General features: G+C 70.4%; 50 protein-coding genes, 4 tRNA genes and 3 pseudogenes (1 of these 57 cut by a window edge). 32 read left to right on the top strand and 25 right to left on the bottom strand.

From position 1 onward, the window contains the following. Together IEZ15_RS12370 and IEZ15_RS12365 are read right to left on the bottom strand one after the other, a co-directional pair. Positions 1-181, bottom strand: partial view of an ATP-binding protein gene (locus IEZ15_RS12370; protein WP_189276542.1) — the start only. The gene continues 425 nt to the left of window position 1, outside the view; only the first 181 of its 606 coding nucleotides appear in the window; it begins with the start codon at positions 179-181; the stop codon falls past the left edge of the window. A 53-nt stretch (positions 182-234) separates the two neighbouring features. Further along, positions 235-1,068: a glycerophosphodiester phosphodiesterase gene (locus IEZ15_RS12365; RefSeq protein ID WP_114245593.1), complete on the bottom strand. Its 834-nt coding sequence runs from the start codon at positions 1,066-1,068 to the stop codon at positions 235-237. Positions 1,069-1,310: 242 nt separating this feature from the next. Here IEZ15_RS12365 and IEZ15_RS12360 point away from each other — a divergent pair, with 242 nt between their 5' ends. Continuing rightward, positions 1,311-2,822, top strand: a complete 1,512-nt coding sequence (locus IEZ15_RS12360) for a S1C family serine protease (protein ID WP_189276539.1) — start codon at positions 1,311-1,313, stop codon at positions 2,820-2,822. Between the two features lie 50 nt (positions 2,823-2,872). Then, positions 2,873-2,959, top strand: a tRNA-Ser gene (locus IEZ15_RS12355). A 223-nt stretch (positions 2,960-3,182) separates the two neighbouring features. On the opposite strand, the pseudogene IEZ15_RS12350 reads toward IEZ15_RS12355, so the two are convergent. Beyond that, a pseudogene (locus tag IEZ15_RS12350) lies at positions 3,183-3,596 on the bottom strand (NUDIX hydrolase); the annotation flags it as partial. A 203-nt stretch (positions 3,597-3,799) separates the two neighbouring features. Between IEZ15_RS12350 and IEZ15_RS12345 the strand changes: the two are divergent. Together IEZ15_RS12345 and IEZ15_RS12340 are read left to right on the top strand one after the other, a co-directional pair. Then, positions 3,800-4,243, top strand: coding sequence for a hypothetical protein (locus tag IEZ15_RS12345; RefSeq protein WP_189276537.1), 444 nt, complete (start codon positions 3,800-3,802; stop codon positions 4,241-4,243). A gap of 392 nt (positions 4,244-4,635) precedes the next feature. Next, on the top strand, positions 4,636-4,848 hold the full coding sequence (locus IEZ15_RS12340) for a DUF4287 domain-containing protein (protein ID WP_093895141.1): 213 nt from the start codon (positions 4,636-4,638) through the stop codon (positions 4,846-4,848). 193 nt (positions 4,849-5,041) lie between these two features. Here the strand turns inward: IEZ15_RS12340 and IEZ15_RS12335 are convergent, their stop codons facing one another. After that, entirely contained in the window at positions 5,042-5,902 is an 861-nt protein-coding gene (locus IEZ15_RS12335; RefSeq protein ID WP_189276535.1) for a bifunctional DNA primase/polymerase, read from the bottom strand. A gap of 332 nt (positions 5,903-6,234) precedes the next feature. On the opposite strand from IEZ15_RS12335, the gene IEZ15_RS12330 reads away from it, so the two are divergent. From IEZ15_RS12330 to IEZ15_RS12295, 8 genes are all read left to right on the top strand, one after another. Next, positions 6,235-6,546, top strand: coding sequence for a hypothetical protein (locus IEZ15_RS12330; RefSeq protein ID WP_189276533.1), 312 nt, complete (start codon positions 6,235-6,237; stop codon positions 6,544-6,546). Positions 6,547-6,751: 205 nt separating this feature from the next. Beyond that, positions 6,752-7,927, top strand: a complete 1,176-nt coding sequence (locus IEZ15_RS12325; RefSeq protein WP_189276531.1) for an acyl-CoA dehydrogenase family protein — start codon at positions 6,752-6,754, stop codon at positions 7,925-7,927. After that, entirely contained in the window at positions 7,924-8,883 is a 960-nt protein-coding gene (locus tag IEZ15_RS12320) for a bifunctional MaoC family dehydratase N-terminal/OB-fold nucleic acid binding domain-containing protein (protein ID WP_229845858.1), read from the top strand. Before IEZ15_RS12325 ends, IEZ15_RS12320 begins: the two co-directional genes overlap by 4 nt. Before the next feature lies 1 nt (position 8,884). Continuing rightward, the gene (locus tag IEZ15_RS12315) at positions 8,885-9,919 is read left to right on the top strand and encodes an acyl-CoA dehydrogenase family protein (RefSeq protein ID WP_189276529.1); all 1,035 of its coding nucleotides are present in this window, start codon (positions 8,885-8,887) and stop codon (positions 9,917-9,919) included. Further along, positions 9,916-10,311: a MaoC family dehydratase gene (locus tag IEZ15_RS12310; protein WP_229845857.1), complete on the top strand. Its 396-nt coding sequence runs from the start codon at positions 9,916-9,918 to the stop codon at positions 10,309-10,311. Before IEZ15_RS12315 ends, IEZ15_RS12310 begins: the two co-directional genes overlap by 4 nt. Next, on the top strand, positions 10,308-11,474 hold the full coding sequence (locus tag IEZ15_RS12305) for a lipid-transfer protein (RefSeq protein WP_189276525.1): 1,167 nt from the start codon (positions 10,308-10,310) through the stop codon (positions 11,472-11,474). The genes IEZ15_RS12310 and IEZ15_RS12305 overlap by 4 nt, the downstream gene beginning before the upstream one ends. Positions 11,475-11,664: 190 nt before the next feature. Beyond that, the gene (locus tag IEZ15_RS12300; protein WP_114245605.1) at positions 11,665-12,288 is read left to right on the top strand and encodes a SigE family RNA polymerase sigma factor; all 624 of its coding nucleotides are present in this window, start codon (positions 11,665-11,667) and stop codon (positions 12,286-12,288) included. A 143-nt stretch (positions 12,289-12,431) separates the two neighbouring features. Then, complete coding sequence (locus IEZ15_RS12295; RefSeq protein WP_189276523.1) at positions 12,432-14,081, top strand: long-chain fatty acid--CoA ligase; 1,650 nt, start codon at positions 12,432-12,434, stop codon at positions 14,079-14,081. A gap of 120 nt (positions 14,082-14,201) precedes the next feature. Here the strand turns inward: IEZ15_RS12295 and IEZ15_RS12290 are convergent, their stop codons facing one another. Next, positions 14,202-18,248, bottom strand: a complete 4,047-nt coding sequence (locus tag IEZ15_RS12290) for a PAS domain-containing protein (protein WP_189276521.1) — start codon at positions 18,246-18,248, stop codon at positions 14,202-14,204. 214 nt (positions 18,249-18,462) lie between these two features. Continuing rightward, entirely contained in the window at positions 18,463-18,927 is a 465-nt protein-coding gene (locus IEZ15_RS12285) for an SSI family serine proteinase inhibitor (RefSeq protein ID WP_189276519.1), read from the bottom strand. Positions 18,928-19,166: 239 nt separating this feature from the next. Here IEZ15_RS12285 and IEZ15_RS12280 point away from each other — a divergent pair. The 8 genes from IEZ15_RS12280 to IEZ15_RS12245 all read left to right on the top strand — a co-directional run bounded on the left by IEZ15_RS12280 (position 19,167) and on the right by IEZ15_RS12245 (position 27,377). Next, a tRNA-Ser gene (locus IEZ15_RS12280) sits at positions 19,167-19,257 on the top strand. A gap of 272 nt (positions 19,258-19,529) precedes the next feature. Continuing rightward, positions 19,530-19,602 (top strand) — tRNA-Arg (locus IEZ15_RS12275). Positions 19,603-19,681: 79 nt separating this feature from the next. After that, on the top strand, positions 19,682-20,563 hold the full coding sequence (locus IEZ15_RS12270; protein ID WP_189276517.1) for a DUF2797 domain-containing protein: 882 nt from the start codon (positions 19,682-19,684) through the stop codon (positions 20,561-20,563). A 33-nt stretch (positions 20,564-20,596) separates the two neighbouring features. Then, a complete protein-coding gene (locus IEZ15_RS12265) occupies positions 20,597-21,475 on the top strand; it encodes an amidohydrolase family protein (protein ID WP_189276515.1) in 879 nt (292 codons plus the stop codon). Between the two features lie 80 nt (positions 21,476-21,555). After that, positions 21,556-22,296, top strand: a complete 741-nt coding sequence (locus IEZ15_RS12260) for a response regulator transcription factor (RefSeq protein WP_114245611.1) — start codon at positions 21,556-21,558, stop codon at positions 22,294-22,296. A 4-nt stretch (positions 22,297-22,300) separates the two neighbouring features. Further along, positions 22,301-23,857 carry a HAMP domain-containing sensor histidine kinase gene (locus IEZ15_RS12255; protein WP_229845856.1) on the top strand — a complete coding sequence of 519 codons (1,557 nt, stop codon included), beginning with the start codon at positions 22,301-22,303 and terminating at the stop codon, positions 23,855-23,857. Between the two features lie 26 nt (positions 23,858-23,883). Then, positions 23,884-25,224, top strand: a complete 1,341-nt coding sequence (locus IEZ15_RS12250) for a bifunctional glycosyltransferase family 2/GtrA family protein (protein WP_229845855.1) — start codon at positions 23,884-23,886, stop codon at positions 25,222-25,224. Next, the gene (locus tag IEZ15_RS12245) at positions 25,221-27,377 is read left to right on the top strand and encodes an ArnT family glycosyltransferase (RefSeq protein WP_189276513.1); all 2,157 of its coding nucleotides are present in this window, start codon (positions 25,221-25,223) and stop codon (positions 27,375-27,377) included. Before IEZ15_RS12250 ends, IEZ15_RS12245 begins: the two co-directional genes overlap by 4 nt. Before the next feature lie 4 nt (positions 27,378-27,381). On the opposite strand, the gene IEZ15_RS12240 is transcribed toward IEZ15_RS12245, so the two are convergent. Further along, positions 27,382-28,239, bottom strand: coding sequence for an endonuclease/exonuclease/phosphatase family protein (locus IEZ15_RS12240; protein ID WP_189276511.1), 858 nt, complete (start codon positions 28,237-28,239; stop codon positions 27,382-27,384). Between the two features lie 129 nt (positions 28,240-28,368). Here IEZ15_RS12240 and IEZ15_RS12235 point away from each other — a divergent pair, with 129 nt between their 5' ends. Together IEZ15_RS12235 and IEZ15_RS12230 are read left to right on the top strand one after the other, a co-directional pair. Continuing rightward, positions 28,369-29,898 (top strand): MFS transporter, encoded by a 1,530-nt coding sequence (locus IEZ15_RS12235; RefSeq protein WP_189276509.1) that lies wholly within the window; start codon positions 28,369-28,371, stop codon positions 29,896-29,898. A gap of 94 nt (positions 29,899-29,992) precedes the next feature. Further along, positions 29,993-30,751, top strand: coding sequence for a TetR/AcrR family transcriptional regulator (locus IEZ15_RS12230; protein WP_189276507.1), 759 nt, complete (start codon positions 29,993-29,995; stop codon positions 30,749-30,751). 402 nt (positions 30,752-31,153) lie between these two features. Here the strand turns inward: IEZ15_RS12230 and IEZ15_RS12225 are convergent, their stop codons facing one another. The 4 genes from IEZ15_RS12225 to IEZ15_RS12210 form a co-directional block, all read right to left on the bottom strand. Continuing rightward, on the bottom strand, positions 31,154-31,624 hold the full coding sequence (locus IEZ15_RS12225) for a PPOX class F420-dependent oxidoreductase (protein WP_189276504.1): 471 nt from the start codon (positions 31,622-31,624) through the stop codon (positions 31,154-31,156). A 9-nt stretch (positions 31,625-31,633) separates the two neighbouring features. Continuing rightward, the gene (locus IEZ15_RS12220; RefSeq protein WP_189276502.1) at positions 31,634-32,449 is read right to left on the bottom strand and encodes a YceI family protein; all 816 of its coding nucleotides are present in this window, start codon (positions 32,447-32,449) and stop codon (positions 31,634-31,636) included. A 154-nt stretch (positions 32,450-32,603) separates the two neighbouring features. Continuing rightward, the gene (locus tag IEZ15_RS12215) at positions 32,604-35,018 is read right to left on the bottom strand and encodes an MFS transporter (RefSeq protein ID WP_506353966.1); all 2,415 of its coding nucleotides are present in this window, start codon (positions 35,016-35,018) and stop codon (positions 32,604-32,606) included. A 104-nt stretch (positions 35,019-35,122) separates the two neighbouring features. Further along, a complete protein-coding gene (locus IEZ15_RS12210) occupies positions 35,123-35,641 on the bottom strand; it encodes a MarR family winged helix-turn-helix transcriptional regulator (RefSeq protein ID WP_189276499.1) in 519 nt (172 codons plus the stop codon). Between the two features lie 569 nt (positions 35,642-36,210). Between IEZ15_RS12210 and IEZ15_RS12205 the strand changes: the two genes are divergently transcribed. Next, positions 36,211-36,429, top strand: a complete 219-nt coding sequence (locus tag IEZ15_RS12205) for a hypothetical protein (RefSeq protein ID WP_189276497.1) — start codon at positions 36,211-36,213, stop codon at positions 36,427-36,429. 39 nt (positions 36,430-36,468) lie between these two features. Here the strand turns inward: IEZ15_RS12205 and IEZ15_RS12200 are convergent, their stop codons facing one another. The 9 genes from IEZ15_RS12200 to IEZ15_RS12160 all read right to left on the bottom strand — a co-directional run bounded on the left by IEZ15_RS12200 (position 36,469) and on the right by IEZ15_RS12160 (position 42,101). Beyond that, entirely contained in the window at positions 36,469-37,266 is a 798-nt protein-coding gene (locus IEZ15_RS12200; protein WP_189276495.1) for a hypothetical protein, read from the bottom strand. 67 nt (positions 37,267-37,333) lie between these two features. Continuing rightward, entirely contained in the window at positions 37,334-38,200 is an 867-nt protein-coding gene (locus IEZ15_RS12195) for an RNA polymerase sigma factor SigF (protein WP_093900059.1), read from the bottom strand. Positions 38,201-38,435: 235 nt separating this feature from the next. Further along, the gene (locus tag IEZ15_RS12190) at positions 38,436-39,308 is read right to left on the bottom strand and encodes an RNA polymerase sigma factor SigF (protein ID WP_189276493.1); all 873 of its coding nucleotides are present in this window, start codon (positions 39,306-39,308) and stop codon (positions 38,436-38,438) included. 198 nt (positions 39,309-39,506) lie between these two features. Then, positions 39,507-39,800 carry a Dabb family protein gene (locus IEZ15_RS12185; protein WP_114245624.1) on the bottom strand — a complete coding sequence of 98 codons (294 nt, stop codon included), beginning with the start codon at positions 39,798-39,800 and terminating at the stop codon, positions 39,507-39,509. A 9-nt stretch (positions 39,801-39,809) separates the two neighbouring features. Then, complete coding sequence (locus IEZ15_RS12180) at positions 39,810-39,974, bottom strand: hypothetical protein (protein ID WP_189276491.1); 165 nt, start codon at positions 39,972-39,974, stop codon at positions 39,810-39,812. Between the two features lie 457 nt (positions 39,975-40,431). Further along, a tRNA-Ser gene (locus tag IEZ15_RS12175) sits at positions 40,432-40,516 on the bottom strand. A gap of 78 nt (positions 40,517-40,594) precedes the next feature. After that, positions 40,595-41,023 (bottom strand): tRNA adenosine(34) deaminase TadA, encoded by a 429-nt coding sequence (gene tadA / locus IEZ15_RS12170; protein WP_189276488.1) that lies wholly within the window; start codon positions 41,021-41,023, stop codon positions 40,595-40,597. Positions 41,024-41,125: 102 nt separating this feature from the next. After that, positions 41,126-41,686: a tRNA adenosine deaminase-associated protein gene (locus IEZ15_RS12165; RefSeq protein ID WP_114245626.1), complete on the bottom strand. Its 561-nt coding sequence runs from the start codon at positions 41,684-41,686 to the stop codon at positions 41,126-41,128. Between the two features lie 187 nt (positions 41,687-41,873). Then, positions 41,874-42,101, bottom strand: a complete 228-nt coding sequence (locus tag IEZ15_RS12160) for a hypothetical protein (protein WP_189276486.1) — start codon at positions 42,099-42,101, stop codon at positions 41,874-41,876. A 104-nt stretch (positions 42,102-42,205) separates the two neighbouring features. On the opposite strand from IEZ15_RS12160, the gene upp reads away from it, so the two are divergent. Further along, positions 42,206-42,841: a uracil phosphoribosyltransferase gene (gene upp, locus IEZ15_RS12155; protein ID WP_114245628.1), complete on the top strand. Its 636-nt coding sequence runs from the start codon at positions 42,206-42,208 to the stop codon at positions 42,839-42,841. A 47-nt stretch (positions 42,842-42,888) separates the two neighbouring features. Here the strand turns inward: upp and IEZ15_RS12150 are convergent, their stop codons facing one another. After that, entirely contained in the window at positions 42,889-43,482 is a 594-nt protein-coding gene (locus tag IEZ15_RS12150; protein WP_189276886.1) for a LytR C-terminal domain-containing protein, read from the bottom strand. A gap of 164 nt (positions 43,483-43,646) precedes the next feature. Continuing rightward, the gene (locus IEZ15_RS12145; protein ID WP_072488263.1) at positions 43,647-43,943 is read right to left on the bottom strand and encodes a type II toxin-antitoxin system VapB family antitoxin; all 297 of its coding nucleotides are present in this window, start codon (positions 43,941-43,943) and stop codon (positions 43,647-43,649) included. A gap of 183 nt (positions 43,944-44,126) precedes the next feature. Between IEZ15_RS12145 and IEZ15_RS12140 the strand changes: the two are divergent. Next, a pseudogene (locus IEZ15_RS12140) lies at positions 44,127-44,588 on the top strand (helicase HerA-like domain-containing protein); the annotation flags it as partial. A 2-nt stretch (positions 44,589-44,590) separates the two neighbouring features. On the opposite strand, the gene IEZ15_RS12135 reads toward IEZ15_RS12140, so the two are convergent. Next, positions 44,591-45,208, bottom strand: coding sequence for an HhH-GPD-type base excision DNA repair protein (locus tag IEZ15_RS12135; RefSeq protein WP_189276484.1), 618 nt, complete (start codon positions 45,206-45,208; stop codon positions 44,591-44,593). A gap of 336 nt (positions 45,209-45,544) precedes the next feature. Here IEZ15_RS12135 and IEZ15_RS12130 point away from each other — a divergent pair, with 336 nt between their 5' ends. Continuing rightward, positions 45,545-46,360, top strand: coding sequence for an eCIS core domain-containing protein (locus tag IEZ15_RS12130; protein ID WP_408907015.1), 816 nt, complete (start codon positions 45,545-45,547; stop codon positions 46,358-46,360). 34 nt (positions 46,361-46,394) lie between these two features. Here IEZ15_RS12130 and IEZ15_RS12125 read toward each other — a convergent pair whose 3' ends face one another. Next, positions 46,395-47,726, bottom strand: a complete 1,332-nt coding sequence (locus tag IEZ15_RS12125) for a COG1470 family protein (protein ID WP_189276482.1) — start codon at positions 47,724-47,726, stop codon at positions 46,395-46,397. A 211-nt stretch (positions 47,727-47,937) separates the two neighbouring features. On the opposite strand from IEZ15_RS12125, the gene IEZ15_RS12120 reads away from it, so the two are divergent. The 6 genes from IEZ15_RS12120 to IEZ15_RS12095 all read left to right on the top strand — a co-directional run bounded on the left by IEZ15_RS12120 (position 47,938) and on the right by IEZ15_RS12095 (position 56,018). Then, on the top strand, positions 47,938-48,564 hold the full coding sequence (locus tag IEZ15_RS12120; protein WP_114245632.1) for a helix-turn-helix transcriptional regulator: 627 nt from the start codon (positions 47,938-47,940) through the stop codon (positions 48,562-48,564). A gap of 282 nt (positions 48,565-48,846) precedes the next feature. Continuing rightward, positions 48,847-50,841, top strand: coding sequence for a VWA domain-containing protein (locus IEZ15_RS12115; RefSeq protein WP_229845854.1), 1,995 nt, complete (start codon positions 48,847-48,849; stop codon positions 50,839-50,841). A gap of 28 nt (positions 50,842-50,869) precedes the next feature. Then, a complete protein-coding gene (locus tag IEZ15_RS12110) occupies positions 50,870-51,700 on the top strand; it encodes a Pvc16 family protein (RefSeq protein WP_114245633.1) in 831 nt (276 codons plus the stop codon). After that, positions 51,697-53,817: an ATP-binding protein gene (locus IEZ15_RS12105; protein ID WP_189276481.1), complete on the top strand. Its 2,121-nt coding sequence runs from the start codon at positions 51,697-51,699 to the stop codon at positions 53,815-53,817. The genes IEZ15_RS12110 and IEZ15_RS12105 overlap by 4 nt, the downstream gene beginning before the upstream one ends. A 126-nt stretch (positions 53,818-53,943) precedes the next feature. Continuing rightward, on the top strand, positions 53,944-54,747 hold the full coding sequence (locus IEZ15_RS12100) for an alpha/beta fold hydrolase (protein WP_189276480.1): 804 nt from the start codon (positions 53,944-53,946) through the stop codon (positions 54,745-54,747). Continuing rightward, positions 54,744-56,018, top strand: coding sequence for a cytochrome P450 (locus IEZ15_RS12095; RefSeq protein WP_189276479.1), 1,275 nt, complete (start codon positions 54,744-54,746; stop codon positions 56,016-56,018). Before IEZ15_RS12100 ends, IEZ15_RS12095 begins: the two co-directional genes overlap by 4 nt. A gap of 81 nt (positions 56,019-56,099) precedes the next feature. Here IEZ15_RS12095 and IEZ15_RS12090 read toward each other — a convergent pair. Beyond that, positions 56,100-56,466, bottom strand: a pseudogene (locus IEZ15_RS12090) (transposase family protein); the annotation flags it as partial.

The raw sequence follows: 56,466 nt of genomic DNA, 5'->3' as shown, positions 1-56,466 counted from the left end.
GCATCCGGTGCCGCGCCTGACCCACGCCCGCAGGGCCATGGGGTACGGCCATGCTCGACGACGTGGGCACTTCCTGTGCCACCACCAACGCCACCCCCGAGACCTCCTTTGCCCCACGCCACGGAGTGGATGCCCCCCTGGACTGGACCGGAAACCGGCCAATCGCCTGCCAGTGACGCACTCGTAACGATCGAATACGGTTCGAATGCGCCGGTGTACTCCGTGTAACTGATGTTAAGAGCGTCCCAGTTGTGACAGAACCTGCTTCGGGCGGTTCGTGATGATTGCCTCGACGCCGAGATCGATGCAGAGCTCGACGTCCTCGGGTTCGTTGACCGTCCAGACATGAGCGCGGTGGCCCGCACGGTGCAGCCGCTCGATGTAGCCGGGGTGACTGCGTACGATCCGCATTCCCGGGCCGGCGATCCGTGCCCCGGCCGGCAGCCGCCCGTCACGCAGGCGCGGCGAGACGAACTGCATCAGATAGACGGTGGGCAGGGTGGGGGACGCGGCCTGGATGCGGTGCAGGGAGCGTGCCGAGAAGCTCATGATCCGTACCGGCGAAGGGCCTTCGGCCGGCGGGACGTCGAGTTCGAAGCGCTTCAGCAGATGCAGCAGCCGCTCCTCGACCTGGCCCGCCCAGCGGGTGGGGTGCTTGGTCTCGATGGCCAGCTGGAGCGGGCGCCCGGCTGCCCGTGTCTCGGCGACCAGTTCGAGCAGTCGCTCCAGAGTCAGCACTGAGGTGAGTTCCCCCGGTACCGGATCCCAGTCCGGGGACTCCGACTCCTCGCGGTCCTTCCAGGAGCCGAAGTCGAGGGCGGCGAGGTCGGAGAGCTCCAGCGCGGAGACGGCGCCGCGGCCGTTGGATGTGCGATTCACCCGGCGGTCGTGTACGCAGACGAGATGGCCGTCGGCGGTGAGCCGTACATCGCACTCCAGCGCGTCGGCGCCGTCCTCGATCGCCTTCCGGTATGCGGCCAGGGTGTGCTCGGGGGCGTCGTCGGACGCGCCTCGGTGGGCAATGACCTGGATGGAATGGTGCGTGGATTGCTGCCGTGCGTGGGTCACTGCGTCATCGTGTCACCGAGAAGCGACTGCTGCGTACAGCTTGCGCCACGGGCGTCCGCACCTTGCGACGTGGCTGTGGGGGCCTCGTACCGGGAGACCGTTTTGCCGGATGTAAAGATTGGCGTGCGGATGCACAGGTCCTGCTTACAGTGGCCTGACGTGCCTTGGGAAAAGCTGTCCCGGGACACGTGCACAGCGGATCTCTTGCCGAAAATGATGTGGAACCGAGGAGTTAAAGAGCTGTGAGCACAGAGAACGAGGGCAACGAGGGCACTGCGGCCGAGGCCGTTCCGTCCGTTCCGTCCGCACCTCCAGTGCCGGCCGATGCTCCTCAGGGGTCACCTGAGAGCACGCCCGCGTCCACGCCTGACGCCCCGGCGTACCCGCAGACGCCGGACGCGGCAGCCGCGCAGCAGTCGCCCCGGGCGCAGCAGCCGTACCCCCCGACGGAGGGACCGGCCACCGCGACCACCCCCATGGCTTCCGTGCCGGGTACGCCTCCCCCCGGGCTCCAGTCGGCCGCCGCAGCCAACTGGCCCCCGCCCCCTCCCGCCGTCCCCGCGTACGCGCACCACGGCGCGGACGGCGGCGGTGCCGGTCCGGTCTGGGGCGCCCCGGCCCAGCTCGCCTCCCCCGAAGGCCCCCGCAAGCGGGGCATGGGCGGTCTGGTGGCCGCGGTGGTGGCGGCGGCGCTGATCGCGGGCGGTATCGGTGGCGCCCTCGGCTACTGGGCGGCCGACCGGAACGACGGCTCGACCACGGTCGCGGCGTCGGCCAACCCGCAGGACCTCAAGCGCGAACCCGGCACGGTAGCGGGAGTGGCCGCCAAGGCGCTGCCGAGCGTGGTCACCATCGATGCGCAGGGCGGTGACGGCGAGGGCGGCACGGGCACCGGCTTCGTGTACGACAGGGAAGGCCACATCCTCACGAACAACCACGTGGTGGCCTCCGCCGCGGACAGTGGCCAGCTCACGGCGACGTTCTCCAACGGCAAGAAGTACGACGCCGAGGTGGTCGGCCGGGCGCAGGGCTACGACGTCGCCGTGCTGAAGCTGAAGAACCCGCCGGCGGGGCTCACCCCGCTGTCCCTCGGCAACTCGGACCAGGTCGCGGTCGGTGATTCGACGATCGCGATCGGCGCCCCGTTCGGTCTGTCCAACACGGTGACCACGGGCATCATCAGCGCCAAGAACCGCCCGGTCGCCTCCGGAGACGGTTCCGGTGGCAGCAACTCGTACATGAGCGCCCTGCAGACCGACGCCTCGATCAACCCGGGCAACTCCGGCGGCCCGCTGCTCGACGCGCGCGGCGCGGTCATCGGCATCAACTCGGCCATCCAGTCGACCGGCAGCAGTGTCGGTCAGACGCAGGCGGGCTCCATCGGCCTCGGCTTCGCAATCCCGATCAACCAGGCGGCGAACGTCGCCCAGCAGCTGATCAAGACCGGTCAGCCGGTCTACCCGGTGATCGGCGCCACGGTCACGATGGACGAGAGGACCGGCGGCGCCGCCATTCCCGACCAGGGCACGGGCGGTACGGCAGCCGTGGCGAAGGGCGGCCCCGCCGACAGGGCCGGCCTCAAGGGGGGCGATGTCATCACGAAGTTCAACGACACCGTGATCGACAGCGGCCCGACCCTGATCGGCGAGATCTGGACCCACAAGCCCGGCGATCGGGTGACACTGACCTACAAGCGCGACGGCAAGACGGCAACGGCCGAAGTCACCCTGGGGGAGCGCAAGGGCGACAGCTGACCGGCTAGGCTGTCCTCGCGTCAACCTCGGTCCATGGGCCGAGGGCGCGGGGTGGGTTGCCCGAGCGGCCTAAGGGAACGGTCTTGAAAACCGTCGTGGCGGCGACGTCACCGTGGGTTCAAATCCCACACCCACCGCAGCAGGTCAGCGTCTGCGCTGGTCACAAGGGGTGCCCCTGACTGGGGCGCCCCTTTCGCATGCTGCCTGTCTCACTTTGATCCGCGCTGCCACCGCAGTTCCCGCACCTCTCGTTGTGAGGAGTGCGAGGGCGCCGGGTCTGTATTCCGCATTCCGCCCCGGGAGTCGGGGCGGGCAACGAGGAACGTGCCGTTGTGCGGGCTCGCGATCAGCTGATGCACGAGACTTCCTCTTCTCGGTCGGCGGACCTTCGTACGTGGCTCCGTCGGCCCGGAAGGCGTGGCGCCGGGAGTCGGTGATGCCGTTGGCCGGCTCGGCTCAGATCAGCGGCTTGATCGGGCCGGGCCGTCAGCCGGTCTCCTCCAGTACCCCACGGGCAGCAGCTTCAGCCGGCGTCTCGCCCTCCTCGACCAGACCCATGGGCAGCTCCCACGCCCAGGCGTTCGTGATGAAGCGGTGCCGCCACATCATCAGAACCTCGCGCCGCTCGTTGACGACGGCGGCCACGGCCAGGTGCCGGAGCTTGACGACGTGGTGCTCCCAGCGGTTCCCGTCCGGCGTCTCGACGTCGGTGAGCCACACGTTCACCCAGCTGTTCTCGTAGATCGGACGTTGCCCGTGGATCTTCCACTGCAACGTACGCGGCCCCTCTCGATCGATCGCAGAGCAGCAACTGACTCCGGCTGACCAAGGCTGGGTTCGACCAGGATTCACGTCAGTATCTGGTGCGTATGCACCCACGAGATCGCAACGTGATGCGGGGGCCGCGTACGAGTATCAATGTCAGTGGCCGCTGTTAACGTCCGGTCCGTTCTGGCTGAGCTGGGTGGGAGGGACGTATGGGCGCGTCGGGGTGGGACTACTCGGTGCCGTATCAGGAGGATCTCGTCGGGGCGTTCGATGCGCTGAGGCGGAAGGTCTTCGAGGAGCGGGAGTACTACTGGGGTCCGGGTGGCGACTGGGGGCCGGAGGAGGAACGGCTGCCGTGGCCCGAGACCGAGGAGGAGCTGTGGGAGCACGAGCTCGTCCAGCACGAAGGTACGCACTCGATCCTCGACATCTTCCGGATCATCGGGCCGGACGAGGAGCCGGACTACTCCACGATGAAGCAGGTGACCGGGGAGGAGGCGCTGCGTGTCCTGGGCACGCGGAAGCTCACTCGGGCGCACGTGCCGAGGTTCGAGGAGTTCGACCACTGGCGTTGGTACGGGCGATGCGCCGTGCTCCATGACGACCAGGGGGAGCCGCAGGAGATCTACTTCTGGGGCTTCTCCGGCGACTGAGCCGACCCAGTGGAGCAGGTGTGGGCCGCCGGAGGCGGCGCTGGGCCCGGAGGGCGGGGAATGAGCAGGCCGGCCACGTGGGAGAGGCGTCCCGCAGGGCTCTCTTGAAAACCGTCGTGGCGCGAGTCACCGTGGGTTCAAATCCCACACCCACGCAGATGAACGGCCCTTGACCTGGTGAATCGGCCGGGGGCCGTTGTCGTGCGCGCTGTCCGCAAGGTCACGTCGTCCCCTGTGGTTTCCCGAGCGGTCGGGGGAGAGAGCGCCCTCCTGGCTGGCGCGCCCGGTTGGACGTCCTTTCCCGTCCCACTTCGACTGCCGAGCGATGAGTTTTCCTCCCTCGCTCAGTCGTATCAGCATCACTTCATATCAACGGATGGGACACTGCCGACATGACTGAAACCGTGAAGGGCCCCGCCAGCTACTTCCCCTCGATCGAGAAGAAGTACGGGCGCCCCATTGCGGAGTGGAAGGAGCTCATCCGCTCCTCCCACCTGAGCAAGCACATGGAGATCGTCTCCTGGCTCAAGGCCGAACACGGGCTGGGGCATGGCCACGCCAATGCTCTCGTCGCCCACACTCTCGCAGAGGACAGCAACAAGTAGGCGACCGACCGGGCGGCCATGGCGCGCTGGGCGAGAGCCGGCGCCGACCGGGATTCTCAAGATCCGGACCTGTGCCGCACCGCAGGGGTCCGGCGGTCCGGCAGGGGCCACGGAGGAACGTTGCAGCGGGTTGCGGGTCCGCGGCTGCCTACAGATTTACGGAGGCGTCCCGATTTGCGTCGTCCCTGATCCGTCAGCCCGTGGTGAGGCGGGCCGCCGAGGCGATGGTGGCGCGGGCTTCGCGTTCGGTGAGGCCGGTGCGGACGGCGGCGTGGGTGAGGGCGTCCGCCAGGGCGTCGCCGAAGCCGTGCTCGTAGGCGCGGCAGGCTGCCCAGAAGAGCCGTGTGTTGCGCTGACCCTCGCGTGCTGCCAGGACGAACCGGACCAGTCCCCGGCCCTGGTCGGTCCGGGGACTGGGGTGGTGAGGGCGTGCGGGGGGTGTGAGCAGGCGGAGGAGTGCGCGGGGGCAGGGGGCCGGCGGGAGGTCGGCGGTGCCCGGGGCGAGCCGGTAGGTGCCACGGGTGGTGACCGAGCCGGGGCCCACCAGGTAGCCGCCGGCGCCGCGGATGTCGATGCCGGGGGCGAGCCGGCTCGCGGAGTTCGGTACGCAAACGCCGGGCGGGCCGGTCAGCCAGATGTGACGGCCGCCGCTGGGGGTGAGGACCGTGACGGTCGGCGGGATGGTGAACAGGTGGTGCAGTGCCAGCTGTTGGAGCGAGACGGCGGAGTCGTTGCGACCGGTGGTGTCGATGTCCAGGTCGATGCCGATGAGGTGGTGCGGGGGCCGGCCGCAGGCGATGCCGTATCCGGTGGCCCAGGGGGCGGCGGCGAAGAGGGCGCGTATGGCGGCGGGGTCGGTGGTGGCGTCGTGGACACCGTGTCCGGGAAGGCCGCAGGTGCCCCGGCAGGTGACCGGCCGGTCTTCGTTCCGGTGCGGAGAAGGCAGGGCGGGGAGCTTGCCGGCGGAGAGCGGGATGACGGGGAGCCCGCGCTCGGCTGCGGAGAGTGCGTGGGCGAGGGCCAGGGTGGCGGTCTGCCGGTCGGTGATGGCCATGACTTTATTTTCGTACAGGTGTTCGAAGAACGGAAGAGGGGCGGGGCCTGGCGGGTCGGGTGCCGAAACGCTTCTTCGGGGCGTGCGGGATCGGGCTCTTCGGGGCGTGCGGGATCGGGCGGAAAGGGGCGCAGGAGGGGCGTGAGCCGGGGCTTTGGGGGCGCGAGAAGGTTTATCGGGTGTTCATCATGCTTGCGAGGGAATCGGATCACATGGGTGGTTCGCCGGGGATTCGGTGGGCAACTCTGGTCTCGCGACGTCGTGACCAACACCGGGGCGGTCGGCCAACTGCCTCGGGACAAGCCGTACTTCCGCTTCCTGGAGGAATTGACATGGCAAGCATCCGTACCGCTCGCGCCCTCGCCGCTGTTGCAGCTCTTCCCCTCGCCGCCGCGCTTTTCAGCGGCGTGGCCCAGGCCGACAGCGGCTCGTTCGCGAACGACGGATCGAACGCGGCCGTTGCGACGGTCGTCGGCAGCGGCGTCGGTGGCAACAACTCCGGTAATTCGTCCACGTCGCAGCAGCAGGCCGTCGGCTCCGGAGCGTCGAACCAGAGCAACTCCGCGCAGGTGAACGGATCGGCGTTCACGGCGATCCACCAGCACAACGAGAACGTCGTGGTGAACTTCACCAATCTCTGGTGACCCGAGGCCGGCCATGGGCCGGTCGGGGGGCCGGTCGCGGCTGGTTGAACAGCGGCCTGCGCGAGGGTACTTCGGTGTCCTTGCGCAGGCCGCTTCGCGTTGCCCGGCGACCGTGTCGGAGTGTCGGTGACCTTGACAGCGAGTACGGATCTGACGGACAGTCAGAAACCCTGATCCGTACGCCCGTGTCCGGGAGGCAGCCGCCGTGCACCTCGCCCAGACGGAGCGTCAGCAACAGCTGCGCGCCGAACTCCGCACGTACTTCCGCAAGGTGATGCCCGGGAGGGACGCGAGGACGAGGCCCGGGGTCGAGGACCCGGCCGGGCAACGCCGACTGCTGCGCCGGATCGGCGCGGACGGGATGCTCGGACTCGGCTGGCCCGTCGAGTACGGCGGCCGGGGGCGCGGCCCCGACGAGCAGTTCGTCTTCTTCGACGAGGCCTACCGGGCAGGGGCGCCCGTTTCGATGGTCACCCTCAACACCGTCGGGCCGACGCTGATGAAATACGGGACCGAGGAGCAGAAGGCGTACTTCCTGCCCAGGATCCTCAGCGGCGACATCGTCTTCGCCATCGGCTACAGCGAGCCGGAGGCCGGTACGGACCTCGCCGCGCTGCGCACCAGGGCCGTGCGGGACGGCGACTCCTGGGTGATCGACGGGCAGAAGATCTTCACCAGCAATGCGCAGAACGCCGACTGGATCTGGCTCGCCTGCCGCACGGACCCGGATGCACCCAAGCACCAGGGCATCTCGATCATTCTGGTCCCCACGGACGCCCCGGGGTTCGCCTGGACGCCGATCGAGACCGTGGGCGGGCTGACCACGACATCCACCTACTACGACGCGATACGGGTGCCCGCCACTCATCTGGTCGGTGCGGAGAACGGCGGCTGGGGGCTGATCACCAACCAGCTGAACCATGAACGGGTGGCTCTCGCCGCCATCGGAATGCAGGCCGAGGACTTCTACGAGGCGGCACTCACCTTCGCTCGCACCCCCGACCCGCTGACGGGCCGGCGTCCGGTGGACGAGCCGTGGGTGCGGACCCGGCTGGCCGAGGCGTACGCCCGGCTGGCGGCGACGCGCCTGCTCAACTGGCGGCTGGTGGGGGATGTCGGGGCGGGTTCGCTGGCCCCGGGGGAGGCGAGCGGCGTGAAGTTCGTGGGTACCGAGAACGCTGTCGAGGTGTATCGGATCTGCCAGGAAATCACGGGCGAGGCCGGGACGATCCGGGGCGGTTCGCCCGGCTCCTTCGGGGACGGGGAGCTGGAGCGGATGAACAGGGCGGCGCAGATCAACACCTTTGGGGGCGGAGTGAGCGAGGTGCAGCGGGAGATCGTCGCGACGATGCGGCTCGGCATGAAGAGGGGCAAGCGGTGACGGGCGCGCGGGAAGGGCGGGAGGAACCGGGCGGGTCGGACCAGTTGTACGGGCGGCTCAAGGAGTTCGAGGGACGTGCCGCCGCGACCGAGGGCATCGGCAAGGACCTCGTCAACGAGCCGATGATCAGGCACTGGTGCGAGGCGATGGGGGACGCCAACCCCGCCTACACGGGGCCGGAGGCGATCGCCCCGCCGACGATGCTGCAGGCGTGGACGATGGGCGGCCTCTCGGGGCACACCGACCGCTCCCAGGCGTACGAGGACCTGTTCGGCCTGCTCGACGGCGCGGGGTACACCTCGGTGGTCGCGACCGACTGCGAGCAGGAATATCTGCGGCCGCTGCGGCCCGGCGACCGGATCACGTTCGACGCGGTGATCGAGTCGGTCTCGGAGCGGAAGACGACCAAGCTGGGGACGGGCTACTTCGTGACGACGCGGATGGACGTCCGCGCGGAAGGGGAGCCCGCCGGGACGCACCGCTTCCGGATCCTCAAGTACACACCGGCAGCGGTGAAGCGCACGGCGCCCCGCGGCGGCCGGAGCCTGCGCCCGAGGCCGGTGATCAACCGGGACAACGCCGGGTTCTGGCAGGGCGTCGCCGAGCACAGGCTGCTGATCCAGCGGTGCGGCGAGTGCGCGACGCTGCGTTTCCCCTGGCTGCCCGGCTGCAACGGGTGCGGCTGCCAGGAATGGGACACGGTCGAGGCGAGCGGCGAGGGCACCGTCTTCAGTTACGTCGTGATGCATCACCCGCCCTTCCCCGCCTTCAGCACCTCCGCGGAGGGCGGGCCGTACGCGGTGGCGCTGATAGAGCTGGCGGAGGGCGTGCGGATGGTCGGCAATGTGGTCGGCGTGCCGTACGACAAGGTGCGGACGGGAATGCCGGTGCGGCTGGAATTCCTCCGCACGGACCCGGAGTTGGAGCTTCCGGTCTTCCGGGGAGGCGAGGGCTGACATGGACTTCGCACCCACCGAGGAGCAGACCGCGGCACAGGGTCTGGCGGCGCAGATCTTCGGGGATCTGTCGACGCACGAGCGCCTGGCCGGAGCCGGCACGGGGACGGACGCCGAGCTGTGGAAGGAGCTCTGCGCGGCCGGGCTGACCGCAGCCGTGGAGGAGATCGGGCTGCTGGGCCTGGTGCTCCTGCTGGAGGAGCAGGGCCGGACGACGGCGCAGGTGCCGTTCGCGGCGAGCTGTGTGTACGGGCTGCTCGCCGTCGTCGGCCACGGCACGGACGAACAGCGGGAGCGACTGCTGCCTCCGCTGCGGGACGGCACGGCTGTCGCCACCGGGGCGTTCCCGGCTCGCGGTGGGATACGCGCGGACGGCGAGGGGCGGCTGAGCGGCAGAGTGCCGTACGTGCCGTGGCTGCGGGACGCGGGTCTCGTCCTCGTCGCGGACTCGGACCGGGGGCTGTGGATCGTACGGTCCGCCGATCCGGGTGTGGCGACGGAGCCGGTGGAGACCACGGCGCCGTGGTCGGCGGCGCGGCTCGTCCTGGACGGGGCGCCCGGGGAGCGGCTCGGTGGCGCCGGGGCGTACGAGGCGGTGCTGGCCGCGAGCCGGACTGCGTTCGCCGGATTGCAGGCCGGGGTGTGCGCCGGTTCGCTGGCCAGGGCCGTCGCCCACACGAACACGCGGGAGCAGTTCGGGCGCCCGCTCTCCACCAAGCAGGCAGTGCTGCTGCGCGCCGCCGACGCCCACATGGACACCGAGGCGATACGCGTCACCGCGTACGAGGCGGCCTGGCGGTATGACACGGGGCTGCCGTACGGACCGCAGGCGCTGACCGCCGCCTGGTGGGCATCGGAGGCCGGAAAGCGGGTGGTGCACGCCGGACAGCATCTGCACGGCGGAACGGGCGCCGACCTCGACCATCCCGTACACCGCCACTTCCTCTGGGGCCGTCAGCTCGACGCCTATCTGGGATGCGGCAGCGAAGTACTGCAGGAGATCGGCCAGTCGCTGGTGAAGGAGGGACCGGAGTGAAGGTCGGTGAGGAGCTGGCGCCGCTGGAGATCGCGGTGACCCGCACGCTGATCGTGGCGGGCGCCATCGCCTCCCGCGACTACCAGGACGTGCACCATGACGCGGAACTCGCCCGGGAGAAGGGCTCCCCGGACATCTTCATGAACATCCTGACGACCAACGGCCTGGTCGGCAGGTACGTCACCGACCGCTTCGGTCCGTCCGCAGTGCTCCGCAAGGTCGCCATCAGGCTGGGCGTGCCCAACTATCCGGGGGACACCATGGTCCTGAGCGGCACGGTCACCGCCCTCTGCGACGACGGGACGGCCGAGGTGTCGGTCGTCGGAGCCAACGGTCTCGGCAGGCATGTCACCGGCACGGTGACCATCAGCGTTCCGGAGGGGGCGGCATGAGCGTGCGCAGGGCCGACTCGCTCGGCGGCAGGGCGGCGGTCGTGGGGATCGGGGCGACAGAGTTCTCCAAGGACTCCGGGCGCAGCGAACTCAAACTGGCCGTCGAGGCGGTGCGGGCCGCCCTCGACGACGCCGGGCTGACCCCCGGCGACGTCGACGGCCTGGTCACCTTCACCATGGACACCAGCCCCGAGATCACCGTCGCCCAGGCGGCCGGCATCGGGGAGCTGTCGTTCTTCTCCCGCGTCCACTACGGGGGCGGGGCGGCCTGCGCCACCGTCCAGCAGGCGGCCCTGGCCGTGGCGAGCAAAGTGGCCGACGTCGTGGTCTGCTACCGCGCGTTCAACGAGCGCTCCGGACGCAGGTTCGGTTCCGGGGTGCAACAGCGGGAGCCCACCGCGGAGGGCGCGGCGCTCGGCTGGAACCTCCCCTTCGGGCTGCTCACGCCGGCCTCCTGGGTCGCCATGGCCGCCCAGCGCTATCTGCACACCTACGGGCTGACGCCGGATGTCTTCGGTCATGTCGCGGTCACCGACCGCCGCCATGCCGCCCGGAACCCCGCGGCGTACTTCTACGGGAAGCCGATCACCCTGGCCGACCATGCCGCCTCGCGGTGGATCGTCGAACCCCTGCGGCTGCTCGACTGCTGTCAGGAGACCGACGGCGGCCAGGCGATCGTCGTCACCAGCGCGGAGCGGGCCCGGGATCTTCCGCAACCGCCCGCCGTGATCGTCGCCGCCGCCCAGGGGGCCGGGCGGGCGCAGGAGCAGATGACCAGCTTCTATCGCGACGATCTGACGGGCCTGCCGGAGATGGGGGTGGTCGCCCGGCAGCTCTGGCGGAACTCCGGCCTCTCCCCCTCCGACATCGATGTGGGCATCCTCTACGACCACTTCACACCGTTCGTCCTGATGCAGCTGGAGGAGTTCGGCTTCTGCGCACCGGGCGAGGCCGCCGACTTCGTCGCGGCCGACGCGCTGCCCCTGAACACGCACGGCGGCCAGCTGGGGGAGGCGTATCTGCACGGGATGAACGGCATCGCGGAGGCGGTCCGGCAGATCCGTGGCTCGTCGGTGAACCAGCTGTCCGGGGCGGCCAGGGCCCTGGTCACGGCAGGCACCGGCGTGCCCACCTCGGGACTGATCCTGGGCGCGGACGGCTGAGTGCGGGTCAGCTGCCCGAGGGGGGTGCCGTCCGGGTCCGGGCAGGACGCCGGAGGGCGACCCTGAGCCCTGATGACGACGACTCCACCTACAGGAGGTGGAGCAGGCCCTACCCCTACACCCTGAGGCGGACGCGGGTTCGGGACCTGGGGCCGATCCCCGGGACGGCGCCCGCTCCTAGCGTGGAGCCATGACCACGCCAGTCTGCACGGGCACCTCCGGGGGAGCTGCCGCCATCGGACACGTCCCGCACGGCCCGTACGCCGCGCGCACTCCGTATGCCGCGCGCACTCCGTACGCCTCACGGGCTCCGCACGCTCCGTATCCGTCGTTCTCCTCGTTCGTACGGGCACGAGGGCCCGTGCTGCTGCGTGCCGCGCGCTCGCTCACCGCGAACCCGAGCGATGCCGAGGATCTGCTGCAGACCGCGCTCACCAAGACGTATGTCGCCTGGGAACGGATCGAGGACCACCGGGCGCTCGACGGCTATGTCCGCCGGGCACTGCTGAACACCCGGACCTCGCAGTGGCGCAAGCGCAAGGTCGACGAGTTCGCCTGCGACGAACTGCCCGAGCAGGAGGCATCGCCGACCCCCGACCCGGCCGAGCACCAGACGCTCCACGACGCGATGTGGCGTGCCGTGCTGAAGCTTCCGGACCGGCAGCGGGCGATGGTGGTCCTGCGGTACTACGAGGACCTGAGCGAGGCCCAGACGGCCGAGGTGCTCGGGGTGTCCATCGGCACGGTGAAGAGCGCGGTGTCGCGGGCGCTCGGCAAACTCAGGGAGGACCCGGAGCTGGCTCCGGTGCGGTGACCCGGGTGGCGGCAGCGTGCCGGGCAGGCCTGATTTTGCCGAACGACACCGATTCGTACTCTCGGGACTAGTGACATACCGCATGGTATGTGAGCAGAATCAGCGGAACCTTACTGCCGCGTAGCGCCCACCGGGAGGACGCCGTGCTGAGCACCATGCAGGACGTACCGCTGACTGTCACCCGCATCCTCGAACACGGGATGACCATTCACGGGAAGTCCCAGGTCACGACCTGGACCGGTGAGCCCGAGCCCCAGCGGCGCAGCTTTGCCGAGATAGGCCGGCGGGCCACGCAGCTCGCGAACGCGCTGCGCGACGAGCTCGGTGTCGACGGCGACCAGCGGGTAAGCACCCTCATGTGGAACAACGCCGAGCATGTCGAGGCGTATCTCGCGATCCCTTCGATGGGCGCGGTCCTGCACACGCTCAACCTCCGGCTCCCCGCCGAGCAGCTGATCTGGATCGTCAAGCACGCCGACGACAAGGTCGTCATCGTCAACGGCTCCCTGCTGCCACTCCTCGTGCCGCTCCTCCCCCACCTGCCGTCGATCGAGCATGTGATCGTCACGGGGCCGGGAGACCGTTCCGTCCTCGACGGCGCGGCGCCCCGGGTGCACGAGTACGAGGAGCTGATCGCCGGCCGCCCGACCGGCTACGACTGGCCCGAGCTCGACGAACGCCAGGCCGCCGCCATGTGCTACACCTCCGGCACCACCGGTGACCCCAAGGGCGTGGTCTACTCCCACCGCTCCATCTACCTGCACTCCATGCAGGTCAACATGGCCGAGTCGATGGGCCTGACCGACAAGGACACCACGCTGGTGGTCGTCCCCCAGTTCCATGTGAACGCGTGGGGTCTGCCGCACGCCACGTTCATGTCCGGCGTCAACATGCTCATGCCGGACCGGTTCCTGCAGCCCGCCCCGCTCGCCGACATGATCGAGCGCGAGAAGCCGACCCATGCCGCCGCCGTCCCCACCATCTGGCAGGGGCTGCTCGCCGAGGTCACCGCCAACCCGCGCGATCTCACCTCCATGGCCCGCGTCACCATCGGCGGCGCAGCCTGTCCGCCCTCCCTCATGGAGGCGTACGACAAGCTCGGCGTCCGCCTCTGCCACGCCTGGGGCATGACGGAGACCTCGCCGCTCGGCACCATGGCCAACCCGCCTGCCGGGCTGACCGAGGAGCAGGAGTGGCCCTACCGCGTCACCCAGGGCCGCTTCCCGGCCGGCGTCGAGGCGCGCCTGGTCGGCCCCGGCGGCGAGCATCTGCCGTGGGACAACGAGTCGGCCGGTGAGCTGGAGGTGCGCGGCGCCTGGATCGCCGGTGCCTATTACGGGGGCGCGGACGGCGAGGCCCTGCGCCCCGAGGACAAGTTCAGCGAGGACGGCTGGCTGAAGACCGGTGACGTCGGCGTGATCAGCGAGGACGGCTTCCTCACCCTCACCGACCGGGCCAAGGACGTCATCAAGTCCGGCGGCGAATGGATCTCCAGCGTCGAGCTGGAGAACGCGCTCATGGCGCACCCGGACGTGGCCGAGGCGGCGGTCGTCGCCGTCCCGGACGAGAAGTGGGGCGAGCGCCCGCTCGCGACCGTCGTCCTCAAGGACGGTGCCACCACCGAGTACGAGGTGCTGAGGAACTTCCTCGCCGAGTCCGGCATCGCCAAGTGGCAGCTGCCGGAGCGCTGGACGCTCATTCCGGCGGTGCCGAAGACGAGCGTCGGAAAATTCGACAAAAAAGTGATCCGCAAGCAGTACGCGGAGGGCGAGCTGGACATCACCCGGCTCTGACCCGACCCGGTCGGGGAGTACGACGAGGGCGGTACGGGATCTCCCGTACCGCCCTCGTCGTCATCTCCGGGCGTTCGCCCGGCCGTTCGCGTCCGTGGCCGTACTGCGTGTCCGTACGCGTCAGTTCGTGCCGATCTTCGCGAGCAGGTCGACGATGCGCGACTGCACCTCGTCGCTGGTGGAGCGCTCGGCCAGGAAGAGGACGGTCTCGCCCGAGCTGAGCTTCGGCAGCTCCGACCCGGTCATGTCGGCGGAGGTGTAGACGACCAGCGGGGTCCGGTTCAACTGGCCGTTGGCACGCAGCCAGTCGACGATTCCGGCCCGGCGGCGGCGTACCTGCATCAGGTCCATCACCACCAGGTTGGGCCGCATCCGGGTGGCGAGCGCCACCGCCTCGTTGTCGGTGGAGGCCCGCGCGACCTGCATGCCACGGCGTTCCAACGTCTCCGTCAGCGCCAGCGCGATCTCCTCGTGCTCCTCGATCAACAGCACACGCGGCGGATGCTGTTCGCTGTCGCGCGGGGCGAGCGCCTTGAGGAGCACGGCCGGGTCGGCACCGTACGCGGCCTCCCGCGAGGCCTGCCCCAGACCGGCCGTCACCAGCACCGGGACCTCGGCCGCCACCGCCGCCTGACGCAGCGACTGCAGCGCCTTGCGGGTGATGGGGCCGGTGAGCGGGTCGACGAAGAGCGCGGCGGGGAACGCCGCGATCTGGGCGTCGACCTCCTCGCGCGAGTGCACGACCACCGGCCGGTAGCCGCGGTCGCTCAGTGCCTGCTGGGTGGAGACATCGGGCGCGGGCCAGACGAGCAGCCGACGCGGGTTGTCCAGCGGCTCCGGGGGCAGCTCGTCGTCGACCGGCTGCGGCGACGGACGGTTGGCGACCTCGACCGCGCCACCCGGACCATCCAGCGGCTCGGGCCCCTCGGCTCCCTCATCGGGTGCCCCTATGGCGTACGCGCGTCCTTCGGCCTCGGGAGCGGAGAGCAACTGCCCCGAACCCGGGCCCTGGCCCTGCGCGGCGGCGGACTGTGCAGACGCGGACTGCTGGGTGCGCTCTCCCTCCGGCGGGGCGGCGAGCTTACGGCGCCGGCCGGCACCGCCGAGCGTCTGGTTCTGCTGGTGCGCGATGTGCTGGGCGAACGGCACACCCTGCCCGAGTGTCCGCACGCTGAACGCGCGTCCCTGCGTCGAGTCCGACGAGCCGCCGGGCATCGGTGCCTCCGCGGGCAGCGGCTGCCTGCGCGCGTCCGCCGCGGGCGCGATGTTCCGCGGACGGCTCTCCGCGATGCCGGTGGCATCGGCGGTGCCTGCGACGGCTGTGGTGCCGGTGGTGTGCGTGGTGTGGCCGGCCGCGGGCCATTCCGGATCGCCGCCGGACCGGCTGCCGGGGTGATCGCCGGGGTGATCGCCGGGGTGGCCGTCGACCCGGTCGTCGGCCTGTTCGCCGGGCGTGGCCGGCGCGGCCGGGCCCTGCCCCGAGGAGCCGTTCTCCGCCCGGTCGCCGGACCGCACGGGCTGCTGCTCCGCAGGCTGCCCGACGGCCGGTCCGGTCTGCTGGGGAGCGTCGGCGCGATGCGCCCGGCGCTGCCCGGTCGCTGCGGAGTGCGCCTGCGGCGGTGTGTGGTTGTCGTCCGGCGCGAGGCGTACGGCGTCGTGGCGTCCGGGCAGCGAGGCGTCCGCTTCGGTGGCCGTGGGCGGGGTCCGGTCGGCATCCGCGGGCGGGAGTGCGAACGCGGTACGAGGCCCGGTCGGCTCGGCCTGAGCCGAGCGCTCCTGCACGGCCGCCAATGCACGTCGCGCTCGCCGCCCGGTCGGCTGAGGCGCCGAACCGTCACCGGCCTGCGGGAGGCCTTCGGCGGCAGGTGCGGAAGCAGAAGCTGAAGCGGAAGACGGCAGGGCCAGCTGGTTCTCGCCGCCCTGGCGCGCCTGGTGTCCACCCACAGGCACCGGCATCGGCGTCTCGGCCGGAACGCCCTGCGGAGGCACGGTCTGCCCACGCTGCGGACGGCCACCGCCACCCTGCGCGCCCTCGGCCGCCGTCACCACCGCCCCCTCGGACGGTGCCGGGGCCGCGGGCAGCGCCAATGCCTGGCCCGGCCCCTGCTGCTCGACAGCAGGCTGCCCAGGCCTCTGCCCCTGCGCCTGCTCGGGCAACTGGGACAGCTGAGCCGGAAGTGAATGCTGAGCACCGGTCTCGGCCGGACTCGGCCGCCCACGCCTGCGCCCCGACCCCTCGCTCTGCTGGGCCGGAACGATCTCGTGCGGGCCGTGCGCGCTCTGCGCACCCTGTGTCTCCTGCGAGCCCTGCACCGCGGGCTCACGACGTGCCCGTCGGCGCCCCGTCGGCTCGGCCGCAGCGGTGTCTCCGTCCCCGGACCCGGCCCCCGCCCCGGAACCGCCCACGGGGCTCTCCAGGAACGCGTCCGTGGACGCCCGCCGCGCCCGCCGCCGTCCGCCGCCCGGCGCGGCCTGACCGGCCGTCGGCTCCGGCCCGGGTTCGGGCTCCGGCTCGGGCTCCGGTGACGTCATCGTTCCCGAGCCCGCGCCCAACGGCACTTCGAGCACATACGCGCTGCCGCTCATCCCCGGCACCTCGTGCGTCTGGAGCACGCCGCCGTGCGCCCGTACGATCCCGCGCACGATCGGCTCATGCACCGGGTCTCCCCCGGCGAACGGCCCGCGCACCTCGATCCGTACGACCTCACCGCGCTGCGCCGCCGCGACGACGACCGTCGAGTCGACGTAGCCACCGCCCGGTACCACGCGGGTCTTGCCGGTCGAGTCGACCCCGGCGACATCCGCGACCAGATGGGCGAGCGCGGTCACCAGCCGGGCCGCGTCCACCTCGGCCTCGATCGGCGGCGCGTGCACCGCGAACTGGGCGCGCCCGGGACCGATCAGCTCGACGGCCGCGTCGATACCGGCCGTCACGACCGAGTCGAGCAGCACGTTCGCCCTGACCAGCTCCTCCGAGCCGGCGTCCAGACGCTGGTAGCCGAGCACATTGTCGACGAGCGTCGTCATCCGGGCGTAGCCCGCGGCCAGGTGGTGGAGGATCTGGTTGGCCTCCGGCCACAGCTGGCCGGCCGGGTCGGCGGCGAGCGTGGAGAGTTCGCCGCGCAGTTCCTCCAGCGGCCCGCGCAGCGACTCGCCGAGTACGGCGGTGAGCTGGGTGTGCCGGGCGGTCAGCGCCGCCAGCTGTTCGGCCTGCGCTTCCAGTTCGGCCGTGTAGCGCTCGGCCCGGTCGGCCAGCTCCGCGCTGTGCCGTTCCGTCAGCCCGGTGACCTCCGCGGTGTGGCCCGCGCCCAGTTCGGCGACCTCGGCCTTGTGCTGCTCGCTGAGCTCCTCGTACGGCCTGCGGTCGGTGAACGTCATGACCGCACCGACCAGCTGGTCCCCGTCCCGGACCGGCGCGGTGGTCAGATCGACCGGCACCTGCGCACCGCTCTTGGACCACAGGACCTGCCCGCGCACCCGGTGCTTGCGGCCGGACCTGAGGGTGTCGGCGAGCGGCGACTCCTCGTACGGGAACGGCTCGCCCTCCGCCCGCGAGTGCAGGATCAGCGGATGCAGTTCCTGGCCACCCAGATCGCTGGCGCGGAAGCCGAGGATCTGTGCGGCGGCGGGGTTGACCAGGACGACCCGGCCGTCCGTGTCCGTGCCGACGACGCCCTCGGCCGCGGCCCGCAGGATCATCTCGGTCTGCCGCTGCGAACGGGCCAGCTCGGCCTCGGTGTCGACGGTGCCCGACAGATCCCGTACGACGAGCATCAGAAGCTCGTCACCCGTATAGCTGCCGCTGTAACTGCTCTGGAAGTCGTTGTACGCGGCCTGCCCGTCCTCCAGGCTGGCGCTGGTGACCTCGACCGGGTACTCGTTGCCGTCGGTCCGGCGTGCGGTCATCCGGGTCGGCTTCGTGCGGCCGCGGTCGTCGGCGGACTCGGGCCGGCGCATCGACCCCGGAATCAGCTTGGAGTCGAACTCCGGCAGCAGGTCGAGGAGCCCGCGCCCGACGAGCGCGGTGCCCGGCGTCTCGAACATTTCCAGCGCGATGGTGTTGGCGTTGACGACCGTGCCGTTGCAGTTGACGAGCAGCAGCCCGTCAGGGAGTGCATCGAGTATGGCTGCGAGGCGAGCAGTGCCTCGGGATGGCCTGCTGCTCACGACGACGCTTCCTCCCTGATTACCGCACCTTGCCGACAGCGGGCCCCATCTTGCCCCTCGGGCCGCAGGCTGTCACGGAAGGAGTCTAAAGGCAGGGGAGGGGCGTGGGGCGGCGGATGGGGGGAGCTCTCACCAAGGTTCTGTGCATACGGTGTACGACTCCAGCCCGTCACGTGACGTTCGATGGGCCCTGGACAGGGATGCGGACCCCTGCTCATCGGACGTTGGGGAGCACCGGCCGCAGCCCGTTCCAGCGCGAGATCGCGCAGCCGTCGGTCCGGTCGAAGACCGTGTCGATGCCCCTCCCCCGCCAGGTTCCGGTGACCCGGGCGGTGGCCGGACCCCCGAACTGCTGGGTGCACATCGCGTCCCCGGGCACCGGGGCGAACGGGTCCGCGCCCTCGCCCGCCAGCTCCTCCAGCCGGTCACAGGCCTGCTGCGCCGCCGGGTGGCTGCCGCCCGCCGGTCCGCACTTCAGCTCGAAGACGCCCTCGGCCGCGGGATCCCCCGTGCCCGAGACCGTCACCGTCAACCGGGTACCGGCGTCGTCGGCGTGCAGCAGGGGCAGAGGCAGCGGCAGGGGCAGCGGAAGGGGGCCGGTGGCCGCGGTCGCGGCCGGCGCGGCGGCGGACAGCGCGGCGAGAGACGCGATGGCGGTGAGGGCGAGGCGACGCAACATGCGGGCTCCTGTGCTCGTGCACTTCGACGAGAGGGACGGGACAGCGGGTGGAACGAATGGAAGAACAGGAAGGCGGCGCCTCCCTCATCTCACTAACGCTCCGCACGCCACGGCGTTGCGCAACCGCAGGCGCTTTGCCCTCGTGCCCGACTGCCTAGTACCGTAGGCAGCGATTGGTGAGGCAGTGCTCAGCTGTGTCATCATCTGCACGCACCACTTGCGCTCGCGCGGGGTGTGCTGGAGGCGTCGCCTAGTCCGGTCTATGGCGCCGCACTGCTAATGCGGTTTGGGTCTTAAAGCCCATCGAGGGTTCAAATCCCTCCGCCTCCGCTTCATCACCGAAGCCCCGTGTCACTGACACGGGGCTTCGGTCGTATCCGGACCCGGGTGGTCCGGATGTGGCCCCGCGGTGGCCCGCGGCTCGCTCGGGTGTCCGGTCGGCCAGTCGCCCGCGGCAGCCTCAAACGGGGCGTTTTCGCAGGTCAGAGGCGGTGCGGCTAATGGATTTCGCGCTACGGCGCAGGTCATGTAATGTTGTTCCCGCAACGCCGACCAGGCAGAAAAGCCCGGGAGGTAAAACCAGCGGTTAACACCGCAGGCAAGCACTCGTAGCTTAACGGATAGAGCATCTGACTACGGATCAGAAGGTTGCAGGTTCGAATCCTGCCGAGTGCACAGTCGCAAGAGGCCCCCGGATTCATCCGGGGGCCTCTTGGTATTTCCCCCGCCTGAATCGGAATCCGGGAGTTCGCGCATGGGGTGGCAGTGCACCGGGCTGCGATGGCCCGACGCGCAGGGGTCGCCCGTGCTGGGGTGGCGGCGGGGCGGGGCCGTTCGGGTGAGTGCGCTGTCCTACGGGACGGAGCTCGGCTTCCGGGCCGTGGGGGAGCGATGCTGCGTCGGGGCGCGCGGGAACGCGTGTCCGGTGAAGGCCGTGGTGTCGGGGCGGAGCGCGGGGGCGCGATGTCCTGAGTGCGCGCGGCTGGACCGGGCGCACTCGGTGGCCGCCGACACGATCGCCGATGACCCCCGGACGTACCGCGTGTATCTCGCCTGGTTCGGGCCGGGGATGGTGAAGGTCGGGATCACCGCCGAGGAGCGGGAGGCGGCGAGGCTGCGGGAGCAGGGGGCCGTGGTGTTCAGCTGGCTGGGGCGGGGGCCGTTGATGGCGGCGCGGCGGACCGAGGAGCTGCTGCGGTCGGCGCTCGGGGTGCCGGACCGGATTCCGTACGCCAGGAAACGGGCCGTGCGCGCGGTGCTGCCGGGGGTGGCGGAACGGCGGGCCGAGGTGGCGCAGCTCTACGCGCGGGCCGCGGCGCTGGAGGGGGCCGGGTGGCCGGACTCGCTGGAGCGGTTGCCGTTCGAGGCGGTCGATCATGCCGGGCTGTTCGGTCTCGACGGCGCGGTCGAGGTGGCGTGGGCGGTCACCGAGTTGGTCGACGGGGGCGTGGTGGCGGGGCGGCTGGTGGCGGCTGCGGGGCCCGATCTGCATCTGGAGACGGTGAAGGACGGGGTCGTGGTGCTGGACACCCGGCTGATGACCGGGTGGGAGCTGGCGGGCGCCGACGCGCGGGCGGGGGTGGGCGTGCCGGTGACCGACATCGGGGGCGGTGGCGTGCAGGGCGGGCTGTTCTGAGATCGTCGGGGCCGGACGGTGAAAGGGGTGGCAATGAGTGGTGACGCCGACGACGTCGTGCGGTTCCGGGAGCGGCTGGGGCTGCCCGGGATCATCGATGTCCATACGCACTTCATGCCGGAGCGGGTGCTCCGCAAGGTCTGGGCGTACTTCGACTCCGCGGGGCCGCTGACCGGGATGGAATGGCCGATCGAGTACCGGCACGACGAGGACGAACGCCTCGCGCTGCTGCGTTCGTTCGGCGTGCTCCGGTTCACCTCGATGCTCTACCCGCACAAGGCCGGCATGGCGGCCTGGCTGAACGGCTGGGCGGCCGACTTCGCGCGCCGGGTGCCGGACTGTCTGCACACCGCGACGTTCTTCCCGGAGGAGGGCGTGGAGCGGTACGTACGAGAGGCCGTGGAGGCGGGGGCCCGGGTCTTCAAGTCGCACCTTCAGGTCGGCGCGTACGACGCCAACGACGCGCTGCTGGAGCCGGTGTGGGGGCTGCTCGCGGAGGCCGGGGTTCCGGTGGTGATGCACTGCGGCTCCGGGCCGGCGCCCGGCAAGTACACGGGGCCCGAACCGGTCGGCCGGCTGCTCGCCCGGCATCCGCGGCTGCGGCTGATCGTGGCGCACATGGGGATGCCGGAGTACACGGAGTTCCTGGCGCTGGCGGAGACGTACCCGGAGGTACGGCTCGATACGACGATGGCGTTCACGGACTTCACGGAGGACTTCACGCCGTTCCCGGTGGCCGAGCGGGGGCGGCTCGCGGCGCTCGGGGACCGGATCCTGCTGGGGACGGACTTCCCGAACATCCCGTATCCGTACGCGCATCAGCTGGACGCGCTGGAACGGCTGGAGCTGGGGGACGACTGGCTGCGCGCGGTCTGTCACGGGAACGCGAGCGTGTTGTTCACCGTGGACTGACGGCCCATGAGGGCCGCTTTCTCAGGGAATTCACAGAATCGGGAAAGGGCCCTCTCAGAGGAGCCTCACAGGGTTGAGGCATGACGACGACGACCTCGCCGCAGGGGCGTACCGAACTGCTGAGGGCGGACCGCAGCCCCGTCCGTGTGCTGGTGGTGGACGACGAGGCTCCGCTCGCCGAGCTGCTCTCCATGGCCCTGCGTTACGAGGGCTGGGAGGTGCGCAGCGCCGGGGACGGTGCCGGTGCCGTACGGATGGCGCGCGATTTCCGTCCCGATGCGGTGATCCTCGATGTGATGCTGCCCGACACGGACGGGTTCGCCGTGCTCGGCAGACTGCGCAGGGAGCTCTCCGAGGTCCCCGTGCTGTTCCTGACCGCGCGCGACGCGGTGGAGGACCGGATCGCCGGGCTCACGGCGGGCGGCGACGACTACGTCACCAAGCCGTTCAGCCTGGAGGAGGTCGTGGCGCGGCTGCGTGGGCTGATCCGGCGGTCCGGTACGGCGGCCGTACGCAGCGAGTCGACGCTCGTCGTCGGCGATCTGATGCTCGACGAGGACAGCCATGAGGTGAGCCGGGGCGAAACGTCCATCCACCTCACGGCGACCGAGTTCGAGCTGCTGCGCTTCCTGATGCGCAATCCGCGGCGGGTGCTGAGCAAGGCACAGATCCTGGACCGGGTATGGAACTACGACTTCGGCGGGCAGGCGAACGTCGTCGAGCTGTACATCTCGTATCTGCGCAAGAAGATCGACGCCGGGCGGTCGCCGATGATTCACACCCGGCGCGGGGCGGGATACCTCATCAAGCCAGGTGAGTAGGCGTGTGAACCGGCGGCGGGGGCCGTGGACGCTGCGGACCCGGCTCGTGGTCTCGGCGGTGGCGCTGATCGCCGTGGTCGCCGCGGTCATCGGCTCGGTCACCACCATCGCCTTCCGCAGCTATATGTACGGCAAGCTCGACGATCAGCTGCATTCCATCACCGTGCGGGCCTCCAAGCCGCCCCTCGGCGCAGGGGGGCCGATGCCCGGCGGTGCACCGCAGGGCGACGACCCGCTGGCCTTCGTCGACGCGCGGGGGCTGCCCGTCGGCGCCTTCGGGGCCGTTCTGGCGGACGACGGCTCGGTCACCGAGTCGAGGGTGGTCGCGGAGAGCAGCAGCACGCCGGGGCTGGGGACCGAGGACGGCGGGAAGCCGATGACCGGCGCCCAGCAGAGCGCCCTGGAAGCGGCGGACACCCCTGTCGATGGCGGGGCGCAAAGCATCGACCTGCCCGGACTCGGCTCCAACCGGGTGGAGGCCGTCACGGGCCCGCAGGGGACGACGATCCTCGTCGGCATCCCCGCCGCCGAGGTGAGCTCTGCCCTCACCATCCTGATCCTCGTCGAGGTCTGTGTCACCGGAGCCGGTCTGATCGCGGCCGGCATCGCGGGCGCCGCCATGGTCGGTGTCGCGCTGCGGCCGCTGCGCCGGGTCGCCGCGACCGCGACCCGGGTCTCCGAACTCCCGCTGCACAGCGGTGAGGTGGCCCTCCTGGAGCGGGTCCCGGAGGCCGAGGCCGATCCGCGGACCGAGGTCGGGCAGGTGGGCGCGGCGCTCAACCGGATGCTGGGCCATGTCGGTTCGGCGCTGGAGGTGCGGCAGGAGAGCGAGATGCGGGTACGTCAGTTCGTCGCGGACGCCAGCCATGAGCTGCGCACCCCGCTGGCCTCGATCCGCGGATACGCCGAACTGACCCGGCGCGGCGGCGAGGAGACCGGCCCCGACACCCGGCATGCCCTGGGGCGGATCGAGTCCGAGGCGGAGCGGATGACGGGCATGGTGGAGGATCTGCTGCTGCTCGCCCGGCTGGATGCCGGGCGCCCGCTGAGTCACGAGAGCACCGATCTCTCGCCGGTCGTCGTCGACGCGGTGAGCGATGCCCGCGCCGCCGGGCAGGGGGATCACCACTGGCGCCTCGAACTGCCGGACGAGCCCGCGACCGTGTACGGCGATCCGACCCGGCTCCATCAGGTGCTGGTCAATCTGCTGGCGAACGCCCGTACGCACACCCCGCCCGGCACCACCGTCACCGTGCGAGTGCGTGCCACCACCGGCCACCCCTGGGTGACGCTGGAGGTCCAGGACGACGGGCCCGGCATTCCGCCTCGGCTGCTGCCGCATGTCTTCGAACGGTTCGCGCGCGGCGATGCCTCGCGCTCCCGCCACGCGGGTTCCACCGGGCTCGGTCTCGCCATCGTGCACGCCGTCATCGCCGCGCACGGCGGCCGGGTGGGGGTGGCCTCGGTCCCGGGACACACGGTGTTCGCCGTCCATCTGCCGGCGCTTCCCGTGGTTGCTCCGCACTCACAGCAGGGGGACAGGCTCAGCACATCGGCGTGACAGCGGGGCCGGCGAGTGTCGATGGCATGCGAACCGACACTCCTTGGAGCACCCTGCCGGCCCGGGACCACCTCCTCGCCGGAGCGGTCGATGCGGCAGGTGTACCCGTACTCGATGTGGTGGTACCCGTCTTCAACGAGGAGAAGGACCTCGAGCCGTGTGTGCTGCGCCTGCACGACCATCTGGCGCGCACCTTCCCGTACGCCTTCCGGATCACCGTCGCGGACAACGCGAGCACCGACCGGACACCGCAGGTGGCGGCCCGGCTCGCGGCGGCGCTGCCCCGGGTGCGGTCGTACCGGCTGGCGGAGAAAGGCCGCGGGCGGGCGCTGCGCACCGTCTGGTCGCACTCGGACGCCCCGGTCCTGGCGTACATGGACGTCGATCTCTCCACCGACCTCAACGCGCTGCTGCCGCTGGTGGCGCCACTGATCTCGGGCCACTCGGACCTGGCTGTCGGCTCACGGCTGGCCCGTAGCTCGCGGGTGGTGCGCGGATCGAAGCGGGAGTTCATCTCGCGCGCCTACAACCTCATTCTCCGCTCGTCGCTGGCCGCGCGGTTCAGCGATGCGCAGTGCGGATTCAAGGCTGTCCGACGTGAGGTCGCGCAGCGGCTGCTGCCGATGGTCGAGGACACGGGTTGGTTCTTCGACACCGAGATGCTGGTGCTCGCCGAGCGCGCCGGGCTGCGTATCCACGAGGTGCCGGTCGACTGGGTCGACGATCCCGACTCCACCGTCCACATCGTGCGGACCGCGACCGAGGATCTGAAAGGGGTGTGGCGGGTGGGGCGGGCGCTGGCGGTCGGCGCACTGCCGCTGGACCGGCTGGCGAGGCCCTTCGGGGACGATCCGCGCGACCGCGCTCTGAGCGGGGTGCCGCGCGGCCTGGCCCGGCAGCTCGTCGGATTCTGCGTCGTCGGCGCGCTTTCCACGCTCTTCCATCTCGCCCTGTACTCGCTCTTCCGGCTGTGTGTCGGCCCGCAGGTCGCCAACGGCGGCGCGCTGCTGGTGTCCGCCGTCGCCAATACGGCGGGCAACCGCAGGCTCACCTTCGGCGTGCGCGGCCGGGGCGGAGCCGTACGCCATCAGGCGCAGGGCCTGGTCGTCTTCGCCATCGGTCTCGCGCTGACCAGCGGCTCGCTGGCCGCACTGGGAGCCGCGTCCGGATCGCCGTCCCACGGCACGGAACTCGCCGTTCTGATCGCGGCCAACCTCGCGGCGACGGTGCTGCGGTTCCTGCTCTTCCGCGCCTGGGTCTTCCCGGAGCGGGCCTCCGGGGGGCCCGTGGCTTCCGCGGCCTCTGCGGCTCCCGCCTCGGCCGGGCGCGCCGATGACACTCACCACGAACTGGGGAACGTCCGATGACCACGCTGCGTCCCGACCGCCTTCCGGCCTCGCCGGATGCGCCGACGTCCCCGCCACCGGCCGCCGGGGCCGGCCACGCGCGCCCGGACAAGTCCTTGGCGCGCCGCGTGTGGCGGGGCAGGCCCGAGGACCCGTGCTGGGCGCGGCCCGCCTTCCTGGCCATGCTGCTGGTCATCGCGCTCGCGTACCTGTGGAACCTCAGCGCCTCCGGGTACGCCAACTCCTTCTACTCCGCAGCCGTCCAGGCCGGCAGTCAGAGCTGGAAGGCCTTCTTCTTCGGCTCGTTGGACGCTGCCAACGCGATCACTGTCGACAAGCCCCCGGCCACACTCTGGCCGATGGCCCTGTCGGTGCGGATCTTCGGCCTCGGTTCGTGGGCGGTTCTGGTTCCGCAGGTGCTGATGGGGGTGGCCACGGCCGGGGTGCTGTACGCGGCCGTACGCCGCCGTTTCAACGCCCCTGCCGGGCTGATCGCGATGGCGGTGTTCGCGCTCACGCCCGTCGCCGCGCTGATGTTCCGCTTCAACAACCCGGATGCTCTGCTGGCGTTGCTGATGACCGTCACCGTCTACTGCGTGCTGCGCGCGATGGAGAACGGCCGTACCAAGTGGCTGGTGTGGGCGGGTGTCGCGGTCGGTTTCGCGTTCCTGTCCAAGACCCTGCAGGCGTTCTTGATCCTGCCGCCGCTGGCCGTGCTGTACGCGGTGTTCGCGCCGGTCTCCGTACGCAAGCGGTTCGGCCAACTCGGGCTCTCGGCGCTCGCGATGGTCGTCGCGGGCGGCTGGTGGGTGGCGATCGTCGAACTGTGGCCCGCCTCGTCGCGTCCGTACATCGGCGGCTCGCAGAACAACTCCTTCCTGGAACTGACCTTCGGCTACAACGGCCTCGGCCGGATCAACGGCGATGAGACCGGCAGTGTCGGAGGGGGCGGGGGTGGCGGCGGTCAGTGGGGGGAGACCGGCATCGGCCGGATGTTCAACGCCGAGGTCGGCGGCCAGATCTCCTGGCTGCTGCCCGCCGCCCTGATTCTGCTCGCCGCGGGTGTCTGGCTCACCTGGAAGGCCAGGCGCACCGATACCGCCCGGGCGGCGTTCCTCGCCTGGGGCGGCTCGCTGCTGATGACGGCGGTCGTCTTCAGCTTCATGGCCGGCATCTTCCACCAGTACTACACGGTCGCCCTGGCTCCGTACATCGCGGCGCTCGTCGGTATGGGCACCACGGTTCTGTGGGAGGAGCGGACCAGGTGGTGGGCGCGTGGAGCGCTCTGCGTGACGGTCGCGGTGACCGCGCTCTGGTCGTACGTCCTGCTGGGCCGGACTGCGGACTATCTGCCGTGGCTGCGCTGGGCCGTCCTCATCGGCGGTCCGGCCGCAGCGGCGGGCCTGCTGCTCGCTGCACGTCTCGGACGCCAACTGGCGCTCGCAGCGGTGGGGGTGAGCCTTGTCGCGTCGCTGGCCGGGCCGACGGCGTACACCCTCAGCACGCTGAACACCGGACATCGGGGCTCGATCGTCACGGCAGGTCCGTCCGGCGCCAGTTCCATGGGCGGTCCCGGTGGCGGCGGCCGGGGCGGCCCAGGTGGCATGGGCGGTGGAATGCGGCCCCCCGGCCAGGGCAACCAGCAGGACGGCGGTATGGGTCAGCCCCCGACTGGCGGCCAGGGCGGCAACCAGCAGAACGGCCGGCAGCCGGGAGCCATGCCCGGTACAGGCACCGCACCCGGCACCGGCACCGCACCCGGCGGCACGGGCGAAGACGGCACCCCAGGAGGCGGCGGCATCGGAGGTCTGCTCAACGGCTCGTCCGTCAGCGCCGAGGCCGAGAAGCTCCTGGAGAAGAACGCCGGCGACTACACCTGGGCCGCCGCCGCCATCGGCTCACAGAACGCAGCGAGCTACCAACTCGCCACCGGCGACCCGGTGATGGCGATCGGTGGCTTCAACGGCAGTGACCCGTCCCCGACGCTCTCCCAGTTCAAGAGGTACGTCGAGGACGGCAGGATCCACTACTTCATCGCGGGCGGGATGGGCGGGGGTGGCGGCAACAGCGGCATCTCGTCCCGGATTTCCTCCTGGGTGGAGGAGAACTTCGAGGAGGTCACGGTCCACAGTGCCACCTTCTACGACCTGACCCAGCCGAAGAGCGGCGAGTAGAGGCTCAGCGCCGCAGCAGCAGATCCGCGACAACCGGGCGGTGGTCCGAGGCAAGCGTCTCGGCCACCGTCGCGTCGCGTACTCGTACGGAATCCTTCGACACCGCCACGTAATCGATCCGCTGCACCGGATCCTGCGCCGGGTAGGTCGGCCCACCGGGCTCGATGTCCGTCAGCTCCTCCCACAGCGGGGCGAGTTCGGGAGCGGCCGGTGCCGCGTTGAAGTCGCCGAGCAGGATCTGCCGCACCTTCTGCCGCCCCGGTGCCTCGTCCTCGGCCATGACCCGGCGGGTGTCGGCGACCTGGGCGGTCCGTACGGACGGGTTGCCGCGGTAGTCGAGGTGCGTCACATACACATGCACGGGCAGCCCCTTCACCCGCAGGACCACCTCGCCGAAGCCGGGCGCGGGGGCCGGAACCGGGTTCGGGTCCTGGGTGGAGAGCCGGGTGATCTCGTGGTTCTCGGCGCTCACGATCCGGTACCTGGACAGCACCGCGACACCGAACTCACGCCGGGGCGCACCCGGAGTTTCGGGGGCGAGGCTGTAGATCGGGGCGAACGAGACCTGCATGTGCAGCCGCTCGGCCAGCTCGGCCGCCAGATCGCGCCACTCGCTGCGGGTGCCCCAGTGGACGTCGACCTCCTGGAGCCCGATCACATCGGCGTCCAGTGAGCGGAGCTCGGCGGTCTGCCGGTCGAGATCGAAGACATTGTCCATGCCGGCGCCTGCATGGATGTTGTACGTGGCCACACGCAGCGGCACCGCGTGCCCCTGCCCGGCGGCCGATGCCGGGGGCGCGAAGGCGGTGCCCAACAGGCCCGCTGCGATGAGCACTTCCACCGTACGACGACGCAGTGACATACCACTCCAGTCCTTGTCGGATCAGCGGCGAGCACGGTACCGCGCGGAAATGAGTTGTACAGCGTATGGGGATTGGTTATACGGTGTACATCTCGTTCTCGTACACCGTATAAGGCACCAGGAGTCCGCATGACGGCGACCGCCGCCGAGCAGAACCGCCTCACGCCACCGAGCCACCCGCAGCGCTGGCTGATCCTCGGCGTCATCTGTCTCGCCCAGCTCACCGTGCTGCTCGACAACACCGTCCTCAACGTCGCGATCCCCTCCCTCACCCAGGAGCTGGATGCCTCCACCGCCGATGTGCAGTGGATGATCAACGCCTATTCGCTGGTCCAGTCGGGTCTGCTGCTCACGGCCGGCAGCTCCGCCGACCGCTACGGCCGCAAGAAGATGCTGGTCGCGGGGCTCGCCCTGTTCGGCATCGGCTCGCTGGTGGCCGGACTGGCCCAGTCGTCCACGCAGCTGATCGCCGCCCGTGCGGGCATGGGCATCGGCGGTGCGCTGCTGATGACGACGACCCTGGCCGTCGTCGTGCAGATCTTCGACGACTCCGAGCGGGTCAAGGCGATCGGCATCTGGTCGACCGTCAGCTCGCTGGGCTTCGCCGTCGGACCGCTGATCGGCGGAGTGATGCTCGACCACTTCTGGTGGGGCGCGATCTTCCTGATCAACATCCCCGTCGCGGTCATCGGCCTGGTCGCCGTCGTCCGGCTCGTCCCGGAGTCCAAGAACCCCAGTGGCGAGCGCCCCGACCTGCTCGGCGCGCTGCTCTCCACCATCGGTATGGCATCCGTCGTGTACGCGATCATCTCCGGCCCGGAGCACGGCTGGACGTCGGGCCGGGTACTGCTGACCGCCTTCATCGGGGTCGCCGTCCTCACCGGGTTCGTGCTGTGGGAGCTGCACATCCCGTACCCGATGCTGGACATGCACTTCTTCCGCAACCAGAAGTTCATCGGGGCGGTCGCGGGCGCGATCCTGGTCGCGTTCGGGATGGGCGGCTCGCTCTTCCTGCTCACCCAGCAGCTTCAGTTCGTCGTCGGCTACGGGCCACTGGAAGCCGGTCTGCGTACGGCTCCGCTGGCGCTGAGTGTCGTCGCGCTCAACCTCACCGGACTGGGAGCCAGGCTGGTGCCCAAGCTGGGCACGCCCGTCACCATCGCGGCCGGGATGAGCCTGTTGGCCGCGGGTCTCGCCGCGATCGCGCTGCTCGGCGGCGACGGCTACGGCGGCATGCTGCTCGGCCTGGTCGTGATGGGCGCGGGCATCGCGCTCGCCATGCCCGCCATGGCCAACGCGATCATGAGCGCCATTCCGCCGGAGAAGGCAGGCGTGGGTGCGGGGGTCAACGGCACGCTCGCCGAGTTCGGCAACGGTCTGGGGGTCGCCGTCCTCGGCGCGGTGCTCAATTCCCGGTTCGCTGCGCTCGTGCCCGCGGCCGTCGGGGCCGCCTCGCTGCCCGCCGCGCTGGCCTCGGCCACCGACGACGGGGAGCGTGAGCGGATCACGGACGCCTTCGCCTCGGGACTGGAGACCAGCCAGCTGGTCGGAGCGGTGGCGGTGCTGGCCGGCGGCCTGCTGGCCGCGACGCTTCTGAGCCGTGCGGAGCGGGCAGAATCTGCCCGGGCCACCTCGGCCGAGGCCGAGGTGGCGGCATAGCATCGAGGCGGGGCGCATCGGACCGTACGGATCCGCTTCGTGCGCACGAGTACGCATCCGGTCCGTCCCGCCGGCAAGACGAGGAGAGTGCGCCATGGTGTCCGCGGCCGACCGTGTGAAGAACCCCGCCAGGACCAGCGTGTGGCTGGATCAGAGGACACCGTCGCGCACCCGTAAATCGGACCAGCCGGCCGGTCTCGACCGGGACAGGATCACTGCGGCTTCTGTCCGGCTGCTGGACGCCGAGGGCCTCGCCAAGTTCTCCATGCGCCGGCTCGCCGCCGAGCTGGACGTCACCGCGATGTCCCTCTACTGGTACGTGGACACCAAGGACGATCTGCTGGAGCTGGCCCTCGACTCGGTCTACAGCGAGATCGCGCCCCCTCGCGAGGACGCGCACTGGCACGACCGGCTGCGCGAACTGGCCGTATCCTACCGGGAATTGCTGGTCCGGCATGGCTGGGTGTCGCCGCTCGCCGGCCACTTCCTCAACATGGGCCCCCACTCGATGCTGTTCTCGCACGCCATGCAGGACGTGGTCCGGGCGACGGGGCTGCCGCTGCACCAGCAGACGGGGGCGCTCTCCGCGGTCTTCCAGTTCGTGTACGGATTCGGCACCATCGAGGCCCACTTCGTGCAGCGCAGCGCGGAGTCGGGGGTCAGCCAGGACGAGTTCTTCCAGCAGGCGCTGGGCACCATCCGGAGCCAGCCGCAGCTCAGCCGGATCGTCGAGTCCTCGCAGGACCTGATGGACGCCCGCGGTGGCGACACGGTCGAGGAGATGCGCGACCGGGACTTCACCTTCGCCCTGGACCTGCTGATCGCGGGCATCGAGGCGATGAGGGACCGCTGAGACCTCGTTCGTCCCTCAGTACCCGTCCTTCGCGGGGGTTGGTAACTGCTCGCCGGGGAGTGCGCATGACGCCGGTTAGCTCGATCGTGTGATGGTCCGCTCGCGGGCTTGCGGTGCCCTGGGCCGACCCGGTTGACGTGATCGTGCGGTCTGGGACGCCGGGTGCGGCGCCGGCGTGCGGGGCCCCGGTCCACGGGAGTGATGGTTCGGGGCCTCCCCGTCGCCTCTGGCCGTATCCACATGGCCAGGTGGCGCAGGGAACCGGCCTCCCGGGATCGGACCACGCACGGGATGCATGTCGCCGCCCCGGGGTTGAGCACGCCGGGGACCGGTGCGCCCAAGACCGTTCGGAGACAGCAGACAGCAGACAGCAGACAGCAGACAGCAGACAGCAGTCAGCAGTCAGCTGCCGGGTGCCAGGTGGGCGGGGAAGCCGCCGGTTGCGACCGGGCCCCAGCGCTCCGGAGTGATCCGGATGATCGACTTCCCCTGCTTCACCATCGCCGCCCGGTACTCGTCCCAGTCCGGGTGCTCACCCGAGATGTTCCGGAAGTACTCGACGAGCGGCTCGACCGAATCCGGTGAGTCGATCACCTCGGCCGAGCCGTCGATCTGCACCCACGGCCCGTTCCAGTCGTCGGACAGGACGATCACGCTGACCCGCTCGTCCCGTTTCGCGTTGCGGGTCTTGGCCCGTTCGGGGTAGGTCGAGACGACGATCCGTCCTGCGTCGTCGACGCCGCAGGTCAGCGGGGAGCCCTGGGGGCGGCCGTCGGACCGGGTGGTCAGCAGGATCGCCCGGTGCCTGGGCCGTGCGAAAGCCAGCAACTCGTCGAGTTCCACGGCGGTGTTCGTCGCGATGTCGGGTGCCATGTCCGCAGACTACGACGGCAGGGACTCACCCTGCACGGCCTGGATGTCGAGCTCCACCCGCAGCGTCGTACCGATCGCCGAGATGCCGGCCTGCACCACCTGGTTGTAGTTCATGGCGAAATCGTCGCGGCGCAGCTCTGCCGCTGCGCTGAACGCCGCACGCACCCCGCCCCACGGGTCGGGGCCGGTGCCGAGGTAGCTCAGGTCCAGGTCGACCGGGCGCTCGACGCCGCGCATCGTCAGCAGGCCGTGCACGGTCCAGCGGTCGGGGCCGGCCGGGGTGAGCCCGTTCGAGCGGTACGTGATCTCCAGGAACCGGTCCGCGTCGAGGAAGTCCGGCGAGCGCAGGTGCTTGTCCCGCATGCCGTTGCCCGTGTCGATGCTGGCCGCGCTGATCACGGCGTCGACGCGGGAGCGGTGGACCTCCTCGGCGATCTCGATCCGGCCGCTGAACTCGGTGAACCGGCCGTGCACGCTGGAGATCCCCAGGTGCTGCGCGACCGCGCCCACCGAGGAGTGCGCCGGGTCCAGTGACCAGGCGCCCGGCGGCGGCAGCTCCACACCGCCCTGGCGGGCCAGCACCACCGTGCCGGCCTCGACCCGTCCGCTCGCGGTGACGAGGGCGGTGGAGGCGGCGGGGGCGTACCCGACCGCCGTGACGATCACTGTGTACGCGCCGGCCTGCAGGGGAGTGTCGGTCCGCACCGCCCCGTCCTCGTCGGCAGTGGCCCGCAGCACCTGCGCGCCGGTCATGTCGGTGACCGTCACGACGGCGTGCTGGACCGCCCAGCCGTCCCGCGTCCGTACCTGTGCGCGAAGTCCCATCCCGTTTTCTCTCCTTGCTCAATGACTCAATGAGTCGGGCCCCGGGGCGGGGACGGCAGGCCGTCCCCTGCCTGCCGTCCCCGCCACCGGGGCCCATTTCCACCGGCCGGTACAGCGTCTCCGCTCGAAACGCCGACCCGCCAGGGGTCTGTGGTTACTCGCCGGGGTGGGCGAGCTCGATGTCGTGGCCGTCGACCCCGCGACCGGCCACGGTCAGCGCGCCGGCCACCGGCGGGTAGCCGGTCGCGATGACCGAGTACTCGCCCGCGTCCAGGTCGGCGAAGGCGTACGCCCCGTCGTCCCCGGTCGTCGAGGTGGCGACCACATTGCCCGCCGCGTCGACCAGCGTGACCCGGGCGTCCGGCAGCGGCCGCCGGCCGGAACCGGCCCGCACGACGCCCTGCACCAGCGCACCGGACTGCAGTGCGGCCTCGATCCGGGTGACGCCCTGGCCACCGATCTCCACCGGCAGCGCCAGCGGACGGAACCCTGCGGCGTTCACCGCGACGGTCACCGAACCGGGGACCAGCTCACCGAAGGTGAACTCGCCCGTCTCACCGGACTTGCCGGTGGCCAGCACATCGCCGCGCACATCGGTCACGATGACCATGGCGCCCTCGACCGCCAAAGCGGTCTCGGCGGTGCGCACGATCCCGGCCAGGCCGCTCGTACCGGACAGCAGGATGTCGTACGGGAGCGGCTCGTCACCGACGACCACGGTGGACGCCTGCGGCTGGAAGCCGTCGGCGGACGCGATCAGAACGTAGCTGCCGGAGCCCGGCGCGTCCAGACCGTAGCTGCCGTCGGCCTGGGAGACGGAGCGCCCCAGCTGCCGGCCGGCCAGCGAGATCAGCGTGACGGCGGCCCGTGCGACGGGTGCGCCCTCGGCGCCCCGCACCACGCCGTGCACGGACGTGCCCTGCAGGGTGGCGACCGGGGCTTCCAGGGTGTCGACCGAGGAGACCGGGGCGGCCTGGGCCGTTGCCCGGGAGACCGGTGCGGCAGCGGTGGCCGGAACCTCGACCGTCTCCGCGACGGGGACCTCGGCCGTGGCCGGGGCGTCGCTCGCGGCGTTCGACTTCAGAGCGACCTCCTTGATGAAGATCGTGATCAGGAAGGCGATCAGCGCGGCCGGGGCGGCGTACAGGAAGACATCGCCGACACCGTGCCCGTAGGCGCTCTCCACGACCGTACGGAACGGTGCGGGCAGCTTGTCCAGGTCGGGGATGCCCCCGCCTCCGGTGCCGCCGTGGCCCATGGCCGCGCCCTTGGGGCCGAGCTCCGCGAGGCCGTCCTTGACGTAGTGGGTGACGCGGTTCGCCATGACGGCGCCCAGCGCCGAGACGCCGATCGCACCACCGAGGGAACGGAAGAAGGTGACGACGGAGCTGGCCGAGCCGAGGTCGGCCGGAGCGACCTGGTTCTGCGCGGCGAGCACCAGGTTCTGCATCATCATGCCGATGCCGAGACCCATGACGGCCATGAAGACCGCGATGTGCCAGTACTCCGTGTCGTACCGGATGGTGCCCAGCAGCCCGAGCCCGGCGGTGACCAGGAAGCCACCGCTGACCAGCCAGGCCTTCCAGCGGCCGGTCCTGGTGATGATCTGGCCGGAGACCGTCGAGGAGACGAACAGACCCGCGATCATCGGGATCGTCATGACACCGGACATCGTCGGCGACTTGCCGCGCGCCAGCTGGAAGTACTGGCTGAAGAAGACGGTGCCCGCGAACATCGCGATACCGACGAACAGCGAAGCCAGCGAGGTCAGCGTGATGGTGCGGTTGCGGAAGAGGCGCAGCGGGATGATGGGCTCGCTGGCCCGCGACTCGATGAAGACGAAGAGCAGGGTGAGGATCAGGGAACCCGCGAGCATCACGCCGGTCTGCCACGACAGCCAGTCGTACTTGTCACCCGCGAAGGTCACCCAGACGAGCAGCAGCGACACGGCGGCGCTGATGAAGAGCGCACCCCACCAGTCGACCTTGACCTCACGCTTCACGACCGGGAGCTTCAGGGTCTTCTGCAGCACGACCAGCGCGACGATGGCGAACGGCACACCGACGTAGAAGCACCAGCGCCAGCCCATCCAGCTGGTGTCGGTGATGACACCGCCGAGCAGCGGACCACCGACGGTGGCGACGGCGAAGACCGCGCCGAGGTAGCCGCTGTAGCGACCGCGCTCGCGCGGGGCGATCATCGCCGCCATCACGATCTGCGCGAGGGCGGAGAGTCCGCCGACGCCGATGCCCTGGACGACACGGCAGGCGATCAGCATGCCGCTGCTGGTCGACATACCGGCGACGACCGAGCCCGCGACGTAGATGACGAGGGCTATCTGAACCAGCAGCTTCTTGCTGAACAGGTCGGAGAGCTTGCCCCACAGAGGGGTGGTGGCGGTCATCGCCAGCAGCGAGGCCGTGACGACCCAGGTGTAGGCGCTCTGGCCGCCTCCGAGGTCGGAGATGATCTCCGGAAGGGCGTTGGAGACGACCGTCGACGACAGGATCGCGACAAACATGCCGAGCATCAGCCCGGCCAGTGCTTCCATGATCTGCCGGTGTGTCATCGGCGCGCCGGACGAGGCATCGGATGATCCCCCGTGCTTGGCGTGGCCGCCCCGCACACCGGTTGGTGTGGTCGTAGCCATTGAGTTCCTTGTCTTTGCTTCTGTTACACAGGTGTACGGGTGTGCGAGTCGTTGTCGCTGTCGGCATGCCGGGAGCAGTCGCTGGTGTGCTTTCCGGGGAGGCACCCGCCGGGGCCGCGACAGGCAAAACTGTCGCGCAGCCTGGCCAACAGCGTGTTGAGCTGTCCGACGTCGTCGTCGGACCAGTCCGAGAGGTTGTGGATGAACATTTCGGTGGTCCGGCGGTTCAGATCGCTGAGCACGTCGTGTCCGGCGGGGGTCAGCCGCAGGATGCGGGACCGCTTGTCCGCCGGGTCCGAGGAGCGTTCGATCCAGCCGCGCTCTGCCACATGGGCGACATGACGGCTGGTCACCGACATGTCGACGGCCATCAGCTCGGCCAGTCTGCTGATCCGCATTTCGCCGTGTTCACGGAGAAGTGCCAGTACGGCCGCCGAGCCGCCAGGGCATTCGGGGGGCAGCATGCGGGCGAGACCCCGCTTGACGGCCCCGATGGCGCTGAGCTGCCGGGCCAGTTCTTCGTACTGACTTCGTACGGCCACGGGCCCTCCAGACATCTCACCGGTTCATCTTGTTGCTTAGGGCAACCATAGAAGCTGTTGGTTGCTGCAGGCAAACGAAATGGAGCTTGCAGAAGTAAAGGAAAGCAAAAGGCTGCGTAGGGCTCGGGTCAAAGCCCCAGCGTGTGGGGCGTGGGCCGTGACGGGTGTGTCTCGTGCCACACCGGAGGCGTGGACGGCGGCTCCGAAACGGCAGTAGCCCCCGAGTGTCAGTCGGGGCCCGGCTGACACCCCGCAGGGGCATGGGGTGTCGCCGGACCGCTAGGGTCCTGACCCATGGCACACAACCGTTCCTTGGCGCCCGACGCGAGGAGCTGTGCGTCTGACGGGCCCTCCCGAACGGTCTTGGGCGACCTGGTTCTCCGCTTTCGCACCCCGGTAGCGGCACGCGTCACGCGCGTGATGCCAGTCCGTGGCGGGCGGAGCCCCTGGTGCGGGAGGGGTCGAGCGTTGGCCGCAGGACCGTCTCGCACGTGACGACGCTACAGTTCCACAGGCTTCATATCGCAGTATCCGATGAGCACTTCACCCGATCGAGTGGGAACGTATCCATGCGTAATCAGCCGCCGGTAAATGGCAACCCCCAGGGCCCCGAGGGCAATTACGACCCCGCGGGCAGCACCCAGATGTTCCGCGCCTTCGTCGACGAGGGCGAGCCGCAGCGCCGGCAGCAGCCGGCTGCCTCGTCCGGGTCGAAGACCGGGGTGATCGTCATCGTCGTCGCGGTGATCGTCGTCCTCGCGGCGGTCGCCTGGCTCGCGCTCGGCTGACCGGCGCACCGGTTCTTCCGTACCTCCTGCCTCCACCCGTCACTTCAATACGGCGGTGACGTCCCGGGTCTCGACATGCATCCCCAGGGGCACCCGCCAGGCGTCCACGCAGACGGTGTACGTCTTCGTCCGCGCCGCTCCCGCGTCGATCGGCGCGGGCAGTGGCTCGGTCGACTCGATGGTCGCCCAGTCGATCCCCAGCCCGCCGATGATGTGCGTGGCGAAGGTGACGGTCCCCGAGCGCGCCGGTGATCCTCCGGTGTTGCGGAACTCCACAGTCACCTTCTCGCACCAGCGCTCGTCCGCTGCCGCCCGCTCGGGGGCACCCACCACCAGCACGGCAGGCCTCGCGGGCGCGGTGGAGCCGGGAGCCGAGGGGGTTGCGGGGCCCGTGGAGCCGCCTTTGGGGCCACCGGGGCCGGTCGTACCGTCCGTACCGCCGCCCGCACTGCCGGTGCCGTTGCCCGCGCCGACTGTGCCGGGGCCGGTTGTGCCGCGCGGTCGGCCGGCCGCGCCACTGGCAGTGCTCGTACCCCCGGAGCCGTCGCCCGCGGCGGAGGCGGCCGGCGAAGGCCCGCTGCCGCCGGCCCGGTCTCCGGCACTCCCGCCGCCCTTGCCACCCCTGTCCAGCGGCACCAGCGTCACCTTCCCCGACGGCGCCACCGCTCCCGACGGCGCTCTCTCGGGGCCCGCGCCTGCCGCGCCGACCGCCACGTAGCCGTCGTCCGCCGTCCCGCCGCCGCAGGCGGCCAGCGCTCCGCCCAGACACAGCACGGCCACCGAGGCGGCGATCACGGTGCCCCGGCGGCCGGTCGAGTCGCGTATCTGACGTTGCATCGCGCCAGTGTGGCTGACGGCCCGTCAAATCGGAACCCTCGTGCCACGGTGTGGCGGTCCACGGCGGTCAGTCTGCGATGAGCCCTTCCCTGAGCTGGGCGAGCGTACGGGTCAGCAGGCGTGAGACGTGCATCTGCGAGATGCCGACCTCCTCGCCGATCTGGGACTGCGTCATGTTGGCGAAGAACCGCAGCATGATGATCTGGCGTTCGCGCGGCGGGAGTTTGGCCAGCAGCGGCTTGAGCGATTCGCGGTACTCGACGCCCTCCAGTGCCGAGTCCTCGTATCCGAGCCGGTCCGCGAGGGAGCCCTCGCCGCCGTCGTCCTCGGGCGAGGGCGAGTCCAGCGAGGAGGCGGTGTACGCGTTGCCGACGGCCAGCCCGTCGACCACGTCCTCCTCGGAGACGCCGAGCGCCTTGGCCAGCTCGGGCACGGTCGGCGAGCGGTCGAGCTTCTGGGCGAGCTCGTCGCTGGTCTTGGTCAGCGCGAGCCGCAGCTCCTGGAGGCGGCGCGGGACGCGCACCGACCACGAGGTGTCGCGGAAGAAGCGCTTGATCTCCCCGACGACGGTCGGCATCGCGAACGTCGGGAACTCCACGCCCCGTTCGCAGTCGAACCGGTCGATCGCCTTGATCAGGCCGATCGTGCCGACCTGGACGATGTCCTCCATCGGCTCGTTGCGGCTCCGGAACCGCGCCGCGGCGTAACGCACCAGCGGGAGGTTGAGCTCGATGAGTGTGTCCCGTACGTAGGCACGCTCCGGGCTGTCCGTTCCATCGGGGCCCGGCGCGGGCCCCAGTGCGGCGAGCCGCAGGAACAGGGAGCGGGACAGAGTGCGGGTGTCGATGGCTTCCGACGAGCTGGTGAGCACAACGGGTGCGGGTGCGCTCTTCGTGAGCGTGAGCACCTTCGAGCTGCCCTGTTCTGCGGACATGCCACCCCCTTGAGGTCGCGGACGGTCGCGTTGAGCCGCGACCATCGGAGGAACGCAGCCTCCACCTGAATACCGGCGGCGGGGCCACGGCAAACGCGGTTCCCGCAGAATGTCACATGTCGGCAACACGCTGTAGTGACATGTCGACAAGTCTTTGTGGCATCTGCGCAGTTAACGGGGGGTGTGCGGCATTTCGGCCGCCCGAACCGGACTTCGAGCGCTCTACCCGTTCCGGTTACGCCTCGATCCTGTTTGCGGATCGAAGTCGGGCGAAACTACGGGCCAGCAGCCTTGACACATGCATCTGGGACACACCCAGTTCGGCGCTGATCTGCGACTGCGTCAGATTGCTGTAGTAGCGCAGCAGCAGGATGCGCTGCTCGCGCTCGGGCAGCTGTACGAGCAGATGCCGGACCAGGTCGCGGTGCTCGACCCCGGCGAGGGCGGGGTCCTCGTAGCCGAGCCGGTCCAGCAGGCCGGGCAGCCCGTCGCCCTCCTGCGCGGCTTCCAGCGAGGTCGCGTGGTAGGAACGGCCGGCCTCGATGCAGGCCAGCACCTCGTCCTCGGAGATCCTCAGCCGCTCGGCGATCTCCGCGGTTGTGGGAGAGCGGCCGTGAGCGGTCGTCAGATCCTCGGTGGCGCCGGTGACCTGGACCCAGAGCTCATGCAGCCGGCGCGGGACGTGGACGGTCCGTACGTTGTCGCGGAAGTACCGCTTGATCTCGCCGACGACGGTCGGCATCGCGAAGGTCGGGAACTGGACACCGCGTTCGGGGTCGAACCGGTCGATGGCATTGATCAGCCCGATCGTGCCGACCTGGACGACGTCCTCCATCGGCTCGTTACGGCTCCGGAAGCGCGCCGCGGCGTACCGCACCAGGGGGAGGTTCGCCTCGATCAGCGCCGCCCGTACGCGGCCGTGCTCCGGGGTCCCCGGCTCAAGGTTCTTGAGCTGTCCGAAGAGGACCTGGGTGAGCGCCCTGGTGTCGGCGCCCCTGGCCCTGGCGGGCGGTGTCGTGCTGTCGGGCGTCTCGGTCTCGACGGTCTCGACAGGCTCGACGGGCTGGACGGTCTGGGGAGGCACTTGAGGCGCTGCACTGGCCGGCACGGTCACGCCACCCCTTTGCGGTCAACTTCGGTCAACTCATCCGTCAAAAGCGGTCATAGCATCACAAGACATGTCCACTGTGTGCAAGCACCGTATAGCGTCGTGTTGGGGTCAACTTGGTTTAAACGCTAAGAAAAGCCCCTCACCGTGGTGGCGAGGGGCTCAGCGGGACCGGCTGGATCAGGCGGACCGGGCGAATCAGAACGGATAGTCGGCGATCACCCAGGTGGCGAACGCGCGCCACTGCCCGGCGGCGGCCTGATGGGCGGGGTGCTCGATGTAACGCTTCAGGGCGTCCTCGTCGGCGACCGCGGAGTTGATGGCGAAGTCGTACGCGATCGGCCGGTCGGTGATGTTCCAGGCGCACTCCCAGAACTCCAGCTCGGGGACCTGTCCCGCCAGCTCCTGGAAGGCCTTCGCGCCGGCGACGACCCGCGGGTCGTCCCGCTCGACGCCGTCGTTCAGCTTGAACAGGACCAGATGGCGGATCATGGGGTACTCCTACTTCACGAGCTCGGACATGAAGTCGCCGATGCCCTGTGCGGCACTCGAAATGCCCTCGAACCCTACCTGGACAAGATCAGCCGCCCGCTCCGGGGACGTGATGATCGTGTACATAACGAAGACGACTACCACGATGAGAGCTATCTTCTTCGCTTGCACCATCAGCCCCTGCCTCGCCTTCGATCCCCTGTGCAGTCGGGCGATTCTATCCGCACGAATGGCCGTATCCCTCTGATGTTTCCGACCACTCACATGGCCTTTAAGGACCAAGGGCCCGGTGATCGGGGCCCTTTGCCTGCTCGTAAGGCTTCTGCCAGGCCGCAGGATGGACGGTGAGCCCCAGCGGATCCGGCAGGAATCCGCTGGGGCGAGGAACGGGACCTCACTGTGGGGTTCTCGCCGCGAGCCTCCCCTGACTGCGGCGAGGGCTTGAGGGCCCGTTCTCATCGGGGGGAGCGGCTTGTCCCCCCGATGCCGCTTCCCCCGGCCAACACTTCGCGGGCTGTGGTCCCGGGTGCGACGACCGACGCGCCCGGGACCACAGCCGTGTCCGTATCCGCGAATGCAGGTGCGGAAAACCCGAAGGGCCCGACGCGATGCGCCGGGCCCTTCACAAGAGCGGTAGCGGAGGGATTTGAACCCTCGGTGAGTTTCCCCACACTCGCTTTCGAGGCGAGCTCCTTCGGCCGCTCGGACACGCTACCGAGAGAGAGCTTAGACCATCCCGGCCGTCCGCCGAAATCCGATTCGCCGCAGCAGGCCGCGGACGAGCGGAAGCCTGGTCAGAGGCCGCGGAAGAACGCCGTCAGCTGATCGGCGCAGACGTCCTCCAGTACTCCGTGGATCACCTCGGGGCGGTGGTTGAGCCGGCGGTCTCGCACGACGTCCCAGAGCGAGCCCGCCGCGCCTGCCTTCTCGTCCCGCGCCCCGTAGACCACCCGGTCCACGCGGGACTGCACAAGCGCGCCCGCGCACATCGTGCAGGGCTCCAGGGTGACCACCAGGGTGCATCCGGACAGCCGCCATTGACCGAGCGCCGCTGCGGCCCGGCGGACGGCGACGATCTCGGCGTGCGCGGTCGGGTCGCCGGTCGCCTCGCGTTCGTTGTGTCCCGTGGCGAGCAGGGAACCGTCCGGGCCGAGCATGACGGCGCCGACCGGCACATCGCCGGCCCGCGCCGCCAGCTCGGCCTCGGCCAGGGCGCGGCGCATGTGCGCCCGCCACGGGTCTCTCACGGGATCGTGTGGGTCTCTTACGGGTTCGTGCGGTTCCGGCGGTCCTTGCGGGTGCGGTGGTTCGCTCACCCGCGGACCCTAACGGACGGTCTCCAGGACCTCGGCCGCACCCAGCGCGTCCGCGATCTCCACCAGTGCGTCCGTCCGCAGCATCAGCAGCTCCGCCTCGGGGAGCCCGAGGTCGGCCAGGATCCCGGTGTCACCGAGCGGGCCTGCCGGTACTGCGTCGGCATCGATTTCGTCGTCGTCGTTGTCATCGTCGTTGTCGTTGTCGGGGGTGATGTCCGGCTCGCCGTCCTCCGTACCGTCGAGGCCGACGAGCTCTTCGAGGGCGGCAATCGTGTCCTCGGCCCCGGGTTCGCGGCCGAGCAGTTCATCGGTGAGCAGGATCTCCCCGTACGAGGAGCGGGCGGCGGCGGTGGCGTCCGAGATGAAGATCCGGGGGTCCTCCTCACCGTCCACCCGGACGACGCCGAACCAGGCGTCCTCCTGCTCGATGAAGACGAGCACAGTGTCCTCGTCCACCGAGGCCTCACGGGCCAGATCCGTCAGGTCGGACAGGGTCTCCACATCGTCGAGTTCCGTGTCGCTCGCTTCCCACCCGTCTTCGGTGCGCGCGAGCAGTGCGGCGAAGTACACCGTGACTCTCCCACTGGTCATAGGGGTGTCGGTCCGGCGGGAGGGCAGCCGGTGGCCCGGCTGTCCTGCGTCCCGCCCATCGGAATCGTGGCAGAAACATAGGCTTTGCGAGAGGAGTTCGGCCGTTGCGTCGGCCATCAGTTCTCCTGGACGCCGCCACCAGGGGGACACCGGGCCGCCGTCCGACCTACCAGCGGAAGGTCCGCATCCGCATGGCCTGGCGCATCCGGGCCGCCCTGGCCCGGCGCGGCTGGACGCGGTCGCGGAGCGCCTTCGCCTCATGAAGCTCGCGCAGGAACTGGGCGCGCCGCCTGCGGCGCGCCGCGTCGGCCTGCTGCGGGTCCTGCCGGCCCTCTGCGTCCTGCGGGGCCGGCGTGTCCGGCCGGTCCCGCTTTTGCTGTTCCCCGTCCGGCATCGGCTCATCACCCCAAGGCTGGGTCCGTATGCCCCCCACCTTCCCTCCGAACATGCGGTTGATGCCAGCGCACGGGTGCGGGAGGCCCGGTTACTGTTGAGCCCATGCGGATCCACGTCGTCGACCACCCACTGGTCGCGCACAAACTCACCACCCTGCGCGACAGGCGCACCGACTCCCCGACCTTCCGGCGGCTCGCCGACGAGCTGGTCACCCTGCTCGCCTACGAGGCCACCCGGGATGTGCGCACCGAACAGGTCGACATCGAGACCCCGGTCACACCGACGACCGGTGTGAAGCTGTCGCACCCGCGCCCCCTGGTCGTACCGATCCTGAGGGCCGGTCTCGGCATGCTCGACGGCATGGTGCGGCTGCTGCCGACCGCCGAGGTGGGCTTCCTGGGCATGATCCGCGACGAGGAGACGCTGCAGGCGTCCACGTACGCGACGCGGATGCCGGAGGACCTCTCGGGTCGCCAGGTGTACGTCCTGGACCCGATGCTGGCCACCGGCGGCACGCTGGTCGCGGCCATTCAGGAACTGATCAAGCGCGGTGCGGACGATGTCACCGCGGTCGTGCTGCTCGCGGCGCCCGAGGGCGTCGAGGTGATGGAACGCGATCTGGCGGGTACGCCGGTGACCGTGGTCACCGCCTCGGTCGACGAGCGGCTCAACGAGAACGGCTACATCGTCCCGGGTCTCGGTGACGCGGGCGACCGGATGTACGGCACGGTCGACTAGAGCCCCGAGCGGGATGTGCTGGGCTGCCGGGGTCGACCCGGCAGCCGTCAGCAGGACGGTGCGGAGGCCGGCTTCGCCAGGGCGGCGAGGGCCGCGGCGGCCGACTGGGGCGTGCTGAACGCCTTGAACTTCGTACCGAGGATCAGATCGACGTCCGCCGTCTTGCGGGCGTCGGTCTTCGCAACGGCCCCCTGCAGCTGTGTGCCGAGGACCGGGAGCGAGCCGTTCGTGGCCGACGGGGCGCCCAACAGCACCCCCGGACCTGCGACCTTCTTGTCGTACGTGGCCGAGGCGTTACCCACCTTGCCGATGGTGAAGCCGCGCTTCTTCAGCTCGTCGGCGGCCTTCTTGGCGAGCCCGCTGCGCGGTGTCGCGTTGTAGACGTTGACGGTGATCTTCGCGGGTTTCGGCAGCGCCTTGGCGGGCGCGGACGGCTTGGCCGGAGCGCAGTCCGTCGAGTGGCCGACGGCGCCGGCCTTCTTGTTGCTGCCCGTGAAGACGTCGATGAGCTGCAGCGTGCCCCATCCGACCAGTCCGAGGGCAACCACGGAAGCGGTGGCAGCGAGGATCAGCTTGCCGCGACGCCGGGGGCGGCGCATGCGCGGGTACTTGTCGCCCGTGATGCGGTACTTTCCGCCCATGCCGGGGGGAGTGAGCATGCTCATGGGCGCAGCGTAGTGCGACCCGGTGATGATGCCTACTAAATGATCAATGGATCGCACCCGTCCGGGTGCGAATGCACCCGAACGAACCCGGAGCGGCCCGCAGGGCTTGCGGGCCCGTGGAGGGAACCCGCCGGGCTTCGTCAGCCGAGTTCGAGTACCCGGGCGTGCAGTACCTGGCGCTGCTGGAGCGCGGCGCGGACCGCGCGGTGCAATCCGTCCTCCAGATAGAGGTCGCCCTGCCACTTCACGACGTGCGCGAACAGGTCGCCGTAGAACGTCGAGTCCTCGGCGAGGAGGGTCTCCAGGTCCAGATTGCCCTTGGTGGTCACCAGCTGATCGAGGCGGACCGGGCGCGGCGCGACATCCGCCCACTGCCGGGTGCTTTCCCGGCCGTGGTCGGGATAAGGCCGCCCATTTCCGATGCGCTTGAAGATCACACGGAAAGCCTACCGGGCGAGAGCCTCCGGGCGCAGCCATGGGGCGGGACTGTGATGCCGGCAAGAACGCCATAAAGCGGGCATTCCGGAATAGGGGCCGTGGTGAGTGGCAGCGACAGCACGGGCCAGGACGCGGGTTCGGGCACCGGCGGAGGTTCGGACACCGACGCGCCGGACACGGGCGTGGCGTCGGGCGGAGGCGCCGGGGTTCTGCCGCAGCCGGCGCAGGAGACCGCTGCCGGGTACGCCGTCTTTGGGGCCGCCCTCGATCCGGGCGCATTGCTCTGGGACGGTGTGTGCCTGCCCCATGCGCAGATCCGGATTCCACTGGCGATGCTCAACCGGCACGGACTCGTCCCGGGCGACACCGGCACCGGCAAGACCAAGACGATCCAGCTGATCGCCTAACAGCTCTCGGCCAACGGTGTTCCGGTCTTCCTCGCAGGCACCGATGGAGATGTCTCGGGCATTGCCGCTCCCGGTGCGCCGGGCGACAAGGTCACCGAGCGGGCCGGGCAGGCCGGACAGGAGTGGGAGGCCAAGAGCTTCCCGTGCGAGTTCTACGCGCTCGGCGGCATCGGGCCCGGTATTCCGCTGCGGGCGACGGTCACCGGCTTCGGCCCCGTACTCCTGTCCAAGGTGCTTGGCTATTTGTCGGCTGCGCGTTTGGCCGCCCTGGACGCCTGTTTGGCCTGCTGTTTGAACGCGCGGACCTCGGCCAGTGATTCAGGGCCGGTGATGTCGGCGACCGACCGGCGCGAACCCGCCTCGCCGTACGGCCCGGCCGCCTCCTGCCAGCCCGCCGGCCGGACCCCGAACTGCTTGCCGAGCAGTGCCAGGAAGATCTGCGCCTTCTGGGTGCCGAACCCCGGCAGGGCGTTCAGCCGCTTCCGCAGCTCGGCCCCGCTGGAGACATCGCTCCACACCGCGCTCGCGTCGCCGTCGTACTCCGCCACCAGGTACTGGCACAACTGCTGGACCCGCTTGGCCATGGAGCCCGGATAGCGGTGCAGCGCCGGTTTGGCGGAGAAGAGTTCGGCGAAGGCCTCCGGGGCGTATGCGGCGATCTCATGAGCGTCCAGGTCGTCTCCGCCCATCCGCCCGGCCAGGGTGTACGGGCCGGAGAAAGCCCATTCCATCGGCACCTGCTGGTCCAGCAGCATGCCGATCAGAGCGGCGAGCGGGCTGCGTGCGAGGAGCTCGTCCGCCTCCGGCTGCTGGGCGATCCGCAGGGTGATGTCCTGGTCCTTGTTGCTCTTGGTCATGCCTTCGATCATCCCGACGGCGGCGCGGCCCGGCCACCCCACTGCCCGCCGGTGCAGCCGTTTGCCGCCGGATTCCGTTCGAGGAGGCGACGCGACGACGTCTGCCGAGTGTGACTGTCAGCGGCGGTCGGCGGACCCGGAGTTGACATCGGGGGCGGCTGCGGGGCCGGCGGGCTTCGCGGGACCGTACGAACGGTCCGGATGCCCGAAGGGGCACCGTCGGCTGCCCCTGACCGGCGGGGTCCGGGCTGGACGAGGCAGTGACACGTCGTGAAGGTGGAGTGGTGGGGCCATCACGACGCGCCTTCGACCGGGGCGCGGTCAGGGGAGATGACGATGCACGCACAGGAACGGGACCAGGAACACGACCACGAGCGGGATCACGGGCACGGGCAGGAGCACGACGAAGCCCTGCACGCGTCCAGGGCGACCGAGGGCCGGGAGGCGGCGGACACCCCGCATCTCTACCGTGCGGCGGCCGCCGGGCGGGCCGATGTGGTCGGGCCCGGCGGCATGAGCGTGCTCCAACGGGCGGTCGGCAACAGTGCCGTGGGGTCGATGCTCCAGAGGCGGGAGGAGGAAGAGCGCTCCCCCGTGCACGACGTGGTCTCGTCCGGCGGCGGGCAGCCCCTGGACACCGATACCCGCACCGATCTGGAGGGGCGGATGGGCGCGGACTTCTCCGACGTACGCATCCACACCGGTTCCGCCGCGCACGAGTCGGCGAAGGGCGTGGGCGCCCACGCGTACACGGTCGGCAACAACGTGGTCTTCCAGCGGGACGCGTACGATCCGTCCTCGCCGCAGGGCCGCACCACGCTGGCCCATGAGCTCACCCATGTGATCCAGCAGCGCAACGGCCCGGTGGAGGGTACGCAGGCGCCGGGCGGTATCCGGGTGAGCGATCCGTCCGACCGGTTCGAGCGGGAGGCCGTCGCGAACGCCGACCGGGTGCTGTCGGACCCGGCCCCGGCCCCGGCTTCGGCGGCTGTGACAGGGGCGGCCGGTCATGACTCGTCCCCCGTCGCGACGCCTGCTGTGCAAAGGGCGGCGACGGAGGACGAGGACGAGCAACCTGCCGATGTGCAGGGCTCCTTCGTCCAACGGGCGGAGGAAGGGGCCGAGGCGGAGGAAGAGGCTCCGCCTGCTTGACGGGCCCGCGTACCGGCCGGCCCGATCCGCGCTGTCAGCCCGCCGTGTCCGTCCGCATCGTGCCGCCGAGGAACAGCGATTCCGCACACCGCGAAGGCGTCGGCGCGTTCACCGGTTTGCCCACCTTCCGGCAGTCGACGGTCATCGTGACCTTGCCGCCCGCGGGCACCAGGATCGGCGTGACGAAGTGGTAGTCGGAGTCCCGGAAGTTCTCCAGTGCCAGCCGGAGCACGGGCGCGCCCCGGCCGGAGGAGACCACGAGCGTGCCCGCGTCGCCCTGCGGGTTCTGAACGACGATGTCCGTCAGCTGGAATGTGTGTCCGCTGGGCACCTGAAGGGCCGTCGAGGTGTTCGACCCGCCGCCCACCGAGTCCCTGACCTGCACCTGCGCACTGGTCGGGGCCGCGGCGGCCGCGGCGGTCGCGCCGTCGGATGCGCCGGGGCTCGGTGAGGGGCTGGGCTTCGGTGAGCCCCCGTTCGCACCGGAGGAGTCGCCTCCGCCCGATCCCGTTCCGGCCGTCGAGCCGTTGTCCGGGGCCTTGCTCTTGTCGGCCGCGGCGGCGGACCGGACCGCGTCCGGCGTGATCGCCTCCCGGGCCGCCGACTTCACGGCCGGCCGCAGCAGCGCGTACCAGAGTCCGACCAGCGCGATCAGCAGGACAGCCGCAGTGATGAGCGCCCTGGGAAGCCAGCGCGGCAGGATGGGCTCCTGCTGGTACGAGCCGTCCAGGACCACCGGTGCGACCGGGTCCTGACCCTCCGCCACCACCGGCGTGGCGACCACCTGGAAGGGGTGCGTGACAGGCGTACCGCGCCACACGCGCTTGGCCGGCCGGATCCGCAGCTTCCCGAATTCCGCCCGGCCGGGGGCGATCTGCAGGGCGTCCGCCGCGAACGTGACCCGGGCCCGCTCCGTACCGGACTGGGCCCCCAGCCGTACGGTCGCCGGGGTGTTTCCCCGGTTGTCGACAGCGAGTTGGTGCCTGCCGCGCCAGGCGCCGTGCGAGCTGCGCGGTACCAGCTCGGCGGTCGTCTCGGTGAAGGGGAGTACGGTCACCCGCCCTTCGGGCACCACCGTGTCGCCCTGCTCGCTGGTGGGCACCACGCGGATCCCGAAGGTCGTCTCCCCTGCGAGTACGGTCGAGTCGCGGGGCGGCCGCAGTACGAGGGAGACCGTCTGCGAGTCGCCCGGATACAGGGACAGGGTCGCCGGCTCCACCGTCGACCAGGCGGCACACGCACCGACCACCTCGAAGCGGTATTCCTCGACGGTGCTGCCGGAGTTGAGGATCCGCAGAGGGAGGGCCGTCTCCTCGCCCGGTGCGGCAGTGACGGACGAATCGTCGAGGCTTGCCGTGAGACTCATAGGGCGCACCGTAGGGTCGGCGCCGAACGCTGACATCGGCCGTGAAGGAACACTTCCGGGCAGATTCTGTGCCCGGATCGGCTTTTCTGTTTCCCTGTAGGCATACGCGGGAATCGTCTGACCGCCTCAAGACGAGTGAGGCACACGTAAGCAGCCGTGATGGTTGTGTTCAGTGTGATGCCAGCGGCTGCTGCTCAGGGGGAGCATTGCCATGGAGCGCATCACTGTCGCATTACGGGCCCAGGATCCGATCTCGCAGGCGGGCGTGGCCAGTCAGCTGCGTACCCGTCCCGAGGTCAGCGTGACGGAGTGGGGGGAGGGCGACACCTCACCTCAGATCGTGGTGGTCGTCGTGGACGCGGTCGACGAGGAGGTGCTGACGATGCTGCGCCACATTCAGCGCACCAGCACCTCACGCACCGTCCTCGTCACCACGGACATCGACGAGCAGAAACTGGTGAGTGCCGCGGAGTGCGGCGTCGCCGGTGTGGTCAGGCGCTCCGAGTCGACCCCGGAGCATCTGGTGCAGGTCATCGGGACGGTGGCGCGGGGCGAGGGCCATCTGCCCTCCGACCTGCTGGGAAGACTGCTCGAGGAGGTGGGTCGCCTCCAGGGACAGGTGCTCGGCCCGCGCGGTCTGCACTTCACCGGTCTCGCGGCGCGCGAGGTGGATGTGCTGCGCCTGGTCGCGGAGGGGTACGACACCGCGGACATCGCGACGAAGCTGGCCTATTCCGAGCGCACGATCAAGAACGTGCTGCATTCGGTGATGACCCGGCTGCAGCTGCGGAACCGGTCGCACGCGGTGGCGTACGCGATGCGGCAGGGGCTGATCTGAGCCGTCCGGTACGGACGCATACGGCAGCTCTGACGGCTACGGCAGATCCGGAAGTTCGGTAGATCCCCCGCTGCCCGAAAGGGCAGCGGGGGTTTCCCGGGGGTGTGACTCCTGTACCGCTGCGGGTCGGCTGCGCTTACGGGACCGTGGCGTCCGGTATGCCGATCGGCCGAGGGTGGGGAGACTTCCGTGCGCTGGTTCCAGCCGCTTCAGCGGGCGCCGCGGTCGCGGTCGGGTCCGGTGACCCGGCCCCGGTCCTCCGTCTCGCGCAGGACCCTCGCCGTGCTCCGTGTCCCGGCGCTGGCCCTTCTCCTCGTGGCCACCGGCATCGCCCCCGGCTCGGCCGTGACCTCCGGGGCGCCGACGGTGGCCGTCCCCGAGCCCTGGGTCACCCCCGCCGAGTTCACCGACGCGGTCGACCCCGGCGGCTCCACGGGTGTGGCCAAGCAGGTGCGTACGCCTGCGATTCCGCCGAAGCCGGATGTGGTGCTGCTGGTGGACGGCACCAAGAGCATGGGCGTCCCGATCGGCGATGTACAGACGGGCTTGAGGTCCATCACGGAGAAGGTCCGTGAACAGCAGCAGGATTCGCGCTTTGCGGTGGCCACCTATGGCGACGAGAAGGACGATCCGACAGCGGAGTTCGCTGTCCTCCAAGGACTGACGTCAAACCTGGACGACGTACAGAAGCAGGGTGTCGACAAGCTGACCATCACCCGTGGCGGCAGGAGCAAGGGCCCGTCCGAGGACTGGATCTACGCGCTGTGGAAGGTGGCCAACGGAGCGGACGGCGAAACCGTCTTCCGGGACGGCGCCAGCCCTGTGGTCGTCCTGGTCGGTGACGCGTCGAGCCACAACCCCAGCAACAAGATCCCTTACGAGGAAGCGGTGTTCGCGCTCCAGGACAAGGGCATACGCGTCATCGCCGTCGACGTGACGACCGAGAACGGTGACGGGCTCAACGGCGACGGATATACCAGCCCCACGTACCAGGACCCGTACCACGAGCCCGACCAGGCCAAACGGATCACCGCAGCCACCAACGGTCGCATGCTCAACGGAATTCCCGGGGACGGAGTGACCGAAGCCATCATCGAGGGCTTCAACAACCTCCCCACCTCCGTCGGCTACCGCCTCGACAACTGCGACCCTCACTTGTCCGTCAGCCTGGACCCGCCCATCCGGCAGGTCACCAGCGGGGACACAGCGCACTTCGCGGAGAACATCGACGTCTCCGCGGACGCACCCCAGGGCACCCGGCTGAGCTGCACCGTCCAGTTCCTGATGGGCACCCAGGCCCCGGGCACGGACACGATCGGGCCGGCCGCTGCGGCCGACCCGGACTTCCAGGAACAGATCAACATCGACGTGAACGACATCGACGCGCCCGTCGTCACCGTGGACGATCTGACCGTCCGGGCCAAGGACAAGAAGGGCGCGCGCGTGACGTACGCCGCCACCGCCCAGGACGCCACCGACGGCACGCTCCCGGTGACCTGCACCCCGCCCTCCGGCTCGCTCTTCCCGGTCGGCAGCACCACGGTGACCTGCTCGGCCACCGACTCGGCGGGCAACACCGGGACGGACACGGCACAGATCGAGGTCCTTGAGGCCCCCGTGCCGCCCTCGGCGGATGTGGCGATGAAGGTCGATGTCAGCCCGGACCGTACGTACACCGGCCGGCCGGCCCGTGCCCGCTTCACCGTCACCAACGCCGGTCCGGACCCGGCGACCGGCGTGGTCATCGGTTCCGCCTGGCCGAAACCGTCCAAGGCGAAGGACCGCAGCCTGCCCGCCCTGACCCGCTGCACGGAGGCCGAACCGTGCACCATCCCGGCCGGTGGCCGCATCGAGGTGACCCAGACGGCGACGTACCGCGCGGCGATCACCGGGGACGTACGGGCCACCGCGCGCGGCACGCTGCCCGACCGCCGCAAGGCCAACAATCAGGGCACCGACCGGCTGCGCGTCCTGAAGCCCTCGCTGACCGTCACGCCGCAGGTCGCGAAGCCGGGCCAGCCGGTGCTGGCCCGTGGCAAGGACTACCCGCCGGGCGCGACCGTACGTTTCACGTGGAACACCGGCATCACCCCCGAGGGATCGGTCGCCACGGTGGGCCGCGACGGCACCTTCGAGGTGCAGATCCTGGTTCTGCGCAAGGACAAGCTCGGCCCGCGCAAGCTGCGGGCGGACTCGCGCGACCTCGACCGACTGCAGAAACCGGTCCTGGTGGTCCAGCGGAATCTCCAGCCACCGGACTTCGCGGGCCGCGCATGAGCGCCGACGACCGTACGGGAGTGATCGGATGATCCACGAGGTCGACGACGTACTGCGGGCCCTGATCAGGGCGGAGGTGCTCGAAGGCGTCCAGATCGCGGTGGTCTTCGACGCCCCGACCCGTGAATGGGCGGCGAAGGTCAACGCACCCATGGTCAACCTCTACCTCTACGACATCCGCGAGGACATGCGGAGGCGTGAGCGAGGGCTGCACAACGAGTACGACGAGCGCGGCACAATCATCGCGCGCCGCCGCCCACCCCGCTTCTTCAAGCTCTCGTACCTGATCACGGCATGGACGAAGCGCCCGGAGGACGAGCACCGGCTGCTCTCGTCGCTGCTCGGCTGCCTGCTGCGTTACGAGGCGCTGCCTCCGGAGCGGCTGACGGGCACCTTGGCGGAGATCGGGGCAGCCGTACCGATGTCGATCGCGCTGCCGCCGCCGGAGGACCGCTCGTTCGCCGACGTGTGGAGCGCGCTGGGTGGCGAGTTGAAGCCCTCGCTGGACCTGGTGATCAGCGTGCCGGTGACGGCGTCGCCGAGCTATGTGGTCGGCCCGCCGGTGGGGGACGAGGGGTTGCAGGCCCGCTTCGGGGACATACCCGAGGGGGCCGAGCCGTTGTCGGAACCGATGCCGGGGCGCGGAGGACTTCCGGTGTACGGAGGCCGACCGGGCCGCCCTGGCCGGCTGGACGGTCCGGGCAGTCCGGGCGGGGGCGTCCCCCGTACCTCTGACACGGAACGGCCGCGCGGTCTGTCCCTCCGTATCACCGAGAGCCGCAAGGCCGCTGCGGCGGACGGCATGCGGGGCGGCGCGGCAGACCATGTCGAGGACAGCACGGAGGACGGCGCCGAATGACAACCGCAGGCGACCCGAACCTGCGCCATCTCCTCGCCCGTGCGGTAGCGGTGGAGCAGCGCATCCGACGAGCGGTCGAGGCCCGGCAGCTCACCGACCCGGACCCGGACGACGCCTTCCGTGGGCTCTACCTCACGGACGAGAACATCGCCCGTCTGCTGGACGCGGAGGAGGCCCGCGCCTTCCCGTCGCCCGTTCCGGACCACGACGAGACGGCGACGGAGACGCCGCCCGGTGCGCCACACGGTGCGCCGGCCGAGACGTCGGCCGAGACGCCGACCCGGGCCTCCCGGCTCACCGCCCTGCCCGAAGCATCCCGACTCACGTCCCTGGCCGGTGAGTTCGACCTCACCGCCCTCGACATCGAGATTCTCCTCATCACGCTCGTACCGGATCTCGACGACCGCTTCGAGGCGTTCTACGGCTACCTGAACGACGACGTCACCCGCCGCCGCCCGTCCATCGGTCTGGCCCTGGGGCTCTGCGGTCTGTCCCCCGCCGACCAGGTGGCGCGCGGTCGGCTGTCGGCACTTGCCCCACTGCGTGAGGGCCGCCTCCTCCTGGTCGAGGACCTGGACCGTCCGTTCCTGAGCCGTGCGCTCCGCGTTCCCGACCGGGTCACCGCGCACCTGTTGGGCGACGACACCCCCGACCCCCGGCTGGCCGATCTCCTCGCCCCCTGGCACGCCGTACCGGGCGTCGGCGACCCGGCTCCGCTGGCTGCGGCCCTTGCCCGAGGCGCCTCGCTCGCCTACCTCCGCGAGGACCAGGGCGGCGCGGGCACGGCCCTCGCGGCCTCCGCGCTGACCCTCGCGGGCCACCGGGTCCTGGGCCTGGATCTGGCGCGACTGGCCGAGGACCCGTCCCCCGTTGAGGCGGTCCGCTCCCTGGTTCGCGAGGCCCGACTGACCGGCTCCGGCCTGGTCTGCGCTCCGCTCGACGCGGTCTCCCGCGAACACCCGGAACTCCTGCGGCGGCTCACCGGCACCCCGGTCCCCACGATCCTGGTGGGCCGGGCCCCCTGGGACGCCGCCTGGTCCGCCGCCCCGCCCCTCCTCCTGCACGCCCCACGCGTGGAACCCTCGACCAGAGCCGCCCTCTGGACCGACGCGTACGAGGCCCCCGTCCCCGAAACCATCGACGTGGACCGCCTGCTCTCACCGTTCCTCCTCACACCGGAACAGATCACCCGCGCCGCCCGGGGCGCCGCCCAGACCACCCACCTGGACGGCGGCACCCTCACGCCCGACCACGTACGCCAGGGCGCCCGCGCCCAGAACGCGGCGGGCCTGGACCGCCTGGCCCGCCGCATCGAACCCACCGTCACCTGGGACGACCTGGTCCTCCCGCCGGACACCCACGCCCAGCTCCGCGAACTCACGGCCCGCGCGAGGCATCGCGACCGGGTCCTGGGGGAGTGGGGTATGCGCCCCGGAGGTGGCAGGGGACGGGGCGTTTCCGCCCTCTTCGCGGGCGACTCGGGCACCGGCAAGACGATGTCGGCGGAGGTCATCGCCGCGGACCTGGGCCTGGACCTCTACACGGTGGATCTGGCGACGGTGATCGACAAATATGTGGGCGAGACGGAGAAGAACCTGGAACGCATCTTCTCGGAAGCCGCAGGCGTGAACGGAGTCCTCCTCTTCGACGAGGCGGACGCGATCTTCGGCAAACGCTCGGACGTGAAGGACGCCCACGACCGCTACGCGAACGTCGAGAGCGCGTACCTGCTCCAGCGCATGGAGTCCTTCGATGGCCTGGCCATCCTCGCCACCAACCTCCGGGCCAACCTGGACGACGCGTTCACCCGCCGTCTGGACCTCGTCATCGACTTCCCGGTCCCGGACCCCGAACAGCGCCTCGTTCTCTGGGAGCGCTGCCTGGGCCCCGTACTGCCCCGGGGCAAGGACCTGGACCTCGCCTTCTGCGCGGAGAACTTCGAGCTGGCGGGCGGCAACATCCGCTCGGTCGCGGTGACGTCCGCGTACCTGGCGGCGGACACGGGCGAACCGGTGACGATGCCGACGCTGATCCACGCGATCCAGCGCGAGTACCAGAAGCTGGGCCGGCTGACCCTGGCATCGGAGTTCGGCCCGTATCTGGAGCTGCTGGCCTGACCCGAACGAAAGACCCTGGCCCGATCCAGCGCGGGTGCCCTTGCGCCGGCCCGGAGTTGGCGCCACCGTGGGCGGGGGCCGGTCGGTGACCGGCCGGTTCCTTTCCGTACGGCGACGGGAGTCAGCGTGACCGCATTGTCTGTTCTGCCCCACGAACTGCACGGCGAAGGCCCGCACAAGGTGATCGCGGTGCACGGCTGGCTTGCCGACCGCTCCGCGTACGCCCCCGTGCTGCCGGACCTCGACCTCGGTTCGTTCCAGTACGCGGTGGTGGACCTGCGGGGATACGGCGAGGCGCGGGATACGGACGGTTCGTACACCACTGCCGAGGGGGCGAAGGATGTGCTCGCGCTGGCCGACCGGCTCGGCTGGGAGCGGTTCTCGCTGATCGGCCACTCGATGGGCGGCTCCGTCATCCAGCGGACACTGGCCGCCGCGCCGGAGCGGGTACGCAGGATCGTCGGGGTCTCGCCCGTCCCCGCGTCCGGCCTTCCGCTCCCGCCCGAGCAGTGGGAACTCTTTGCCGCGGCGGCGTACACCCCGCAGAACCGGCGGATCATCCTCGACACCACCACCGGGGGCCGGCGCCCGGCAGGCTGGCTGGACCGCATGGTGCGCCGCTCGGTCGCGTGCAGCGACGCGAAGGCGTTCCGGGCCTGGCTGGACTCCTGGGCGGGCGAGGACTTCCACGACCGGATCGAGGGTTCGCCCGTACCCGCTCTCGCCGTCGTGGGTGCGCTGGACCCGGCCCTCTCCGCCGAATTGCAGCGCGCCACCTGGATGCGCTGGTTCCCGCGGGCCGAACTGGTGGAGCTGCCGTCGTGCGGCCACTATGCGATGGACGAGGCCCCGCTCGACCTGATCCGCGTGGTGGAGGACTTCCTGCGGGCGGACGGGGAGGACGCGGAGGACGGCGAGGCGAAGGCATGACCGGCTCCGGCTCCGTGTCCGTGCCGGACGTCTTCGACCCCAGGCAGTACGGGCAGGGCATCCCCCACGACCACTACCGTCACCTGCGCGACCACCACCCCGTGGCGTGGCAGGAGGAGCCGGAGGTGCTCGGCTGGCCGGCGGGCCCCGGCTTCTGGGCGATCACCCGGCACGAGGACGCCGTCCGCGTACTGAAGGACTCCCGGACCTACTCCTCGTACCTGGGCGCCACCCAGATCCGCGACCCGGACCCCGCCGACCTCCCGTTCATCCGCCGCATGATGCTCAACCAGGACCCGCCCCACCACCGACGCCTGCGCGTACTCGTCAGCCGCGCCTTCACCCCGAAGCGCATCGACCGCTTCGAGACCGTCGTCCGCGAACGCGCCCGCTCCCTGCTCACCCGCGCGGTCACCGAGGCGCGGGCCGGCGACGGCACCTGCGACCTCGTCGCCCAGGTCACCGACGACTACGCCCTGCTCAACCTCACCGACCTGCTCGGCGTACCGGACACCGACCGCGCGCTCCTCCTCCACTGGACCCAGCGCGTCATCGGCTACCAGGACCCCGACGAAGCCGGCACACCGGTAATGGGCCCGGACGGCAAGCCGGTCAACCCGAGGTCCCCGGCGTCACTGCGCGACATGTTCGACTACGCGCACGCACTGGCGGCGCACAAGCGCCGACACCCCGGCGACGACGTGATGACAGCCCTGGCTACGGACCCCGAACTCACCGCGCCGGAACTGGAGATGTTCTTCTTCCTGCTGGTGGTGGCAGGAAACGACACGGTACGCAGCGCGGCCCCCGGCGGCCTGCACCTGTTGGCGGAGAACCCCGAGGCGTACGACCGCCTGCGCAACGGCGATGTGGGATTCACGACGGCCGTGGACGAACTCCTCCGCCGCCACCCACCGGTCCTCACCTTCCGCCGCACGGCCACCCAGGACACGGTGCTGGCTGGCACCCGTATCCGCACCGGTGACAAGGTGGTCGTCTTCCACGCCTCGGCCAACCACGACGAACGTGTCTTCCCCACCCCATTCGCCCTGGACCTCTCGCGCACCCCCAACCCCCACATCTCCTTCGGCGACGGCCCGCACGTCTGCCTGGGCGCCCACTTCGCGCGGCTGCAGCTACGGGCGCTGTACGAGGAGGCGCGACAAGCCCTGCCATGCGGCCCACTCCACCTCGCGGCCCCACCACGCCGTCTGGTGTCGAACTTCATCAACGGGCTGAAGTCGCTGCCGGTGCGGCTGGCCGGTGCCTGACGTTCGATCTGTCTGCTTAAGACTTGTCCCGCAATGATCACCTGAGGGGTGCGAACACCGTTGCGCTGACGGCTCGCTCCCCTATCCGGTGATGTTCAGGTTGTGCAGTCGCGCGATACCACTCATGGCGTGGTGAACGCCGTCGCCTTTGAGGCGGCAGTCGTGCAGGATCTTCCAGGTCTTCATCCTTGCGAAGACGTGCTCGACGCGGGCGCGTACTTGCTTGTGGGACTTGTTGTGCGGTGGAGTACCGGTAGTTTTTCGACTGCTCAGCCACCGTGTGGTCGCGCGTGGGCACGAGGGTGCCGTCGACGATCAGGACGGTGTCCTTGGCGAAGCGGCGTCGGGGCCGCAGGGCCAGCAGCGGGCCGAGATGGTCGATGATGCGGCCGACTGCGGACTTGGAGACACCGAAGAGCGGGGCGAGCTGCCGCATCGTCAGATTCGT

This window comes from Streptomyces atratus, from assembly GCF_014648655.1.
In the GTDB taxonomy this organism is placed as follows: domain Bacteria; phylum Actinomycetota; class Actinomycetes; order Streptomycetales; family Streptomycetaceae; genus Streptomyces; species Streptomyces atratus.
This window is presented reverse-complemented; position numbering and strand designations above follow the sequence as displayed.

What these genes read in the sequence shown, in the direction of transcription:
- IEZ15_RS12345 (WP_189276537.1), top strand. Translation starts at nt 3,800, where the DNA reads ATGGGCGCGTCGGGGTGGGACTACTCGGTGCCGTATCAGGAGGATCTC.
- IEZ15_RS12340 (WP_093895141.1), top strand. Translation starts at nt 4,636, where the DNA reads ATGACTGAAACCGTGAAGGGCCCCGCCAGCTACTTCCCCTCGATCGAG.
- IEZ15_RS12335 (WP_189276535.1), bottom strand. Translation starts at nt 5,902, where the DNA reads ATGGCCATCACCGACCGGCAGACCGCCACCCTGGCCCTCGCCCACGCA.
- IEZ15_RS12330 (WP_189276533.1), top strand. Translation starts at nt 6,235, where the DNA reads ATGGCAAGCATCCGTACCGCTCGCGCCCTCGCCGCTGTTGCAGCTCTT.
- IEZ15_RS12315 (WP_189276529.1), top strand. Translation starts at nt 8,885, where the DNA reads ATGGACTTCGCACCCACCGAGGAGCAGACCGCGGCACAGGGTCTGGCG.
- IEZ15_RS12305 (WP_189276525.1), top strand. Translation starts at nt 10,308, where the DNA reads ATGAGCGTGCGCAGGGCCGACTCGCTCGGCGGCAGGGCGGCGGTCGTG.
- IEZ15_RS12300 (WP_114245605.1), top strand. Translation starts at nt 11,665, where the DNA reads ATGACCACGCCAGTCTGCACGGGCACCTCCGGGGGAGCTGCCGCCATC.
- IEZ15_RS12285 (WP_189276519.1), bottom strand. Translation starts at nt 18,927, where the DNA reads ATGTTGCGTCGCCTCGCCCTCACCGCCATCGCGTCTCTCGCCGCGCTG.
- IEZ15_RS12270 (WP_189276517.1), top strand. Translation starts at nt 19,682, where the DNA reads ATGGGGTGGCAGTGCACCGGGCTGCGATGGCCCGACGCGCAGGGGTCG.
- IEZ15_RS12265 (WP_189276515.1), top strand. Translation starts at nt 20,597, where the DNA reads ATGAGTGGTGACGCCGACGACGTCGTGCGGTTCCGGGAGCGGCTGGGG.
- IEZ15_RS12260 (WP_114245611.1), top strand. Translation starts at nt 21,556, where the DNA reads ATGACGACGACGACCTCGCCGCAGGGGCGTACCGAACTGCTGAGGGCG.
- IEZ15_RS12250 (WP_229845855.1), top strand. Translation starts at nt 23,884, where the DNA reads ATGCGAACCGACACTCCTTGGAGCACCCTGCCGGCCCGGGACCACCTC.
- IEZ15_RS12245 (WP_189276513.1), top strand. Translation starts at nt 25,221, where the DNA reads ATGACCACGCTGCGTCCCGACCGCCTTCCGGCCTCGCCGGATGCGCCG.
- IEZ15_RS12240 (WP_189276511.1), bottom strand. Translation starts at nt 28,239, where the DNA reads ATGTCACTGCGTCGTCGTACGGTGGAAGTGCTCATCGCAGCGGGCCTG.
- IEZ15_RS12235 (WP_189276509.1), top strand. Translation starts at nt 28,369, where the DNA reads ATGACGGCGACCGCCGCCGAGCAGAACCGCCTCACGCCACCGAGCCAC.
- IEZ15_RS12230 (WP_189276507.1), top strand. Translation starts at nt 29,993, where the DNA reads ATGGTGTCCGCGGCCGACCGTGTGAAGAACCCCGCCAGGACCAGCGTG.
- IEZ15_RS12225 (WP_189276504.1), bottom strand. Translation starts at nt 31,624, where the DNA reads ATGGCACCCGACATCGCGACGAACACCGCCGTGGAACTCGACGAGTTG.
- IEZ15_RS12220 (WP_189276502.1), bottom strand. Translation starts at nt 32,449, where the DNA reads ATGGGACTTCGCGCACAGGTACGGACGCGGGACGGCTGGGCGGTCCAG.
- IEZ15_RS12215 (WP_506353966.1), bottom strand. Translation starts at nt 35,018, where the DNA reads ATGACACACCGGCAGATCATGGAAGCACTGGCCGGGCTGATGCTCGGC.
- IEZ15_RS12205 (WP_189276497.1), top strand. Translation starts at nt 36,211, where the DNA reads ATGCGTAATCAGCCGCCGGTAAATGGCAACCCCCAGGGCCCCGAGGGC.
- IEZ15_RS12200 (WP_189276495.1), bottom strand. Translation starts at nt 37,266, where the DNA reads ATGCAACGTCAGATACGCGACTCGACCGGCCGCCGGGGCACCGTGATC.
- IEZ15_RS12195 (WP_093900059.1), bottom strand. Translation starts at nt 38,200, where the DNA reads ATGTCCGCAGAACAGGGCAGCTCGAAGGTGCTCACGCTCACGAAGAGC.
- IEZ15_RS12185 (WP_114245624.1), bottom strand. Translation starts at nt 39,800, where the DNA reads ATGATCCGCCATCTGGTCCTGTTCAAGCTGAACGACGGCGTCGAGCGG.
- IEZ15_RS12180 (WP_189276491.1), bottom strand. Translation starts at nt 39,974, where the DNA reads ATGGTGCAAGCGAAGAAGATAGCTCTCATCGTGGTAGTCGTCTTCGTT.
- tadA (WP_189276488.1), bottom strand. Translation starts at nt 41,023, where the DNA reads ATGCGCCGCGCCCTGGCCGAGGCCGAGCTGGCGGCGCGGGCCGGCGAT.
- IEZ15_RS12160 (WP_189276486.1), bottom strand. Translation starts at nt 42,101, where the DNA reads ATGCCGGACGGGGAACAGCAAAAGCGGGACCGGCCGGACACGCCGGCC.
- upp (WP_114245628.1), top strand. Translation starts at nt 42,206, where the DNA reads ATGCGGATCCACGTCGTCGACCACCCACTGGTCGCGCACAAACTCACC.
- IEZ15_RS12150 (WP_189276886.1), bottom strand. Translation starts at nt 43,482, where the DNA reads ATGGGCGGAAAGTACCGCATCACGGGCGACAAGTACCCGCGCATGCGC.
- IEZ15_RS12135 (WP_189276484.1), bottom strand. Translation starts at nt 45,208, where the DNA reads ATGACCAAGAGCAACAAGGACCAGGACATCACCCTGCGGATCGCCCAG.
- IEZ15_RS12130 (WP_408907015.1), top strand. Translation starts at nt 45,545, where the DNA reads ATGCACGCACAGGAACGGGACCAGGAACACGACCACGAGCGGGATCAC.
- IEZ15_RS12125 (WP_189276482.1), bottom strand. Translation starts at nt 47,726, where the DNA reads ATGAGTCTCACGGCAAGCCTCGACGATTCGTCCGTCACTGCCGCACCG.
- IEZ15_RS12120 (WP_114245632.1), top strand. Translation starts at nt 47,938, where the DNA reads ATGGAGCGCATCACTGTCGCATTACGGGCCCAGGATCCGATCTCGCAG.
- IEZ15_RS12110 (WP_114245633.1), top strand. Translation starts at nt 50,870, where the DNA reads ATGATCCACGAGGTCGACGACGTACTGCGGGCCCTGATCAGGGCGGAG.
- IEZ15_RS12105 (WP_189276481.1), top strand. Translation starts at nt 51,697, where the DNA reads ATGACAACCGCAGGCGACCCGAACCTGCGCCATCTCCTCGCCCGTGCG.
- IEZ15_RS12095 (WP_189276479.1), top strand. Translation starts at nt 54,744, where the DNA reads ATGACCGGCTCCGGCTCCGTGTCCGTGCCGGACGTCTTCGACCCCAGG.